The sequence below is a fragment of the Mesorhizobium denitrificans genome (genome assembly GCF_003403035.1).
GTDB classification, from domain to species: Bacteria; Pseudomonadota; Alphaproteobacteria; order Rhizobiales; family Rhizobiaceae; genus Mesorhizobium_G; species Mesorhizobium_G denitrificans.
The window spans coordinates 1-52,261 of sequence record NZ_QURN01000019.1; the positions used below are offsets into that span (position 1 = coordinate 1).

The 52,261-nt window shown below is 58.6% G+C and carries 73 protein-coding genes (1 of these 73 cut by a window edge); 48 read left to right on the forward strand and 25 right to left on the reverse strand.

Annotated elements, in window-relative coordinates; translation table 11 throughout:
- Positions 1–600: 600 nt before the first annotated feature.
- The 7 genes from DY251_RS19155 to DY251_RS19180 all read left to right on the forward strand — a co-directional run bounded on the left by DY251_RS19155 (position 601) and on the right by DY251_RS19180 (position 4,412).
- Positions 601–885: a hypothetical protein gene (locus tag DY251_RS19155; RefSeq protein WP_116625593.1), complete on the forward strand. Its 285-nt coding sequence runs from the start codon at positions 601–603 to the stop codon at positions 883–885.
- 33 nt (positions 886–918) lie between these two features.
- On the forward strand, positions 919–1,188 hold the full coding sequence (locus DY251_RS21355; RefSeq protein WP_147307467.1) for a hypothetical protein: 270 nt from the start codon (positions 919–921) through the stop codon (positions 1,186–1,188).
- 16 nt (positions 1,189–1,204) lie between these two features.
- Positions 1,205–1,429, forward strand: coding sequence for a hypothetical protein (locus DY251_RS19160; RefSeq protein WP_116625520.1), 225 nt, complete (start codon positions 1,205–1,207; stop codon positions 1,427–1,429).
- A gap of 3 nt (positions 1,430–1,432) precedes the next feature.
- The gene (locus DY251_RS19165; RefSeq protein ID WP_147307468.1) at positions 1,433–2,041 is read left to right on the forward strand and encodes a hypothetical protein; all 609 of its coding nucleotides are present in this window, start codon (positions 1,433–1,435) and stop codon (positions 2,039–2,041) included.
- Between the two features lie 77 nt (positions 2,042–2,118).
- Positions 2,119–2,391, forward strand: coding sequence for a hypothetical protein (locus tag DY251_RS19170; protein WP_116625522.1), 273 nt, complete (start codon positions 2,119–2,121; stop codon positions 2,389–2,391).
- 37 nt (positions 2,392–2,428) lie between these two features.
- On the forward strand, positions 2,429–3,928 hold the full coding sequence (locus tag DY251_RS19175; RefSeq protein WP_116625523.1) for a protelomerase family protein: 1,500 nt from the start codon (positions 2,429–2,431) through the stop codon (positions 3,926–3,928).
- Positions 3,891–4,412, forward strand: a complete 522-nt coding sequence (locus tag DY251_RS19180; RefSeq protein WP_245416045.1) for a phage prohead protein — start codon at positions 3,891–3,893, stop codon at positions 4,410–4,412. The genes DY251_RS19175 and DY251_RS19180 overlap by 38 nt, the downstream gene beginning before the upstream one ends.
- 127 nt (positions 4,413–4,539) lie before the next feature.
- On the opposite strand, the gene DY251_RS19185 is transcribed toward DY251_RS19180, so the two are convergent.
- Both DY251_RS19185 and DY251_RS19190 read right to left on the reverse strand, forming a co-directional pair.
- Positions 4,540–4,773, reverse strand: a complete 234-nt coding sequence (locus tag DY251_RS19185) for a hypothetical protein (protein ID WP_147307469.1) — start codon at positions 4,771–4,773, stop codon at positions 4,540–4,542.
- Between the two features lie 34 nt (positions 4,774–4,807).
- A complete protein-coding gene (locus DY251_RS19190; protein WP_116625525.1) occupies positions 4,808–5,038 on the reverse strand; it encodes a hypothetical protein in 231 nt (76 codons plus the stop codon).
- Between the two features lie 121 nt (positions 5,039–5,159).
- On the opposite strand from DY251_RS19190, the gene DY251_RS19195 reads away from it, so the two are divergent.
- Genes DY251_RS19195 through DY251_RS19215 form a run of 5 tightly spaced genes read left to right on the forward strand, consistent with a single transcriptional unit; the run spans position 5,160 to position 6,509 of the window.
- Entirely contained in the window at positions 5,160–5,354 is a 195-nt protein-coding gene (locus DY251_RS19195; RefSeq protein WP_116625526.1) for a hypothetical protein, read from the forward strand.
- Positions 5,355–5,383: 29 nt separating this feature from the next.
- Complete coding sequence (locus DY251_RS19200) at positions 5,384–5,584, forward strand: hypothetical protein (protein WP_147307470.1); 201 nt, start codon at positions 5,384–5,386, stop codon at positions 5,582–5,584.
- Positions 5,585–5,589: 5 nt separating this feature from the next.
- The gene (locus DY251_RS19205; protein WP_199498883.1) at positions 5,590–5,841 is read left to right on the forward strand and encodes a hypothetical protein; all 252 of its coding nucleotides are present in this window, start codon (positions 5,590–5,592) and stop codon (positions 5,839–5,841) included.
- Between the two features lie 26 nt (positions 5,842–5,867).
- On the forward strand, positions 5,868–6,206 hold the full coding sequence (locus DY251_RS19210) for a hypothetical protein (protein ID WP_116625528.1): 339 nt from the start codon (positions 5,868–5,870) through the stop codon (positions 6,204–6,206).
- Between the two features lie 18 nt (positions 6,207–6,224).
- Positions 6,225–6,509, forward strand: a complete 285-nt coding sequence (locus tag DY251_RS19215) for a hypothetical protein (RefSeq protein ID WP_116625529.1) — start codon at positions 6,225–6,227, stop codon at positions 6,507–6,509.
- Between the two features lie 44 nt (positions 6,510–6,553).
- On the opposite strand, the gene DY251_RS19220 is transcribed toward DY251_RS19215, so the two are convergent.
- Positions 6,554–6,853: a hypothetical protein gene (locus DY251_RS19220; RefSeq protein WP_147307471.1), complete on the reverse strand. Its 300-nt coding sequence runs from the start codon at positions 6,851–6,853 to the stop codon at positions 6,554–6,556.
- Between the two features lie 57 nt (positions 6,854–6,910).
- Here DY251_RS19220 and DY251_RS19225 point away from each other — a divergent pair, with 57 nt between their 5' ends.
- The 13 genes from DY251_RS19225 to DY251_RS19285 all read left to right on the forward strand — a co-directional run bounded on the left by DY251_RS19225 (position 6,911) and on the right by DY251_RS19285 (position 16,094).
- A complete protein-coding gene (locus tag DY251_RS19225) occupies positions 6,911–7,114 on the forward strand; it encodes a hypothetical protein (RefSeq protein ID WP_116625531.1) in 204 nt (67 codons plus the stop codon).
- Between the two features lie 188 nt (positions 7,115–7,302).
- Entirely contained in the window at positions 7,303–8,370 is a 1,068-nt protein-coding gene (locus tag DY251_RS19230) for a hypothetical protein (protein ID WP_116625532.1), read from the forward strand.
- Positions 8,371–8,462: 92 nt separating this feature from the next.
- Positions 8,463–8,762: a hypothetical protein gene (locus DY251_RS19235; RefSeq protein WP_116625533.1), complete on the forward strand. Its 300-nt coding sequence runs from the start codon at positions 8,463–8,465 to the stop codon at positions 8,760–8,762.
- Positions 8,763–9,013: 251 nt separating this feature from the next.
- Positions 9,014–9,187, forward strand: coding sequence for a hypothetical protein (locus tag DY251_RS21510; protein ID WP_158553283.1), 174 nt, complete (start codon positions 9,014–9,016; stop codon positions 9,185–9,187).
- A 21-nt stretch (positions 9,188–9,208) separates the two neighbouring features.
- Complete coding sequence (locus DY251_RS19245) at positions 9,209–9,442, forward strand: hypothetical protein (RefSeq protein ID WP_116625535.1); 234 nt, start codon at positions 9,209–9,211, stop codon at positions 9,440–9,442.
- A 137-nt stretch (positions 9,443–9,579) separates the two neighbouring features.
- The gene (locus DY251_RS19250) at positions 9,580–9,891 is read left to right on the forward strand and encodes a hypothetical protein (RefSeq protein WP_147307472.1); all 312 of its coding nucleotides are present in this window, start codon (positions 9,580–9,582) and stop codon (positions 9,889–9,891) included.
- A 21-nt stretch (positions 9,892–9,912) separates the two neighbouring features.
- Positions 9,913–10,146 (forward strand): hypothetical protein, encoded by a 234-nt coding sequence (locus DY251_RS19255; RefSeq protein WP_116625537.1) that lies wholly within the window; start codon positions 9,913–9,915, stop codon positions 10,144–10,146.
- 16 nt (positions 10,147–10,162) lie between these two features.
- A complete protein-coding gene (locus DY251_RS19260; RefSeq protein WP_116625538.1) occupies positions 10,163–10,696 on the forward strand; it encodes a DUF262 domain-containing protein in 534 nt (177 codons plus the stop codon).
- 13 nt (positions 10,697–10,709) lie between these two features.
- Complete coding sequence (locus tag DY251_RS19265; protein ID WP_147307473.1) at positions 10,710–10,961, forward strand: hypothetical protein; 252 nt, start codon at positions 10,710–10,712, stop codon at positions 10,959–10,961.
- A gap of 88 nt (positions 10,962–11,049) precedes the next feature.
- The gene (locus tag DY251_RS19270; protein WP_116625540.1) at positions 11,050–11,253 is read left to right on the forward strand and encodes a hypothetical protein; all 204 of its coding nucleotides are present in this window, start codon (positions 11,050–11,052) and stop codon (positions 11,251–11,253) included.
- Between the two features lie 131 nt (positions 11,254–11,384).
- Complete coding sequence (locus DY251_RS19275; RefSeq protein ID WP_199498885.1) at positions 11,385–14,837, forward strand: hypothetical protein; 3,453 nt, start codon at positions 11,385–11,387, stop codon at positions 14,835–14,837.
- The gene (locus DY251_RS19280; RefSeq protein WP_116625596.1) at positions 14,810–15,280 is read left to right on the forward strand and encodes a hypothetical protein; all 471 of its coding nucleotides are present in this window, start codon (positions 14,810–14,812) and stop codon (positions 15,278–15,280) included. The genes DY251_RS19275 and DY251_RS19280 overlap by 28 nt, the downstream gene beginning before the upstream one ends.
- A 22-nt stretch (positions 15,281–15,302) precedes the next feature.
- Positions 15,303–16,094, forward strand: a complete 792-nt coding sequence (locus tag DY251_RS19285; protein WP_158553284.1) for a hypothetical protein — start codon at positions 15,303–15,305, stop codon at positions 16,092–16,094.
- A gap of 11 nt (positions 16,095–16,105) precedes the next feature.
- On the opposite strand, the gene DY251_RS19290 is transcribed toward DY251_RS19285, so the two are convergent.
- Together DY251_RS19290 and DY251_RS19295 are read right to left on the reverse strand one after the other, a co-directional pair.
- On the reverse strand, positions 16,106–16,354 hold the full coding sequence (locus DY251_RS19290; protein ID WP_147307474.1) for a hypothetical protein: 249 nt from the start codon (positions 16,352–16,354) through the stop codon (positions 16,106–16,108).
- A 21-nt stretch (positions 16,355–16,375) separates the two neighbouring features.
- Positions 16,376–16,627, reverse strand: a complete 252-nt coding sequence (locus DY251_RS19295; RefSeq protein WP_116625543.1) for a hypothetical protein — start codon at positions 16,625–16,627, stop codon at positions 16,376–16,378.
- A 97-nt stretch (positions 16,628–16,724) separates the two neighbouring features.
- Between DY251_RS19295 and DY251_RS21515 the strand changes: the two genes are divergently transcribed.
- Together DY251_RS21515 and DY251_RS19300 are read left to right on the forward strand one after the other, a co-directional pair.
- Positions 16,725–16,901 carry a hypothetical protein gene (locus DY251_RS21515; protein ID WP_158553285.1) on the forward strand — a complete coding sequence of 59 codons (177 nt, stop codon included), beginning with the start codon at positions 16,725–16,727 and terminating at the stop codon, positions 16,899–16,901.
- A 15-nt stretch (positions 16,902–16,916) separates the two neighbouring features.
- Positions 16,917–17,237, forward strand: a complete 321-nt coding sequence (locus tag DY251_RS19300; RefSeq protein WP_116625544.1) for a hypothetical protein — start codon at positions 16,917–16,919, stop codon at positions 17,235–17,237.
- A gap of 65 nt (positions 17,238–17,302) precedes the next feature.
- Here the strand turns inward: DY251_RS19300 and DY251_RS19305 are convergent, their stop codons facing one another.
- Both DY251_RS19305 and DY251_RS19310 read right to left on the reverse strand, forming a co-directional pair.
- The gene (locus DY251_RS19305) at positions 17,303–17,497 is read right to left on the reverse strand and encodes a hypothetical protein (protein WP_116625545.1); all 195 of its coding nucleotides are present in this window, start codon (positions 17,495–17,497) and stop codon (positions 17,303–17,305) included.
- Positions 17,498–17,516: 19 nt separating this feature from the next.
- Positions 17,517–17,825, reverse strand: coding sequence for a hypothetical protein (locus tag DY251_RS19310; protein WP_116625546.1), 309 nt, complete (start codon positions 17,823–17,825; stop codon positions 17,517–17,519).
- A 186-nt stretch (positions 17,826–18,011) separates the two neighbouring features.
- Between DY251_RS19310 and DY251_RS19315 the strand changes: the two genes are divergently transcribed.
- Complete coding sequence (locus tag DY251_RS19315; protein WP_116625547.1) at positions 18,012–18,380, forward strand: hypothetical protein; 369 nt, start codon at positions 18,012–18,014, stop codon at positions 18,378–18,380.
- Between the two features lie 108 nt (positions 18,381–18,488).
- Entirely contained in the window at positions 18,489–19,016 is a 528-nt protein-coding gene (locus tag DY251_RS19320) for a PH domain-containing protein (RefSeq protein WP_116625548.1), read from the forward strand.
- Between the two features lie 30 nt (positions 19,017–19,046).
- Here DY251_RS19320 and DY251_RS19325 read toward each other — a convergent pair whose 3' ends face one another.
- Entirely contained in the window at positions 19,047–19,799 is a 753-nt protein-coding gene (locus DY251_RS19325) for an AcrVA2 family anti-CRISPR protein (RefSeq protein WP_116625549.1), read from the reverse strand.
- Between the two features lie 395 nt (positions 19,800–20,194).
- Between DY251_RS19325 and DY251_RS19335 the strand changes: the two genes are divergently transcribed.
- On the forward strand, positions 20,195–20,518 hold the full coding sequence (locus DY251_RS19335) for a DUF3846 domain-containing protein (RefSeq protein WP_116625551.1): 324 nt from the start codon (positions 20,195–20,197) through the stop codon (positions 20,516–20,518).
- Between the two features lie 56 nt (positions 20,519–20,574).
- On the forward strand, positions 20,575–20,823 hold the full coding sequence (locus tag DY251_RS19340) for a hypothetical protein (RefSeq protein ID WP_147307475.1): 249 nt from the start codon (positions 20,575–20,577) through the stop codon (positions 20,821–20,823).
- Between the two features lie 3 nt (positions 20,824–20,826).
- Here DY251_RS19340 and DY251_RS19345 read toward each other — a convergent pair whose 3' ends face one another.
- Genes DY251_RS19345 through DY251_RS19360 form a run of 4 tightly spaced genes read right to left on the reverse strand, consistent with a single transcriptional unit; the run spans position 20,827 to position 23,963 of the window.
- Positions 20,827–21,057 carry a hypothetical protein gene (locus tag DY251_RS19345; protein WP_116625553.1) on the reverse strand — a complete coding sequence of 77 codons (231 nt, stop codon included), beginning with the start codon at positions 21,055–21,057 and terminating at the stop codon, positions 20,827–20,829.
- Position 21,058: 1 nt separating this feature from the next.
- Positions 21,059–21,418, reverse strand: coding sequence for a hypothetical protein (locus DY251_RS19350; protein WP_147307476.1), 360 nt, complete (start codon positions 21,416–21,418; stop codon positions 21,059–21,061).
- Positions 21,419–21,456: 38 nt separating this feature from the next.
- Entirely contained in the window at positions 21,457–21,744 is a 288-nt protein-coding gene (locus tag DY251_RS19355) for a hypothetical protein (RefSeq protein ID WP_116625555.1), read from the reverse strand.
- Positions 21,741–23,963, reverse strand: a complete 2,223-nt coding sequence (locus DY251_RS19360; protein WP_245416047.1) for a type IA DNA topoisomerase — start codon at positions 23,961–23,963, stop codon at positions 21,741–21,743. Before DY251_RS19360 ends, DY251_RS19355 begins: the two co-directional genes overlap by 4 nt.
- Positions 23,964–24,067: 104 nt before the next feature.
- Between DY251_RS19360 and DY251_RS19365 the strand changes: the two genes are divergently transcribed.
- Both DY251_RS19365 and DY251_RS19370 read left to right on the forward strand, forming a co-directional pair.
- On the forward strand, positions 24,068–25,639 hold the full coding sequence (locus DY251_RS19365; protein ID WP_158553287.1) for a secretion/conjugation apparatus DotM-related subunit: 1,572 nt from the start codon (positions 24,068–24,070) through the stop codon (positions 25,637–25,639).
- A gap of 141 nt (positions 25,640–25,780) precedes the next feature.
- Positions 25,781–26,236 (forward strand): Ros/MucR family transcriptional regulator, encoded by a 456-nt coding sequence (locus tag DY251_RS19370; RefSeq protein WP_116625558.1) that lies wholly within the window; start codon positions 25,781–25,783, stop codon positions 26,234–26,236.
- Between the two features lie 27 nt (positions 26,237–26,263).
- Here the strand turns inward: DY251_RS19370 and DY251_RS19375 are convergent, their stop codons facing one another.
- Genes DY251_RS19375 through DY251_RS19385 form a run of 3 tightly spaced genes read right to left on the reverse strand, consistent with a single transcriptional unit; the run spans position 26,264 to position 28,861 of the window.
- The gene (locus tag DY251_RS19375) at positions 26,264–26,941 is read right to left on the reverse strand and encodes a hypothetical protein (RefSeq protein WP_116625559.1); all 678 of its coding nucleotides are present in this window, start codon (positions 26,939–26,941) and stop codon (positions 26,264–26,266) included.
- A 10-nt stretch (positions 26,942–26,951) separates the two neighbouring features.
- Complete coding sequence (locus DY251_RS19380) at positions 26,952–28,421, reverse strand: M23 family metallopeptidase (protein WP_116625560.1); 1,470 nt, start codon at positions 28,419–28,421, stop codon at positions 26,952–26,954.
- The gene (locus DY251_RS19385) at positions 28,418–28,861 is read right to left on the reverse strand and encodes a hypothetical protein (RefSeq protein WP_116625561.1); all 444 of its coding nucleotides are present in this window, start codon (positions 28,859–28,861) and stop codon (positions 28,418–28,420) included. The genes DY251_RS19380 and DY251_RS19385 overlap by 4 nt, the downstream gene beginning before the upstream one ends.
- A 191-nt stretch (positions 28,862–29,052) precedes the next feature.
- On the opposite strand from DY251_RS19385, the gene DY251_RS19390 reads away from it, so the two are divergent.
- Positions 29,053–29,403, forward strand: coding sequence for a hypothetical protein (locus DY251_RS19390; RefSeq protein ID WP_116625562.1), 351 nt, complete (start codon positions 29,053–29,055; stop codon positions 29,401–29,403).
- Between the two features lie 8 nt (positions 29,404–29,411).
- Positions 29,412–29,996 (forward strand): hypothetical protein, encoded by a 585-nt coding sequence (locus DY251_RS19395; RefSeq protein WP_116625563.1) that lies wholly within the window; start codon positions 29,412–29,414, stop codon positions 29,994–29,996.
- 122 nt (positions 29,997–30,118) lie between these two features.
- Here DY251_RS19395 and DY251_RS19400 read toward each other — a convergent pair whose 3' ends face one another.
- The 5 genes from DY251_RS19400 to DY251_RS19420 all read right to left on the reverse strand — a co-directional run bounded on the left by DY251_RS19400 (position 30,119) and on the right by DY251_RS19420 (position 33,468).
- On the reverse strand, positions 30,119–30,508 hold the full coding sequence (locus DY251_RS19400; RefSeq protein ID WP_116625564.1) for a hypothetical protein: 390 nt from the start codon (positions 30,506–30,508) through the stop codon (positions 30,119–30,121).
- Positions 30,505–31,191: an AAA family ATPase gene (locus DY251_RS19405; RefSeq protein ID WP_116625565.1), complete on the reverse strand. Its 687-nt coding sequence runs from the start codon at positions 31,189–31,191 to the stop codon at positions 30,505–30,507. Before DY251_RS19405 ends, DY251_RS19400 begins: the two co-directional genes overlap by 4 nt.
- Positions 31,192–31,554: 363 nt before the next feature.
- The gene (locus tag DY251_RS19410) at positions 31,555–32,349 is read right to left on the reverse strand and encodes a MucR family transcriptional regulator (RefSeq protein ID WP_158553288.1); all 795 of its coding nucleotides are present in this window, start codon (positions 32,347–32,349) and stop codon (positions 31,555–31,557) included.
- A gap of 95 nt (positions 32,350–32,444) precedes the next feature.
- Positions 32,445–33,080, reverse strand: a complete 636-nt coding sequence (locus DY251_RS19415) for a hypothetical protein (RefSeq protein ID WP_116625567.1) — start codon at positions 33,078–33,080, stop codon at positions 32,445–32,447.
- A gap of 34 nt (positions 33,081–33,114) precedes the next feature.
- Positions 33,115–33,468: a hypothetical protein gene (locus DY251_RS19420; protein WP_116625568.1), complete on the reverse strand. Its 354-nt coding sequence runs from the start codon at positions 33,466–33,468 to the stop codon at positions 33,115–33,117.
- A gap of 400 nt (positions 33,469–33,868) precedes the next feature.
- Here DY251_RS19420 and DY251_RS19425 point away from each other — a divergent pair, with 400 nt between their 5' ends.
- A complete protein-coding gene (locus tag DY251_RS19425; RefSeq protein ID WP_147307478.1) occupies positions 33,869–34,210 on the forward strand; it encodes a hypothetical protein in 342 nt (113 codons plus the stop codon).
- Between the two features lie 23 nt (positions 34,211–34,233).
- Here DY251_RS19425 and DY251_RS19430 read toward each other — a convergent pair whose 3' ends face one another.
- The 3 genes from DY251_RS19430 to DY251_RS19440 form a co-directional block, all read right to left on the reverse strand.
- Complete coding sequence (locus tag DY251_RS19430) at positions 34,234–34,698, reverse strand: hypothetical protein (protein ID WP_116625570.1); 465 nt, start codon at positions 34,696–34,698, stop codon at positions 34,234–34,236.
- Positions 34,698–35,030: a hypothetical protein gene (locus DY251_RS19435; RefSeq protein WP_116625571.1), complete on the reverse strand. Its 333-nt coding sequence runs from the start codon at positions 35,028–35,030 to the stop codon at positions 34,698–34,700. Before DY251_RS19435 ends, DY251_RS19430 begins: the two co-directional genes overlap by 1 nt.
- Positions 35,031–35,122: 92 nt before the next feature.
- Positions 35,123–36,178, reverse strand: a complete 1,056-nt coding sequence (locus DY251_RS19440; RefSeq protein ID WP_147307479.1) for a hypothetical protein — start codon at positions 36,176–36,178, stop codon at positions 35,123–35,125.
- Between the two features lie 181 nt (positions 36,179–36,359).
- Between DY251_RS19440 and DY251_RS19445 the strand changes: the two genes are divergently transcribed.
- From DY251_RS19445 to DY251_RS19480, 7 genes are all read left to right on the forward strand, one after another.
- Positions 36,360–36,548, forward strand: coding sequence for a hypothetical protein (locus tag DY251_RS19445; protein ID WP_116625573.1), 189 nt, complete (start codon positions 36,360–36,362; stop codon positions 36,546–36,548).
- 12 nt (positions 36,549–36,560) lie between these two features.
- Complete coding sequence (locus DY251_RS19450; RefSeq protein ID WP_147307480.1) at positions 36,561–37,532, forward strand: ParM/StbA family protein; 972 nt, start codon at positions 36,561–36,563, stop codon at positions 37,530–37,532.
- A gap of 229 nt (positions 37,533–37,761) precedes the next feature.
- Positions 37,762–38,931, forward strand: coding sequence for a type IV secretory system conjugative DNA transfer family protein (locus DY251_RS19460; RefSeq protein WP_147307481.1), 1,170 nt, complete (start codon positions 37,762–37,764; stop codon positions 38,929–38,931).
- A gap of 7 nt (positions 38,932–38,938) precedes the next feature.
- Positions 38,939–40,162, forward strand: coding sequence for a type IV pilus twitching motility protein PilT (locus DY251_RS19465; RefSeq protein ID WP_116625577.1), 1,224 nt, complete (start codon positions 38,939–38,941; stop codon positions 40,160–40,162).
- Positions 40,159–40,854 carry a YcbK family protein gene (locus DY251_RS19470; RefSeq protein WP_116625578.1) on the forward strand — a complete coding sequence of 232 codons (696 nt, stop codon included), beginning with the start codon at positions 40,159–40,161 and terminating at the stop codon, positions 40,852–40,854. The genes DY251_RS19465 and DY251_RS19470 overlap by 4 nt, the downstream gene beginning before the upstream one ends.
- Entirely contained in the window at positions 40,844–41,131 is a 288-nt protein-coding gene (locus DY251_RS19475) for a hypothetical protein (protein WP_116625579.1), read from the forward strand. The genes DY251_RS19470 and DY251_RS19475 overlap by 11 nt, the downstream gene beginning before the upstream one ends.
- Positions 41,131–41,688, forward strand: a complete 558-nt coding sequence (locus DY251_RS19480; RefSeq protein WP_116625580.1) for a hypothetical protein — start codon at positions 41,131–41,133, stop codon at positions 41,686–41,688. The genes DY251_RS19475 and DY251_RS19480 overlap by 1 nt, the downstream gene beginning before the upstream one ends.
- On the opposite strand, the gene DY251_RS19485 is transcribed toward DY251_RS19480, so the two are convergent.
- Both DY251_RS19485 and DY251_RS19490 read right to left on the reverse strand, forming a co-directional pair.
- On the reverse strand, positions 41,685–42,089 hold the full coding sequence (locus tag DY251_RS19485; RefSeq protein ID WP_116625581.1) for a type II toxin-antitoxin system VapC family toxin: 405 nt from the start codon (positions 42,087–42,089) through the stop codon (positions 41,685–41,687). The two genes, DY251_RS19480 and DY251_RS19485, sit on opposite strands and share 4 nt — an antisense overlap.
- A complete protein-coding gene (locus DY251_RS19490) occupies positions 42,089–42,343 on the reverse strand; it encodes a type II toxin-antitoxin system VapB family antitoxin (RefSeq protein ID WP_199498887.1) in 255 nt (84 codons plus the stop codon). Before DY251_RS19490 ends, DY251_RS19485 begins: the two co-directional genes overlap by 1 nt.
- Before the next feature lie 192 nt (positions 42,344–42,535).
- Between DY251_RS19490 and DY251_RS19495 the strand changes: the two genes are divergently transcribed.
- The 5 genes from DY251_RS19495 to DY251_RS19515 all read left to right on the forward strand — a co-directional run.
- On the forward strand, positions 42,536–43,858 hold the full coding sequence (locus DY251_RS19495; RefSeq protein WP_116625582.1) for a hypothetical protein: 1,323 nt from the start codon (positions 42,536–42,538) through the stop codon (positions 43,856–43,858).
- Between the two features lie 15 nt (positions 43,859–43,873).
- The gene (locus DY251_RS19500; protein WP_116625583.1) at positions 43,874–50,311 is read left to right on the forward strand and encodes a strawberry notch-like NTP hydrolase domain-containing protein; all 6,438 of its coding nucleotides are present in this window, start codon (positions 43,874–43,876) and stop codon (positions 50,309–50,311) included.
- Between the two features lie 388 nt (positions 50,312–50,699).
- A complete protein-coding gene (locus tag DY251_RS19505; RefSeq protein ID WP_147307482.1) occupies positions 50,700–51,476 on the forward strand; it encodes a helix-turn-helix domain-containing protein in 777 nt (258 codons plus the stop codon).
- Between the two features lie 186 nt (positions 51,477–51,662).
- Positions 51,663–51,875, forward strand: a complete 213-nt coding sequence (locus DY251_RS19510; RefSeq protein WP_116625585.1) for a hypothetical protein — start codon at positions 51,663–51,665, stop codon at positions 51,873–51,875.
- A 12-nt stretch (positions 51,876–51,887) separates the two neighbouring features.
- A protein-coding gene (locus DY251_RS19515) for a hypothetical protein (RefSeq protein WP_147307483.1) crosses the window boundary here: on the forward strand, positions 51,888–52,261 show its 5' portion. Its footprint extends 280 nt past the window's final position; the window shows 374 of its 654 coding nt (coding positions 1–374); the start codon lies at positions 51,888–51,890; its stop codon lies off the right edge, out of view.

Below are 52,261 nucleotides of genomic sequence, written 5' to 3' on the forward strand. Positions count from 1 at the left end.
AGCAACAGTGGGGCAGGGCTTGACTTTTATATATAAACACACCGGTGTGTTTATATATAAAAGTCAAGCCCTGCCCCACTGTTGCTGATTTACCACACTCATTTTTATTCTACTGTCAAGCTATTTTTTATTATTCTCACTATTTTTTTATTTAAATATAGTTCTGTGCCTCATTTTTATACTTTGCTTTTATTATAGTATTACTTCGGCGCTCCGTGCTTGGTTTCTTAGCGCCCTTATCACTTTTTATTGCATATTTTTTACAAAATTCCTTCTCTTGTTTTTATTTTAATGTTGACTGCTGCGCTCATCCCGTGTACTTTTATAAATACAATTCTCCGTTTCGCAAAAAAAGGTGCCCCCTCAAAATGACCGTCCGATCCGCATGGAGCATGTCTTGCCCTCACTGCCATTCCGACAGCTCCCTCGATGTCGCCGCGACTATATGGGTCCGGCTCTTCCCCGATGGCACCGACGCTGACGAAGCTCAGCACCCCGGCCATGAGTGGGATTCCAATAGCTCTTGTAAGTGCGCCGCCTGCGGCTGGTCCGGCTCCGTCGCTGACGCTCAGCGCGCTTGCCAATAAAGGAGACCGGACGATGAGCTACGTTGTTGCATTCTATGAGATCGACCGAGCCTATGGCGGCCCCGAAGAGGGCGGCTGGTGGTACGACTGCGGCCAGCTCGTCCGAGTTGCGTGGGTCTGTAAGTCGGAAGACCGGGCCTATCAGAAGGCCCGCCGCGCCAATGCGCTTCTCGATCACCTGCAACGCTCACTGCGGCCTGTCAGCTCCGTCGCTTATGCTGGCGGGCGCTATGCCGCCATCGTTCACCAAGGCACTGCGCCACGCGCCTACCCGGAGACGCGGCCTCATTACGAGTGAGGCCGCTCTGAACGCTTGTAGGAGCACATAATCATGACGAACGAACCTAAACTCTCAGCCCGCGCACGGCAGGCTCTCGAAATTCTGTCAAATGGCGGACAAATCCAGCATCGTTTGGAGCGCAATAGCTACACAGGTCGCGAGCAGTTTGCGACAAGATTTTGCACATCTTCTCGCTGGAACAGCGCCGTGAAAGGACTTGGCTTTGCCACTCGCGTTGAACTGGAAAACGCCGGCTTTCGTTTCAAGCCCGATCATCGCAGCTCAGTCTGCACAACCTATACCCTCGACCACAACACTTGATGAAATGGAGGCCTCCATGTCGGCAACCGAAATCCGCAAAACCCTCGACGCGCTCAGAAGCGCGCCGGCCGATCAACTGCCCGTCCTCGTCAAGGCAAACGACCAGATTCGTATGCTAGGGCATGCTGGCGATCATATTCAGGCTCAGGCTCTTGCTCACGCGGCGAGGATCGCCCACGGGCGCACCAGCCTCGCCCATCTCACAGGCGACGAGCGCCGTTTCTATCTCGTGAGGCCCTGATCCATGAAGCAGCAGAACGCTTTCCCGCTCCCCGACAGAATGAAACATCTGCCCCGCGATCCGCGCGGTTTCCCTATTCCGGTGATCGTCACACGCGACAAGTCTGGTCGCCCGCATTTCACGATGAACGACGAGGCGATGCGCCAGCGGATCATCCGCGAGGATCGTTGCGCTATCTGCGGCTCGAAGCTGTTGCGCGGGCGCTGGTCGGTGGGCGGCCCGTTGAGCGCGCTCCATCCATATGGCCGATATAACGACACTCCGCTCCACTACGAATGCGCGAGCTACGCATTGCGGGTTTGTCCCTATCTGGCAATGCCCTCCTACTCCAAAAGGCTCGACACCAAGACAGCCGTCAATGCCGAGTTCAACGGCACTCTCATTGCAATCGATCCAACCATTCTCGATGCTCGCCCGGAGCTGTTCGTCGCTGTCATGCACATCGGCCAGACTTACTCGCCCGGTCCTGTTGGCCTCGGATATGTGATCCCCAAACGCCCCTATCGCCAAATCGAATACTGGCAACAGGGTGAACGGCTTGATCCCGTCGCCGGCAAAGCTATCGCTGATCGCATTCTTGCGGATTTCCTTCGAGAGAATCCCCTGCCATAATTTTTATAAAGGCATTTGCGTTTGTTTTTATTTTAGTATAGAGTGTTTTTATTAATTCAGGCTTCCGAGGTGTTCTTATGATTCGCGATATCAGTCAGGAAATCGAGCAGCATCTTGAAGCCCGTCTCTCGCGCCGGATGAAGGCCGAGGAACGGCATCTTACCCGGCTGGAACGGCGAGAAGCCGAGGCCGAAAAGCTGATCGGCGAACTATGCCGCAACGGCCAGACCATCCATTACATCAACGTGCGGAACGTCAAAGGCGAATTTACCGGAAAAACCCGTGAGTTTCCCGGCCCGCTGGGCTTCGGTGAAGCCGTTCACTTCCTGATCCGCAACAACTACGTCTGACGCCACCCACTGGCGCAGGCCTCGAAAGGACGCCGCCATGAGCAATGAAGCCGCCACCGAAAGCGCTACTGCCCCAAAGCGGATGGGCCGGCCCTCTGTCGTGGCCGATGCCATCCCGCTGTTCGTTGAAGCCGTTCGAGCCGTCGAAGAGGGATATGAAGAACTGTGGAGGAAGGAATGGGACGAGCGGATTGCCGGCAAAGCGATCTCGACTCGTGCCGCCTATGTCTCAAAATACAGGACCGCGATCAAAGACGCACTCGGTAGCCTGCATCCCTCGCTATTGCACATCAAGATTCTGGATCGCACAGAGAGCGAAGAACAGCGCCGAACCTACACGTCCCGCTCAAATGCTGGCCGGCCCGGCACGCGCCGGGAGGCCATCGAAACCTTCGTTCGTCATGCGAAGCTGTTGAACGATGCCCGGCACTCGGCCGTCAAAAGCGGCGGGAAAACCGAACGGCAAGCTGATGCGATCTACAAGCGCGCGATCTCGAAGCTTTGGGACGCTGAGATTGGAGAGTGGCGCGGGAACATCGAACCGAGCACGATCCTCTCCACCACGACCCGCTATCGAAATGCGCTGCGTGAAGCCTCCATCGCGGATGACCTCACACTTTCGCTGATCACCGCGCCGGAAGACGTGCAGAAGGCCGTCACGACAGCCTATCGCGAATCCGTGATCGAGCAGCACAACGAGCTGATCGCCGTTCCGCACTGGTTCGAGCTGGTGGAGGCTGCAAAGGCGGCCCTGCCGAAGACAGACGCGAGCTGGTCCACGCTCCAGCAGGAGGCGCAGAAAGTCGCCGAGGCCGCCACGCGGGCCGATCTTGTCCGATATGGCGCTGCACTTGGACTTCTCACCGGACGACGCCCCTATGAGATTTTCTGCCAAGGCTCCGTCGCCCCTGCACCCCTCGTCTTGGAAGGTGTTGCCGGGCGCGGCTACGAGAGCTGGCGGGTGATCTTCTCGGGGCAGGCCAAGACACGAGGCCGCGATGGAACGCAGTTCGATCAGCCTTTCCCGATCTCGACCCTGACACATGCGAAGGACATCGTGTTCGCTTGGACCGTTCTTCGGCTGAGTGCAGAGGGGCAGGTTTGGCGCAAGATGACCAATCAGGAGTTCGCGAGCGATCTCCTGCGCGTGCCGAACCCAAATGCCATCTATCCTGCTATCCGAGAGGAACTGTTCGGCCAGTTCTGGCCGAAGCCTTCTCTAAACGACAGCAAAAACGCCATGGAAGGAAAACGGCTTACCGCCAATAATGTGCGCTCGCTCTATGCTGAGATAGCAGACAATTTCTTCCGCCCGAAATCCAAATCGAAGGCGGCCTTCATCGCGGATGTCCTCGGGCACACGGAAAAAGACATCGAGACGGCATCCGCTTACATGAAATACTACCTGCCCGACCAGAAGTCGGCAGGCCCCGGCAAACGGGTGAAAGGCCGTCTCTCTCACAAGATCGCCGAGCAGCTCGACGCGAAGGGCCTGCCTCATGAGCGGCCTGATCACGAGATCGCCGAAGAGGCGTGATCCGGTGTCTTTCCATGGCTTTTATAGCCGCCCTCTCTTTGTAAGCAGGCCGCTTCTCGATCATGATGGTCTTGATGCGTGGGTAAAGGCAAACGGCTTTCTGGAGCCTCTTCCGGCGCGCACTTTTCATGTGACCGTCGCTCTCAGCCGGATACCAATCCGGCAAGAGCTTCCAGAGCGCGATTCCAACGATCTTATCGTCATAGCAGGGCAGCGACGACGCGTCGTCTGCTTTGGCGGTGTTTTTGCCTTAACTTTCGGGTGCGCGGCGCTCAATCGCCGCCATGCAGAATTTCGCCGGGTTGGGGCGAGCTGGGATCATCCAAGTTACCAGCCCCATATCTCTTTTGCCATTGATGACGGCCGAGACTTGTCCAGCCTCACACCGTATCGCGGCCGCCTCCATTTTGGGCCTGAATCTTACAAAGAACCGTTTGCTGATAACGTTTCTCTTGCTACGCAAAGAAAATTTATGTACAAATAGCTCATTCGATTGTGTCCTAGGCACGTTAGATCGATAGGGAGATCGGCCCTACACGACCCTTCTAGGGTGGAAATTGCCTCTGGCACGGTAAATCCGATCACTTAAACGCTCCGCTTTGCGGGGCGTTTTATTTTGAACTGACCTCCCGTTCCTCCAACGCATCCGACAGCCGCGCTCGATCATACGCGCCCCACAGATAGATCGGCCCGACGCCAAACGACATGACCGCTAGCCCTGCCAGCGCTCCCGCTAGCCCGCCTGATTTTGCCCCAGCGAGCACTCCGAAGCCGATCAGCCACAGCAAACAATAGGTGCCGGGATGATTGCCTACATGTGGCAGAGTCCTCGTCCCTCGCAGCATGTCTCGTATTATCCGCATAACCCCAAGGCCTTTCCTAAATGCCGAACGGCGCGCGCAAATCTGTACCCGGATCGTGCGCCTTTTCTTGCCGCTCCTTCGCCCGCGCCAGCGTCGTCTCGCCGTGGTTGGCTATAGCCTGCGCCAGCTCTGTCGAAGCGTTATCGTGCTCATAGGAGCGCAGGGCGTGAACGGCCGCCTCTAGCGCCTTTTCCAGCCCGGCAATCGTTTCATCCTTGTAGGCGATCAAATCAGATGTCGCACTCATAATCCCATGTCCTTCACTGCAAAAGCCAAAATGCCATAACTTTTGTGTTTGACACTTTCGCCGATATTGTGCGATAAGTCAATTCAGGTTGATTTCCGGTTGCGATCCGCAGGAGACCAGTATGGCAAAGCAGAAGAAGCAGTACACGGTTGTCGAAAACGCTGGCTATGAACGTGAATGCGATGTGCGGTCCTTCGGCAGCTTTTCGGACGCGATCAAGTGGCGCGATAGCTACTATCTCGATGATGAGGTCGAGAGCCTGCATGTCCAGATCGCCGCCGATCTTCCCGATGGCTCGCGCACCTACGAATACTGAAATCCAGAGAATGCTTGGAGGCCGACAACATGACCGAAAAAGAACTGCTCGAATGGCTCGGCAAAGAAGACAGCTCTGCATATGGGGAGTGCCATGGCGAACAGCTCGACGCCCTGATCGCGAAGGGCTGGGCCGAAGTCGGCCCCACGCCTTCCGGTCGATCTCGAATGTACGCCCGTGTCTGGCTTACCGAAGCCGGCTTAGCCGCACTCGAAACTAACGCCGGATGATGACGATGCAGCAATATGAATTTCATGCCTACAGCGGTGCCGGCGACGGCTCGATTTCGAGTTCGCCTGACATCACCTACGCTCGGCTCTCCAGTGACAGTGCTGCCCGTGCCAAAGCCGGGCGGCTGGCACGCCGTATCGACGGTCCCGTCGATATCGCCATCGCCGGGGCAGCGGACTGGAATGACCGGTACGTCACCACCGCAAGCCCAAGTGAATACCACTCGACCGGCTATCGGTTTGAACGACTGGCCTGATCCCAATAGCCACCCGGAGGATACCTATGAACCAGCGTATTACCGAAGATGAAATGCGGTCCCGCTTTGAGCGCGGTTCGCACTCCTACAAGGGCTATGAAATCAAGGCAAAGCGCGACTATGCGGACGTGCTGGCCTATGATCGCGGCTTCTATCTTCGCGATGGATTTGTTGTCACCAAGGGCATTGTGAACGTGATGCCCGGCGCGGTGTGGTTCAACAATTTAGATGCCGCCCGCAATGCAATCGACATACTGGACGCCGTAGGCGAAGCCGACTTCTGGCCTGCTTACGAGCGGGTGAAGACGGCAATGGAAGATGCCCGACAGCAGGCCCTCGCCTCTCTTACCAACAGTTGCCATTGATACTTGGAGGATCAGAGCATGCCTGCTTCCGTGACCGTCGCCAAGATCATCGCCGAGGCGCTGGCCGTTCCTACGCGGAATGACAAGGCCCTTTTCAGCGCAGTGCGCGCCCTTGGCCTTACGATCAGCAAGCGGGATGGCGAGTATCGCATCTCTCGCCCGAACCTGTCGCGCGAGCGCGCCGAGGCAATCGCCTACTACACCGATGACAGGGATGATGCGTGGGGCACCGCCGAAGAAATCGCACGGGATGCCGGCACGCTTGATGGCGTAGGGCCTACGCCGAGAACCAACGCTAGTTGAGGCCGCCTATGTCTCGTTGCCAAGTCTGCGGTCGCCGCACTCCCCTAAGCAAGAAAGAATTGATCGCTCACCACCACGTTCGCGGCGATCTCTGCGCAGGTGCGGGCTTCCCACCGATAGAGGTATCCGACGCGCGCCTTGCCGAGGTCGCTGAGTGCGCCCGGCAGGAAGCCTCCCGCATTTCCGATAAGCTTTTGTCGCTCTACGAGCGTCGGGCAAACCGGATTGATCCAGCCCTCGTCACCAGCGCGGCCGCAACGGCGACACACGCCGACAAGCTGGCTCGGCGGTTGGAACGACATCGCGCTTGGCCGATGCGATTTGCCCGCCAGATGCAATCCCAAGGCTGGGGCGATCCACCGCCAGCATACCTCCTGTCCAATTAATACCGGAGACATTCGATGCTCATCGAAGAGATCACCCCGAAGAAAACTTACATCGGAGGAAAGAACGACGAACGTCGAACCGTTGTAAGCTGGGGTTCATCAGAAACTTATGTCGTTTGGGGTCGAACTTCCGAACGTCTTCCACTCGGCGGCTTCGTCAACACCCGCTGCACGAGCCGCGCCAGTTTTGCCAAATGGGCGAAGGCAGAGTCGAATTAACCCCGGAGGCCCGATAGACCCATGATTTTGCGCCTGCTGACCATTGCCGTGATCGGGATAACTGTAGCGGCCTGTCAATCAAGCAAGAATACCACGAGCGCACAGCCTTCCGGTCCCATGTGCAGCCAAAATGAATTTGTCCTCACCAAGTCGGGGAAAATCAAATGTAAGCAGTTAGGAGCCGCTGGATGAATAGCAACCAGATCACCGTCGACAGCGGCGACGAGGGCATCGTGGCGCTCAACTATTGCGCCCATGCCATCGAGGACTTGAAGCGCCTGCTCGCGGGCACCCAACCCGTCTTCGTTCAATCCAAACGGGCCATCGGCGCGGTGATCGAACTGTTGCAGCACTCGGTCAAATTTATCCTCCCGAATTGCGGCGAACTGCTCGATGTCGATTCTTTTTCGCAAGCACATCTCGACCTTCTTCGGCTTCCCTACCCGGTCACAGCATTCGAGATTCCGTGGAAGACGGATCGCCCCATCGACATCCTTGGTGGCATCAAGCAGGTGACAGCATCCCGCCGTATCGCCTTATGCTGGGAGCCGGATGCCACCCCTGCGGCGCTGCGCGATGCCGGCCTCAACACGATCCTCGAACGGTTCCCGCAGGGAGGCGCTTTCGTCCTGCCCGTGTCGTGGATAGATGAGCATTCGATATGGACGATAGGCTTGGGCGGATCGTTCGTCCCATATGACAACACCTTCACCCCGATGGACGAGACGACGCGAGCTAATGGCATCTCACATCGATCATATGATGCTTTGAAAGAGGCGGGGCTGGTCGGCAAGAAGGTCCAGAAATTCGATAGCGAGCCGTTCATCATCCAACCGGAGCAATTCGAGAGCATGTTCCGGCACAACATCGACGAAGGCTTTTTTTCAATCTCAAGCGACTCTCGCGACGAAGCCCTTGCGCTGCTACAGGCCTGCGCCGTTCTGAATTGCGAGAACGTCGAAACGGCCGAGATCGCGGCAAGCGCCAAGCTGAACAAGGCCCGGCTCGCCAAAGGCAAGCAACCATTCTTCTCCTACAAGGTACTTGCACTTTCGCCCGACCGACCGGGCGCTCGGCATGGAGACGCCGGATTGGCTAACGGCACCCACGCCTCGCCCCGCATGCACCTTCGTCGCGGGCATATCCGTAGGCTTGAGCACAAGACGATTTGGGTGCGGGCCGCCGTAGTGGGTGCGGCATCCAGCGGCGTTGCCAAAAAGGACTATGTGGTTCGCCCAGCGCGACCGACAAATTAGCCGGTCAATTTGTTGCCATTTCTTTTGTGTTTGACAAAACAACATGGTCTATGTCATAGATCAAGCCAGATCAAACTCACCCGGAGGCAGCAATGAACAAGACCGACATCCGCAGCAGCGTAATGTGCGATGGTCTCCGCGCTCGCATCAAGCGCGAGGTCTTCGCCGCTGCCGTCACCCCGCGCAGTCCCGAGCGCGATGCTTCATTGGACTATTGGCACGCCCGCCAGCGCAATATGGACCGAATCTATTACCGGCACCGCCTTTACGAGAACCGCCATCCGACCCGCGCGGAACGCGCATATAGTCGAGAACTGGCGGCGGCCGGCTCATGGATCGGCTCTTCCGAACAACTCGCCGAGGCGCGTCAGATGGGCCTTACGGCCCTCTGACCATTCCAATTTCGCGGAGGGCCTGATGCGCTTCAATCTGTCCATCAACTACCCGGAGACACCACCCGGAAAACGCCGAGTGAGGCGAAACATATATGGGAACACGGTCGGGTATGTCGCCGGGCGTCGGTTTTGGGAGTTTGGCACGGACCACAAGTCCGCAGAGTTTTGGGAACAGGGCGCATCGCTCGATGACGCCCACACTAAATGCTGGGTCCAGCCCAGCGAAACCAAATAACCCGGAGGTTCATATGGCGACCAAGGAAGACAAGGACCGCAAGCATCGGAAAGCCGAGGCTGTAGCCGCCAAGATCAAAGAGGTCGCACCACACGCCGATATGATCATCGGCATGCTGGATGAAACCAAGCTCGACATGATCCTGCTCGCCTTCGGCGTCGGCTCCGTGACTGTCGAATCCAACTAACGCTGACACCGGAGACGTTCTGTGCCCAAAGTCGTCATTAAGTATCGTCGCACCAAGACCATTGTCGAGGAAGGCATTGTCGAAATCGAGGTTGATAGCGAGGTCGAAAAGACACTGCGCGAAGGCAAGAACATGGAGGCGTGGGCCACGTTTACGATGGTCCAACAGGTTCCCGCATGGACTCCGGCCCCGATCCAGAAACCCACTCAAATCGATTTCACTGCGACAATCGACGGTCAACCCGTGAATGGCTGATCGACATTCGGCCAACACCAACAGCGCATCGTGACAGGTGCGCTTTTTTCGTTTTTTCAAGTTGTCATTACTTTAGTGTTTGACATTTTGTTGTGTTCCATGCCATAAGTGCAAGCATGTCGAATGCACTGGAGACAATGATGCACACCGTTCCTCAAACCATCTTGGCACAGCTCGGCGGCAATCGATTTACTGCGATGACCGGGGCTTACTCGTTCGCTGGCAGCGCCGACACGCTCAGCTTTCGCATCCCACAGAGCAACAAAGGGCGCTTCGGCGGCGTGCGCATCACTCTCACGCCAGCCGATCTCTACGATGTTCATTTTGTCCGGCTCACGCGGGACGAAACCGGCTTTCTCGCCACAGAGACGATCACCCACGAAGGGATTTTCGCCGATGGCCTCTCGGAGATCATCACCGAGGAAACTGGCCTCGCGACCACGCTCTAGCTCAAAATGACGGAGGCTCCCATGCACCACCTCGACCTTTTGCGCACTGTTCATCTGCCTGTTTCGCCGGACGGTCGCCTGATCAAAAACTCCTTCGGAGTCGTGATCGCGGAAACGACAGACATCACCACTGCCATCGCGCTTGCGGAACTGATCAATCTCGGCCGTGCGCCGGCCGAAGAATTGAACCGCCAGCACGAGGCACGAGAGGCGGGTGCCAGCGCCATGTTCGCTCGCTCCCTCAAGACTGCCTGACAATTGGAGCACGCCCATGTCATTCACCATCGCTGAAAATCGACGGATGCCGAACAAGGTCGAGCTTGGTCAACCGCGAGCCTCAACGATGGGCGCGCCGATGATGCAGCTCTCCTCTTGGCAACGCGAACCGCCGCCATCGGCCGACCGCTATGTCATGGGGTTTCGCCTGCCCGCTTGGCAGCGGGGGCTTGTCTGGACGAAGCGACAGAAAATTTCATTCATCGAGAGCGCGTGGCGCGGCGTGCCCCTTGGCACTTATTCCTTCAACCGCGCCCCGCTCGGTTCGCCGCTCGATGATCTCCTGATCGACGGGCAGCAACGCATGAACGCCATCGAATGCTACCTCCGCGACGAGTTCGCCGTGTTCGGCTGGCGTTGGTCAGAGGTCACGGAAGTCGATCAGCGTGTATGGGAGATGGCGATCTTGTTCGAGTCCTACGTCACAGCGACCGAAGACGAGGACTATCTGCGCAGCTACTACGATCTGCTGAATTTCGGCGGCACGCCCCACCGTAAGAGTGAGCGGGCATCCAATGGCCCAAACTAGCCCGGAGGCGATCATGCCCGAGAATTTTCCCGGTATCGAACAGGACTGCCAAGACGTGATCCGGCGCTGTAACGCACTGATCCTCGCGGCGAGAGCCTGCAAGGCCCAAGTCGCAATGGGAAGCCGCGAAGGCATAAGAACGCAGGTTCAGGCGATGGACAAGCAGGCCGAGGAACTGGCCGAGCTGTGCCAAACCCTTAATGACACCACCGACCACCTAGTCAATGCCGAGCCGGCCGACCCCGGAAGGGTATCATGCGGTTGACCGACATGCAGAAGCGCTATGTCTGGCTCGCAGGCTCGTATCCAGCGCTCCTACTGATGCAAGGGCGCGGCTACCGCCCCCCCGAACTATGTACCGGGTCGATGAAGAAGCGGGCGAGCTGACGATCTTCGGCTACAGCAACCCGTGCTACTTTCTCGAAGGGCGCGGCATCGTTCGTAAGGGGCAGGCCCCGCATTCCTATATCTTGACCGAAGATGGAGAGCGGCTGTTCCAGCAGCTCTTGGTGTCAGGCGCAGGAGGGGCGATCAATCGCCAGATCAGACAGGTCTAAAGCTCAGCCAGCAACGCCCAGCGCGTTGCGCCCTCCCCCCATTTTTCTTTTAATAATTGCCATATCTTTTGTGATTGACATTTTGAGCCTGTCAAGGATTATAGAGTGAAGCGATAAGATCGGTACGAGCCATGACGGACGACGAGAAAAATAAGGCCATTGACATCATCCGAGAGGATGCCCCGCAGGTGGCTCGCCTTGAGCGTTTCTACAGCTTGGAAGCCGGGCAATATTGGCGGGCGCAGCGTGACATTCCCGAAGAGGGTATCACCGCCGGCACGGTTCTGCTGATCAAGTCCATCCGCTGGGTAGACGATGCCGCGCACACCATCATCCTGCGCTCGCATCCGAGCGTGCATGGCAAGTCAGCCTATGTCGAAATCCCGCAGGAAGATGGCTCGACACGTCGCTCATGGATCAAGTTCGAGGAACATCGGTTCCTGCTCGACAATTTCCTGTCAGCCTTTGAGTTCGAGCCGGATTTTGAGCGCGTCCGTGGCGAGGAAATCAATCAGGCCCGATCCAAGATCGATGCGCTCCAAATGGAGCTTCTGGACGCACAGCAAGACCCTGCCATCCTCGCCTCCGTGGTGGACACAGCCATGGAGGAACAGGCCCGGACGGATGCCGCGAAAGCGGAAAGCGACGGCCAGCCCGCACCATCCCTGCCGGTCCACACATCAGCAGCTTCGCGCGATCTCGCGGGCATGGCCCAAGCCAGTCTGGCCGATGCCCTGCAATCCGGCATCACGCCGGAGCGGATCGAGACCTTGCGCGCGGCAGCTTCACGAGAGCATCAGGTCGCCACCATCAAAGCGAACTGGATCAAGGACAAGACCAGCGGCATTTCCGAGGCCGTGGCGGCGCTGACGCCCTTCTACGAAGAGAAGGCGGCTGCGGCACTGGCCCGAACGGAAGACGTGCGCACCTATGTTGCCAAGATGCTGCGCGGGATCGAAACGCTCGATCTCTATGTCGGCAAGGATGTGGAGGTCGAGACGATCCGCGAAGGCGAGGCGGCCCCTCGCGATATCCCTCTCACCTTCGTCCAGAAGAAGCTCCTGATGGATGAAGAGCTGGCGGTGTTCACCGATGTTGATGAGTGGTTCGATTTCAGCAAAGTCGATCTCTTTTTCGACGCGCTGCGCAAGCATGATGAGCTGGTCGATCAGATCTTCCCGACCGAACGGTGCGTTCTGGTTATGGCCACCACTCGGCGGCATATCGACTACGGCGACAAATGGACGAGCATGGTTCGCAACAAGGCGAACCGAGAGGTTTTCCTGTTGGTGCGCAATGGCCGGAACATCCATCGCGTGTTCTCCCCCGTCGAAAGTCACCTTGGCGCATCGCGTCTGTTCCCATCCCAAGACGACCAGAAGCGCCCTTTCCGTGGGTTCGACGGCAGCGAAATCAAGTTCGATGATGTGGCCTATACCGACCGGCTCGCCGCACACGAGATGCAAGCGCTGCACTACAAGCGCTTCCTCGTGCTCGCCTGCGGCCTCGATCATCGTTCGAAGCTCTTCGGCGACTTCTACGATGGACCGCCCACGTTCGATTTTGTTTCCATCGGCTTTCAGGACCGCTATTGCCGATTCCTGCATGACGATGACGGGGCCGGCTTCCTGCCGGGCGAGGATCGGCCGGACGTATTTGCGTGGATCAAGAGCCGCAATGCCTATCTGCGCTCCGGCTCCCGCGTCCTGTGCAACTGGCGATCCCTGATGGACCCGGACACGGCTCCGGCCGCCTGCTTCCGCTATAGCAGGGACACCGGCTTTGACCGCCGCTATGAGCCTGCCGAAAACATCAGCCTCGCCATCGCTTACAGGGAGGCCCGGTCGATCTGCGTCAGCGTTGCCGTTTCTGGCCACTCCTACTCAAGCCACGGCGACCGGACGTTTAACTGCAAGGTCAACCTGACCAAAGTCCCCGGCTCGCGCTGGGGGCACACGGAAGAGGCCTATTTGTGCCTCGATGCAGTGCGGCCGGAAGAGCTGCACTGGTACATCCACAATCGCGGCGCTCGACGCGACCACATCGCCTATATCCGGTTTTTCAAGTACGCCTTGAAGTATGTCGAAGCCGAGCGGGCGGCAGAAGCCGACACCCGCCGCCGTCTGCGCCAAGCACTCGCGGATGGCAGGGTTGCAACCGGCGACGATGCCGAGGCGATCATCGATCAGGCCGTGATCGCATGGCGCGCGGCCAACCGGGGCAAGCCCCTGCCGGCGTTCGATGGCGAGACCCCGCCCGAAAGCTGGAAGTCGCTTCTCGATCAGATGTACATGCTGGCCGGAGAAGGTGCGCGAATGGTCGAGGACATCGCCGCTTTCGCCCGCGATATCGGCCTCGCGCCGCTTCGGCTGATCCTCTCCGGCGAGGCAAAAACGGTGCTCTATGCTGCGCCATCACCCGACGAATGCGATGATCGGCTTGAGCCGCACGCATGGGTTCACCGCATCACCGTCGAGCGCGGCAAGACGAAGATGCTTGAAAAAGCCCGGCGCTGGGCACGCCTTCCCCGCCTCGCCGTCTCGGAAACCACGTTGCACGAGTGGGAGGCGGCTGCGGAATGGTCCCAACGCCACACTGACTTCTCTTCGCCTGAGCACAAGGCCCGCGTCCTCGCTACCGCAGGCGGCTTTGCCGAGACGCTGCGCCCTATCAGCGGGCAGCTCAGCGAAGGAGAGCACGCAATGCTCCTGATGGACTGGACGGCTGTGCGGGACGAGCTGACGGACGGCGCGAGGTATGTGCAAAATCCGTCCATTGCGATCCCCTTCGGCATAGTCCGTGATCGGGATTGGCGTGAACTGCGTTATCTCTGCATTGCATCCAGCAACGCGCATGTGATCCTGTACCGGCTCGCACCCAGCGAGACGGCGAAAGAGAACGTCCGCAAGGCCTTTGTGAGCATCTACCGGAACAAGTCGGCCGCGCGGGAGAGATTCGCGCGAGACGTTTCCGATGAAACCCGATGGTCAGACTGGTCACTGGCGACAATGAGCCTGACCGGGAAGGAGGCCCGGTTCGGAATCTATGTCAATGGTGAGCTGGGATATCTCTATGACGACCGCTCGGGCGATCCCCTGCTCGGCCCATCGGTAAGAGAATGGCTGGCGCTGGACAAGGCAGACGACAGCAAGCGCCGTCACTTCTGGCTACCGGACGATCTGTTCAGCAAAGATGGCAGGTTCGTGCCCGACGATCTTCTCGGCAACAAACGGCCCGATGACTACGAGCGGACTGTTGTGCTCGTGATGACGGTGACGCATTCCGAGCGCCCCGACGAAAAGACCCTTTTCGCCGATATGCGCCCGGCTGATGAGGCCGACAAGAATAGCCGAAACCTCGTCTCTCTTCGGAAGGGGGAGAACGATCCCCATGTCGCAGGCTTCTCAGCCTCGGGATGGAGCAGCACGTCACAGCAGTTCGTATCGCCGTCGCATGCTCGTTCGTTCATCGAGCGGTGCGCGGTCGAAAGGGGACTTGTTGCTGTTCCCGCCCACGATCTGCCGGAGATGCCACCCGCCCCGGAAGGAATGTCCCGATGGTATATGATCGCCAAGCCGGAATAGGGACCGCGTTGCGGTTCGCCTTTGATGATGGCGGCCGATCAGCGGCCGGCTTCCGTGGCGCGGCCGGCGATTGCGTCTGCCGCTCCATCGCCATCGCCACCGGCTTGCCCTATCGCGAGGTTTACGACGCCCTCAACGGGCTGGCCGAGAGCGAACGTACCGGAAAGCGCAAGCGCGGCCGGTCATCGGCCCGCACGGGCGTCTACAAGACGACCTACCGGCGCTACCTTGCCTCGCTCGGCTGGCGCTGGGTGCCGACCATGAAAATTGGTACGGGCTGCACCACACACCTGCGGGCTGGCGAGCTGCCGGCGACCGGTCGCCTGATTGTATGCGTCAGCCGGCACATGACCGCCGTGATCGACGGCGTGATCCGAGACACGGCCGACCCGTCACGGGATGGCTCTCGCTGTGTCTACGGCTTCTTCGAGAAGGGCCTGTGACATGGCGGCGCGTCGAATACCCATGAGAGCCATGATCCGTGCGATCTGGAAGGACCATGACAAGCCCGAGCGCTGGGAAGCGCTCGCTGATATTGAGGACCGCCTGTCCGACCGAATATTTTTCCAGACCTTTGTTTCGGTCTGGGAGAATAGCGAATCCAACGACGCCCATCTGTCCTTGATCGACAGGTTGATCGCCGCTCGCGGTGTCACAGCCGACCGGGTGATGCCGGCGCTGGGGAAGCGGGACCGCGATTTCCTCGACAACCTGCCCGATCCGATCCGCGTCTTTCGGGGAACCACGATGGAGAACCCCTACGGCGACTATTCATGGTCAACCGACCGGACGAAAGCCGAATGGTTTGCCCGGCGCTGCTACGAAGCGACGCCAGCTCTGGCGACGGGAATGGTGCGTAAAGCCGACATCCTGTTTGCCTACGCTGGACGTGGTGAGAGCGAGATCGCTGCCAAGCCGGATGTCGTCTCGCGCAAGCGGCTGCGGGCCATCGGCCGGTGGCAGCGGAACGCTGAGTACAAATTCTTCGCCAAGGTGCAGGGCACTGCCTTCTTGGACCGCGAAATGATCATGCTGCAAATAGCGTCGGCCGAGAAGTTCGGCACCACACCCGAGGCGACAAAAGAGCGCCTTTACCGATATGCGGACGATCTGGAGGCGCTTGGCTTCAAGTCCGCGCCAGCTCGACGGCGCGCGATGCTGGACAGCATTGATTGGGCCTCCCTGATCGCGATAGCGAAAACGAACACGGAGGCGCTGAGAGAGCTGGAAAAGCTTTTGGCGAACGCAGCGGAATAATGCCGCAAGGCTCAGTAGTTGAAGACGCGGCGCTCTGCGAGCTGCGCGGCCTTGTCGATACGAAGATCGTAGACCTCCATGATGCGTTGCATGTTCTTGCCGTCATACTCGGCCGCAACATCGCGTGATGATTGCTCCGGCTTCACAAAGACCGGATAGTCCTCGTGATCGAAGGTATCGCAGACGACGATCATGTGCGTTGCGCCCAGCGCGGCCCCGCGCTCGAACCATACGCTGATATCACTCTTGGTTGCCGCCATCATATTCTCCTTCTCTGAAACTTACTTCGCATAAATATGCGGCCGGCTCTGCCTGTCTTCCCGCAGCAGGACAGCACCGTAGTTTCTCCGCGCGCGATCTTGCGCATCGAGCGCCACGCGCCAGCTCTCGGCGTCCATCGGCCCGGCCATAGCATTCACCGCGTCTTCATACTTGCGTTGCGTGATCCGCCGGGCCTTCGAGGCATCGGGTGGAAGATTAAGCTTAAAGCCGGCCGGTCTCGTGACCCTGCGGTCCAAATCGGCATAGGTCATCGTATTATCTCCGCTCTTATTCTTGCCATATCTTTTGCGCTTGACATTTTGGCATGTGCCATGCCACAGATCAAGCCTTGATGAACGAGGGGCTGCTATGTCGGTCAAAAATCACACATCGACTGATTACAAGGCATCTGCCAGCATCAATCTGTGGGCCGCAAAAATGATGCGCCTGAAGGGTGATGAACAAGCCGCAGTTGCTCATTTCAATCTGGCTGATCTTTACATCAAGCAGGAGCTGCGCCGCTACCAGCGCGATCAGTCCAAATAACGCCCGGAGTATGAGATGGATTTGAAGACCTTCACAAGCAATGCAATCGTCCAGATTCTGGAGGGACTGGCCGATGTTCAAAAGCAACACTCGCCGGGCGTAGAAAAGCCGGAGGACGGTTTTGACCAACGAGGCATCTTCTATAAGGTCAGCTACGGCATTTCAACCAACGTTCATTTTGACATAGCTGTTACAGCCGAGAACGCCGCATCTGGCAACGGTGGTATTTCCGTGATGTCAGCATTCAAAGCCGATGCGGAGGCTTCTCGTAAAACCATAGAAGTCAGCCGAATATCCTTTGATGTAAATATTCGACTACCTAAAGGTCTACCGTAATTAACTAAGGGGCATCACGACATTGACTGATCTGACCTGACACGTTTCTTTGAGCGTGATACCTCTCAGATTGCCGCATAGGCGGCGATCTTCTTCATGCGATCCGCGATGACGTGCGGATCGAACACACCATCCTCTTCCAGCTTCGCCTTCACGGAATCGGGAAGTTTTGCAAATTCGTCGCCGATCTCATTCCAGAGGTCCGCTACGGTATTGAGTGCCGCTGCTTCCGGCTTATGCGTGGTCGAAGTGTCTGCCATCTTGAAAAATATCCGCTCGTTAGAAGGAAGGGCCATAGCCGAAGCTGCGGGCCGGACTTGGTGTCGGCTTTTTCTGCTCCACCTGCTCGATGCCGGCGTCATCCTTCATCGTGCGTTCTTCAAGAATAGCGTCCGCCACCAGCTTCATTTGCTGCGACCAGTAGCCGGGGTCCATCTCACCTTTGGGATCGGCCTTCTCGATCAGCTCTATCACGTCAGGAGTGAAATGCCGGTAGGCGTCCTGTAAAGCCCGATCAACCTCCTTGAGCTTCTTCGCGATGGAGGCGAGCACATCGGCTGCTTCATATTCATCATATTTCTCTGCCATCTTCGGCCTCTCAAGATCGAGATTGTCACCCTTCCACGCTGTCCGGTCCCTACTATATCACAGCGCTGGCCCGACAGCTCGCAGGTGCCCCGTTCGAATATTCTCGCCCTTTTTCGTCTGTGACAGGCACAAAGGTTTGACATTCGAGATGAACCCGGCACGATTGTATAACTCGGGAGCCGCAGGATGTCATTCGAAGAGTTTTTGTCGCTTACACCACCTTTAGTTATCACCATTGCTTTCGGCGTCGTCGCTATCATGGTCAGGAAGTTCACTGCCGGCCGATCAGTGAGCCGGAAGTCAGAGAACGCCGACCAAAAGGAAGAGCCATTACCGCCGCCCATTGGCGAGGCCCGCGTCATGTCGGAAATGTGGGATGTGCTGATTGTCTTGATTTTACTGCTCGCGAATGCCGGATTGATGATCTACGCATTTTCGCTCGACCGATCCGATCCTCGCCAGCTAACGGGCCTGATGTGGACCACCGTCGCTTCTCTCGCGCTAGCCGGCTATGTTGTCTGGAGAGTGCATTTGCTGATCAACAGGACCAAATAACATCCTTGGGCGATGCCTCAGCAAGCCGCGCTGCGGATTTCATCTCGACATTAAATTGTGTCTATGAGATCAATGTATAACTTTTGAAACGCGCCGAGGAACCCGCCATTGTCAGAGAATCCGAAGGAGCCTTTGTCCCGCTATCGGCTGTCGCTGATCATTTTCGTCAAGCCGATCCTGACGGCTCTTGTTGGGTTTGCCTTACTGGTCTGGCTGTGGGGCGCGGAGAAGGAAACGCTCTATCGGGTGATGGCCCAAGTTGGGGGGCCGAGCTTCACGAGCTGGTACGCTGCATTCTATCCCAAGCTGATCTTCTATGGACGGATCGCAACGTCCGTTTTTTCAGTGATGCTCTTCCTCGTCCTGTTTCAGCGGCTGATCGTATACCTCTCGACCGAGCTGCGGATTTTCGATGACGCGGTGCTCTGGCGCACTGGCTTCATCCAGCGCAACGTATTCACCATTGCCCTGCCCGAAGTCATCGGCGCAAATTTCAGGCAATCCGTGCTGGGACGCCTGTTCGGCTATGGGTCTATCATGATCAGTTCGCGGGGCGACGATCAGATTTTCGCCCGCCTGCTGAGTGGCGCTCCAGCCGCCTCGGCCGAGATTATGGCTCTCAAATCGAAAAGCTAGCATCCGAGCCTCTTCGCCCGTCTGTCCGCCCTAAATCTTGACCACGTATTCCGGTTTGACCGGAACACCATCTTCCATGTTCACACAGCAAGGCGGGATCGGGATCACGCGACCATCCGCCAGACGCCGAATGTGCCCGCGCCGCCAGTGCGGCCGCACCGTCCATCCCCCCTCGCCTTTCCTCTGCGCTGCCGCTCGTTGGCTTGCCCGAACATCGATGACGACAATAGGGCCTATAGGGAGCCTTCCCTTGCGCTCACGTTGCTTGTTGAGACGATCCGGGGCAGGCTCTTCACGTCGGATCGCCTGCGGTGTTGCCAGCGCTCCAAGCAGAGCCGCCACAGTTCCGAAGCCTGCATCGACCAGCAGTCCGGCCGAGTCACTGTCCGCATGCGTCACCAGAACATGCTTGTGATCGCCAACGACCCTATGCCCGAGCTGATTGACGAAGGCGAAGCCACTCCGGTGCATGTTCTCGAACATCACACGCACGGAGAGCGAGATCATCCGGCCATCTTGCTCGCTGTACGCCTTCTCGCAAAAGGCCGCCATCTGAACGGTCTCATCCAAGACTTTTTGGGACCATGACACCCAAAAGAAATCGTGCGGAACCGGGGCAATTTCCGCGTCCCACAGCTCATTGGAAAAGGAAATGAAGGTATCCAGCGTATCGGAAGCCTGATCGCTCTCTGCGAAGCTGAATGAGAACTCCACAATGCTATCTGCGCAGCTCTGGATATAGCGAGCAAGCTGATCGGCTTCCCCTGCCGGCCATGATTCCATCGGGCGATACTTCCCGTTGCGAATATGTTCAAGGGCGGTGTGTAATCTCATCGGTCAGCCGTACCTCTTCATTCCGTGCTTCCAAAAGCCGACCCGCGCAATGGTCGCATGCTTGCCGCATTCGCAAACGAGGCGCGGCGCGACCTCTTCCAACGGCTTCTCAAGGGTGCCTGCGGATAGCTCCCTCAAGGGCTTATGCACGACCTTGCAGCAAACGATCTGGAGGTGCGTGTAGCCGTGTTCCTGCATCATGCTCGATATCGATCGATTGCGATTCATGATCGATCACGGCCCTTTCATGCCATTGCCAATTCTTTTGTGCTTGACATTAAGCCGGAAGCTATGAGAATTGTCAATCAAGAATAGGACGAACCAGCGCCGAAGAAGGAACAGTGATGCCGGGAACCATGATTTTCATCGATACAGATGGCCACCGCGACGAACGCACGCTGAAAGCTGCTCCAAAGCTGGAAGAGCTTCAAAAGATGGTGGGCGGATACATTCAGCTTGTGCCGCTGTTCAGCCGCGTGGCTCACAGCAGTGGAATGCAAAAGTGCGTCGTCCTCTGCAACGAGGACGGAAAGAACCTGAATATGCCGCTAAACCGCGAAGCCACTCGCCTGTGGCAATTGTCCGCTGGCAAAGCGCCGATTCAAGACGTGCTCGTCGGCCCGATTGTGATCCTGTTCGGCGATCCATCCTTCATGGAAGCGCTATAAGGCGCAGTGTGGTAGACTTGGCCAGTAAGACGAAGAACCATCACACGGGAGATAGCATGTATACACTTCTTGACCTTTGGCTCCGATACTCGGCTTTTGCGATGTCGAACATGATGTCGATGATCAGGTTCCTTTATGATCGTCTGCCATTTCATATAGCGATGGTCATTGTTATCGCCCTGCCATTCGCGCTCTATGCTATCCTCCCCATCATGGTCTTCAAAATGCTCGCTGTGGCGACGGTTGCGCCCTTCATCACCTTCCTTGTTATCGGCCTGCACGCGGCTGTGACTAGGCATGCTTGAGACCTAAAGGCCCAAATACCGATTGCCTTTGTCGGTCAGATTGAGAGACCGCACGCTCCCTTGCGTGATCACGGGATAGGAAATCTCCGCAAGCTCATGATCGAGAAGGACGCGCAGCCTACGCCATGGGAGATTCTGTTCCTCGCCCCGCGCGATAAGGGTCAAATCCTCTTGCGCGTCCCGCTGCTGCTCGGCCGTCATCGGCCGGACTTCATACCAATCGATCTCGCTCATCTCACTTCCCCTGCCGCCGAAGCTGGTTCGGGCCGTACTTGTCCGTGAAAATCAGTGTCGAGCCTTTCAACTGCAAGGTCGTGTCGGTCTGAGAAGTCCCCTCCGTGTCGGCTGTGCCGCAATTGAGCCGCATCCGCCAGCGGTTTGCCCCATCGGCCTTGAGGGATTTGATGGTGCAACCTGTATCAGGGCCTAAATCGACCGACCGACTGTCGAAGTTGATTTCAAGATCGTCTTCACCAGCCCAGACGCCGGAGAGTGTTTTGTCGGCACTGGCCGGCGCAGCCAAGGCTACGAGAGTTATGATCGAGATGGCCGCGCCGGCCGCCCTGCCCCTGACTTTTCGTCTGCTCGTGTTCATCCAATTTCCTTCCTTCTGGACCTTCGGTAGGCCTTGCCTCATTCAACGACTTCGACGACTTCGCATCCGATGACGATGGAACCCACCCCCTCGTTCAGAAGGCGCAAAAGATCGCGTCTCGACGCCGCCGCCAGCGTGACTTTTTCGATCTGCATCGGCGACCATTCTGCTTCCGGGTCGGACGCCAGAGATTTCCGAAGCTGATCGAGATCATCTCTTGCCTCATCGACTGTATCGAAGAACATGAAGCCGATACCATCATCATGCCACCGATCTTCATTCATGGGGCGGTTGCACAGCGTGGATGTGTAGAAAACCTCCGTCATCTAGCGCCCTCTTTGCGCTTCGCGCCTTTCTTTCCTCCCCGTTTTTTCAAAGCCTTGTCGATCCACGCCCTCAGTTTGGTGGCGCTTGCGATTGCATCATCCGGCACCGCAACGCTCTGCTCGGCCGCGAGCTTCTGTGCAAACTCGATCTGCTTTTCGCTTGGCCGGGCATTCGCCAGCGCCGCATCGATCCATGCCTTGAGTTTGGGCGCGCTCGCCATCGCGACCTCGGGAACGGTGGTCTCCTGCTCGGCCGCCAGCTTGCGGGCGAACTCGATCTGCTTTTCGCTCGGCCGCGCGTTGACCAATGCTGCGTCGATCCACTCGCGGAGCTTCCGGCTACTCTCGAACGCCTCATTGGGTATGGTGATGCCTTGCTCACCAGCGAGCTTCCGGGCTAGTTCGAGCTGTTTTTCCGATGGCGTGAGTGAAATTACCGGGCCGGGCTTGCCGCCATTATCTTCGCACAGAACCTCGCACCCTTCCCGATAGCCGGTACATCCGAAATAGGTGCGCCCCTTCTTGCTCCGGGCCAAGCGGAGGGGCTTGCCGCAGCTCGGGCACGGATAGGTCGGCGTCAGCGCGGCGAGCTTGCCCAGCTCCCCGTCAAGGCGGGTATTGAGATCATGCACCACGGGCACATACTGGCTCTTGCCCTCAGCAATGAGATCTAGCTGGGTTTCCAGCTCCTTCGTGAAATCATACTCGGCAAAGCCGAAGCGACCGACGAGCTGCCGCACGATGGCACGGCCTGCCGGCGTCGGTACGAGGAAGCGCTTCTCGACCTTCACATAGGCCTTGCCGCAGATGTTCTGGACGATGGCCGCGAAGGTGGACGGCCGGCCAATCCCCATGGCTTCGAGTTTCTTGATCAGACTGGTTTCGGTGTAGCGCGACGGGGGCTTGGTGGCCTTCGGCACAACCTGGCCCCCGGTCGCGTGGACGTTCTGTCCGGTGGAAAGCACCGGGACTTTGCCGGATGCTGCGGCCTCTGCCACGTCTTCGTCGTCGTCCTTGTCGTCGTCGCTGGCAACCACTTTCCAGCCGGGCTTCACGAGCACCGCGCTCCGTGCGCGGAACTGGAAGGTGTCTGCCCCCTGCCGGCAGGAGAGATCGAGCGTGACCGTGTTGTATTCGGCATCGGCGAGCTGCGATGCGACGGCTCGCCGCCAGATCAGCCGATAGATGGCCTTCTCGTTCTCAGTGTCGCCGGCATCGAGCACTTCGGGATGGGTCGGGCGAATGGCTTCGTGGGCCTCCTGAGCGCCCTCCGGCAGCTTCCATCTGCGCTTCTTCTCGGCGACCGGCCATCCCCTGCTCTGCGCATAGGCGGCCATCAGCGCCATCCCATCGTCCGACAGGTTCGGATTGTCCGTGCGATGATAGGTAATATGCCCGTTCTCGAAGAGCTTCTGTGCGCAGGCCTGCGTGACCGCAGGCGGCAGCTTGAGGGTTGCGCCGGCTGCTTGGAGCAACGCCGATGTCGTGAACGGCGCGCCCGGCGCGCGCATCGCCGGCTTCTGGCTGGCAGCGGCAATCGTGAAATCCCGGCAGCTCGCTGCCCGCTCGGCCAGTGCGCGATCAAGGACATACTCGCTCCCCTCGTTCAGGAAGGGCTTCGTCTGCCATTCAGCCGACCATTCGCCGTTTTCAAACTGCACCATGGCGGTGAAGTGATCCGTCACCTTGAAATTATCGATCTCATCCTGCCGTTCGACCACGAGCCGGACAGCCGGAGACTGGCAGCGCCCAGCCGACAGCCCCATACCGGCCGCATCGCTGATCGGATAGGAGACGCGGTAGCCGATCAGTCGGTCGGCTGCGCGCCGGGCTTCCTGCGCATCGACAAGGTGCTGGTCGATCTGCCGGGGAGACGACAGTGCCCCGCGAACGCCGGACTCTGTGATTTCATTGAAGGTGACTCGCTTGTAATGCGAGAGACGCAGATAGTGGCGCAGGTGCGCCGAGATCGCCTCCCCTTCACGGTCGGGGTCGGTCGCGAGGTAGACTTCATCGGCAGAGGCTGCAATGCCTTTGAGCTTGCCGATGACGCTTTTCCCTCTGTCGGATAGCTCGTAATCGAGCTTATATGAACCGGGTTCGATTGCCATCTTGCCATTCGGAAGATCGGCGATATGGCCTACACTGGCTTCGACGGTCCATCCGGCTCCGAGAATCTGCCGAATTTTCGCAGCCTTTGTCGGGCTTTCCACAATCATAAGGTTTGCCAAAACGCCCTCCAAGGATGATGTTTGCTTGAAAGTTTGATATTGATTTGTCACTCTAAAATAATGTGTTTCTGTTCGCAAGAAAGCGAGGGGCAATGTCGCAAAACCAGAAATCAATAGGCTGGCTGGAAGTGTCGGTGGCGATGTTCTTCGTACTCGCCATGCTGACCGTGCTGTGGGTGGTGCTGCGCGCGCCCATCGGGTTCCTGTACCATCATGCCCGGCTGGCCGAGACCGGCGGCCTGTGGGGCATGACGGCATGGGGTCAGTATTTCGCGAAGGTTCTTCCGAAGAATTACGCGGTGGAATCGATCTTCGTCTCATCGATCCCGTTCGGGGTGCTCTGTGCCGGCGTCATCATCGTGATCGGCCTTTTCATGAAACACAAAGTCGAGAAGGATCACATCATCACCCATCTCCGGCCGGAGAAGCCTATGGAATGGCGTGACCTTATGCTGCGCTTCGCTCCGCTCTATCCCCACAACGAGTTTTTCGCGAATTTCCCGATGTACCGCTATTCAGCATCGGACGGCCCCGCATCCCAGCCGATGTCAGCGCTGGAGCTGCTGCACTCGGCTGGTGCGGTAAGCTTCGAGCGCGCGGCCACAACGGCTGATGATACCGACGCAACTAAGCCGGGCCAGCGCCGGCCGTTGAAGGAAGATGACACCGGAGAAATGCGCATCGACGTGGACAAGGTGCGCGCCGCCCTCACCGCTCATTTCGGCCCGCTGAATCCGTTCGTGAACGTCACGGAAATGAAGAACGTCACGGATGTCACCAAGGCGGTAAACGAGCTGTCATGGTACGCAGCAACGATCCTCTACGCCGCGCTTGTGCGTGTGAACGCACTGCATGATCCCGACCTTCCCGATCCCGATGGGCTGAAGGATGTGGTCGATAAATCGGAAGAATACCTGCGCGACGTATGGCGCGCGATCAACGCGGAGAAGCGCCGGTTGGGTGATCGGCTGGTGATCGGGCCTTACGATTATCCCGATCCGACGAAGAAACCGGCCAAGGGCAAAGGCAAGGCCAAGAAAGCGGAGGCTTCCGCCGCTAGCAAGGATACAATCCTGCTCAAAGATCATCTGGCGAAGGTCGGCCCTGAGTTTAAAACGACACTCAAGGCCCGCGAGGAGTTGGTGAAGCTGCTAGTCGATCCTGCGAAGGGTCTCGATCCGAAAAAACCCGCCAAGGCGCTCGAAACCATCTGCAAGAGCCACGGCTATGTGTTCGGGCTGCTGGCGTCGTCCATGACGGACGGGCGGGACGGCATGACGCTGGAAGGCGCTCGTGCGTCCGGCGTCTTCGCACCGAACACCTTCCTGTGGCTGCGCTTCGTTGACCGCCAGCTCTGGCGCTTCCTGAATTATATCGGCATGCAGACGCCCTGCCCCGAGGCGGCCGGGATGTTCGATCACTGGCAGACCGAGCTTGCTCTGAAAGCACCGCGCACAGAACCCGAGATTGCCGAAACGACGATCACGGCTGTCGTCAACGAGGCGCGGAAACAATCGCCTCGCTCGCTGACGGCCCGCAACTTCGAAGAAATGCGCGAGCGCATCGAAAAAAGCACACAGGAGGCCATGGCAAACATGCAGGCCGCCTCCAAGGCGTGGAACGACGAGGAAACACCAGCCTCGGCGCTGATGCCACGCGAATGAAATCCGGCCTCCGGCCGCTCGTTGTCCATCCTGCGCAGCAGGACGAAGCGCAGCGGAGCAGCCGGAGGCCGGAACGCGCCTCCATATAGCGCTGTAGTGACGGCCGGAGGCTGTGGGGAACGAAACAGAGAAGGAAATGCGATGACTACTGAAAACGCCGGCTCCGCTTCCTTGGAGAAGATCGGACTGACCGCCGATATCGTCTCGGCTTATGTGGCAAACAATCATGTGCAGGCCTCGGAAGTGGCGGACCTCATAGCGAACGTGCATCAGACGCTCGTTGGTCTTGGCCAAGCGCCTGCCGCCGCCGCCGTCCCGCAGCTCCAGCCCGCCGTTTCGATTAAAAAATCGATCACGCCGGACTATCTGATCTGCCTCGAAGACGGAAAACAGTTCAAGTCCTTGAAGCGTCACCTATCGACCAAATACAATATGACGCCGGAGGCCTATCGTGAAAAATGGGGCCTGCCCGCAGACTATCCGATGGTAGCTCCGACCTACGCGGAAGCGCGATCTGCGCTGGCTAAAAATATGGGGCTGGGGAGAAGGAAAGAAGAGAAGCCGTCCAAAACCGGGCGCAAGAAAAAGGCCGCTTGACAGGCGGCCGTAACAAGTCCGGTTGGCCTACATCCCATCCTGCAATGAGCGGATCGACGGACCACATCGCTTCCATGTCAGCGATGGGCCTCCCGGCTTGAAGGATATGGAATACCCGGTGGTGGCTTTGAGCGTGTAGAGACTCGTGCCCTGCTCGACCTTGCCGCGCTTCACATCTCGACAGCTCGTTGTCACCGCATAAGCGCGGCCGGACTTCTTAACATCCACAATCCGGCACTCGGTCGGATTGTTATCGTGCGTTGTGAACCTGTCGCCATGAAACATGGTAATCGCAAGATTGGGTGCGTTCTCGCAAGCATTTTCGCCCATCACGTAGGCACCAGTCTTCAACGGCAGCAACTCGTTGGTAGGAGGTGGTAGTTCGCTCTTGCATAGCGCGAAGTTCTGTTCACCTAGCTGGAAAGAAAGGCCATCTTTGGCGATCTTCATTGGCATCTCGTGCTGAGCGGTATCACCAGCGCCATCACAAACCAACTTCGACCCCTTGATGCGACAGTAGTCGTCACCACCATAGACAAGCCCGCCTCCGGGCGAATGCCATATATGGATGATATTGCTCTTAGCATCCACATTCCTAAGCGCTTCACAGTTCTTCTGGCTGGTCACGAAATGACCAACTTCCAATTCTGCGGCCGAGACCTGAGTTGCTCCAAGGAAGACGAATGCTAGCCAAGAATATTTCATGTTCCGGGTATTACTCCCCTGCTCTGCCGTAGAGTGACAACAACCCCGCCGCCGCCGCATCGAACCGAGCCTGCATCTGCGCTGCCGAGGATGTGGCGGCCCGCACGTCGAGAGCGCTTTGCCGGCCCATGTCGATGACGACAGAGCGCAGCTCCTTGTCGGCGTTCGCAATGCCCGATCCTGCGCTGGAATAATAGTCGCCAAAGCCTCCGGCCAAGGCGGCTGTGGGTTCGCTGTCGCCCGTACTGGTCGGTGTCTCTGACGTGCCCGTGCCGGGGGTGCAGGAATTGGGAAGAGATTGCGTGCGACCTGTTCTGGCCGCCGCATTGCCAGTGACAGGCACTCGCTCTTTCAGATAGCGCTCCGGGTTCACATAGAACCATGTGTTCGGTGCGGCACTGGCGAGCGACTGAGACGTTGCAAAGCCGTTGGGATCACGCTTGCCGCCACCGGCCGGGAAGGCGCAATCGTTGGTGTCCTGACCGACGATGCACTTCGTCGCGGCCACTGCGCTCTTCGGCACCTGTACCTCGAAATGCAGGTGGGGTTTACCCTCCGAACGCTTGTCGCCGATCTTGCCGATCTCTTCGCCGGCCTTCACATCCTTGGATTCCGGCATGGAGCTGGAATGGAGATAGAGCGTGCGAAATTGACCGCTCTCAACCTTGAGGCCCATCCCGCCGACCGTAAGCCTGCCGTCATGGGCCGCATAGAGCGGTTGGCCCATAGACGCGCCGCCAGTAGCGCCCTGCGGATAGATATCGGAGCCTCGATGCCAACCATTGTTCCCGCCCGATACGCCAGAGCGGTTCCATGCACCATACTCGGAAAAGACCACGGGGCTTTTGACCGGCTGCGCTGCCAGACAGGAACCGCCGCCGCCGCCACTGCCGGGGCCGCATTGTTCGTTGGTCTGGTTTTCCGCCACATAGGTGCCTGCGCAAGTTCCATTGCCGTCCACGGCGTCGGAACCCGTACCCTTGTTGGTGCAATCCCCGCCACTGGTCAGCCAGTATTTCATGCCGCCAGCGCCGACGAGGTGAGAACCGGCAATCAGGCCGGCACGGGTGACGGTGACGCCACCGATGGTCTGGCCGATGTATTGCTGCCAGTTACCGAGATACCCAAGGTTGACATTGCCGTAGGTCAGGAAGGCATCATCCTGCGCCGTGGAATTGCCGAGGTAGTCTTCAAGGGAGTTGACGCCGTTCTTGCCGGTCCAGCTTCCATCGCGGTTCATATAGCCAGCGTCGATCAGGGCCGGCTTGCCCATCTGATAGGCTCCATAGAAGCCGTTCCCGGTGTTGGTCCCGTAATTGCCGGAGCCTTCCGACAAGCGGATATTACGTAGAAAGCCTTCGCAGTCAGTGGCCGTTTGCTGAGCTTGACGAGCAAGGGTGAGTGTCGTGGTGGCGAGTAGCCCTGTCGTCGTAATGGCGATGACGGCCGCCGCGCCGATCCCAAACCATCGTGATTTCATGGCAGGACAGCCTTCGTGCCGCAAATGGTGAGCCTACCACCTGAGAAGTCGAGCTTATTGATCTCGCCGCAGGCCTCGAAGGCCGAACCCTTCGCCTCGACTGCGTAGGAAGAGGACAGGCGCTGAATGCGCCATGTGCAGGAGCTGGGCGTGCAGTTCGCGCCCCGAAGTGAAGAGACGAGATAGTGCTTTCCGCCCTGATCGATAATCGCATAGGCGAAACCATAGGCACCGAACTCCTGCTTCGCCTCAACGCTCCACACATCCGCGAGGATGCTGCCGACAGCGTTTTTCGAGTCCGTCCAGTCGGCAGGGTCATAAGTCTCGGTGAGCGTCAATGCTGCGGCGTGCGCCTCGCTCGCCCCCTGCATAACGACAAATGAGGGGCCGCTGACCGCGAGAGCGGCGGCCAGAGAGAGGAATTTTCGCATAGCAGGCATGAAACGGCCTCCCGTGATCCGCAGGGATGTTCTGATCTTTGTGCCAGATGAAAGAGAGAAAGACAATAATTTGTCGCGCGAAAATACTGTGAAATGCCCCTGCCGTCTGGTATGAGGTGGAGCATAATGCGTGGTTTATGCTACAGGCCCGGCCTCCTTAGCGCCGAGCCGGGAAAGGCAGGATGCGAACAATGAAAAACATCCACGGGGCGGCTGGGGCCGTGTTGTTCCTTGTCGCGGTTCAAGGTGCCGCGTTTGCGCAGGAGGCGCGGCCGAGCAACGGTCTTGTCGCCCCTCCCCCTCCTGTCGTGACGCGTCCGGGCGGCGACGGCAATGTCTCGCAATATGAATACGCCCCGGAAAAGCAGCCGACTTGGCAATATTCCGCGCCCGGCTCGACCGAAGACGCCTGCTCGGCCGAGAACGCGCTGCTGCGGGATCAGGTGCGAGACATGCAGACGCAGACCATGCAACTGGAGGCCGAGATCGCCGACCTCAAAGCCAGAAATCAGGCCCTCCAGAAGGCCACCGCAAGCAAGTGAGCTAACCGATGTCGACAGACCTTAGTCAAATCATCATCAACCTGTTCTCGTTCAACGCGATCCTCTTCGCGATCATGATCCTAGCGATCACGATATTCGGGGTTGTCGTCGGGGGAATGGGACTGTTGGAGGGATATGTCTACACCACGGGCAATGCCCGCTTCTCGACCCGGCAGGCGAGCTTTTCCGGCGCGATAATGAAGCTGGCCATTGGCAGTGCGGCTGCTATCGGCGCGATCATCTTTTACCAGATCGCTGGTACGTTCTCTGTTGGGACGGACGCGACCGCGAAGAACGTGCTCGATTTCGCGCAAAACGGATCTATCTCGGGGTCTTATTGCGAGCAATTCCGATATTCGGTCACGCTAATCTGGATGATCATAGGGACAGTGGCGCTGTTCAATGCGGCCCGGACGGCCTACCGCAAGTCAAATGGCGAAATGATCACATGGGGACAGCCAATCCTCTACCTCTTGGCGGGCGTCGGCTGCTACTTCGTCAACGCGATCACCATGATGGGAGCCAATACAACCGGGCTGAACATGGGCATCGAGAATATGTGCAAGGCCTTCGGAATGGTGGGAGCCGGCTAACCAGAGCTGCCGCAAACGTGTAGTTCCCCGTGCGTAGCCATCATCGTGCATCTGTGTAGTCACAGCGATTGGGCCGGCTTGGCCGGCTCCAATCATCTCCCCTCCCCGTCCGATATTAGCGATCAGTCCACCCGCAACGGCTTCGTGGGAATGCCATCCTCGTCGACGCCTGCTGCGTCCATCAGAACTTCGATGGCGCGGTCATAGGGGCAGCGCAGATGCTGAGACAGTAGCACGAAGCGATTATATGGCTGGATCGACATGCGCGTGCTGAGCTGCTTCGTCGGTCCTTTCGGCTGCACCTTCTTGGCCACTTCCAACGGCGACTGACGGATCGTGTCCCCACGGCTCTCTGCGGCCCTGCGCAGGCTCCGATCTTCCTCGGGATCGCCTTCCACCGGCTGGGGCGCGAGCTTCGCCGCCTCTTCGATCCGCTTATTAATGTCATCCATGTCAGCGGGCTTGGAAGCTGGCTTTTTGACGCCTCCGAAACCAAACGTGTTGCTGGTCATGCCGCGTTCTCCTTCTTCCGATTCTGGATTTCCATGACGTTCTCGATCAGCTCGGCCGCGAGCAGATCGGAATTGATGATTGCCTTGTCGATGCCGTTATATTCGGCCGGGTCCAGCTCGGCCAAAGTGGTTCCGACCATCATGGCCTTGTAGGCGGAACGCTCGTGCAGGTGCGTTGTGAAAGCCGGAATGTTGTTTTCCTCGACTTCATCGCGGATTTTCCGCTCAACGCGGGTCACGAAGTTTGGTGTGGTCCGCGCCCACAGAACGCGCCGCTCAATGGGGCGGCCAAGCGTTTCTTCATCGGTAGCAATGTAGGCGAAAGCAGCGGCCGCAAGCCTTGCATCCTCGGGGCTTGGCTGCATCGGAATGATGACGAGATCAGCCCTGCTGATGATCGGGGTCCGCATGTCGGAAGTGAACCCCGCCATATCGATGAATACCCACGCAGACCGCGAGGATTCCTCTCGGATAAGGCGATGGATATTCGCGCTGTTCGTCTCTTCCACGACGCGGATTGGAGAGCTGACCGCCTTTTCCCGCCAGTGAGCAATGGTTCGCTGTGGATCGGTGTCGATTACGGACACAGTAGCCTCACGGCGCGCGAGGGCGTCTGCCAGCGCGATAAGGGCGGTGCTCTTCGCTGATCCGCCTTTGGAATTGAACGCTGCGATGATTGGCATGGGCTAAGTCCCTCCTAATAGTGCATATATGTTGCTTTATAGCACATGCTAGCCCCCTCGCGCAAGTGCCTGCCTGCACGCGCCAGCACTAGCGTTTGCCTGCCCCCGACCGCCCCCACTAGCCTTCTCATGCCTGCGGGTGCTATTGCGTGCCTGCGCTTGCAATCACCGGCCTGCACTTGCTGTTGCATGCTACTGTGGGCTAGCTGATGCTAGCATGCGCTAGCGCGCAAAATGACAGAAACGCAACAAAATTCGACCTCCACAGAAGGCCGCTGAGGGCAACAAAAAGCCTCGGACGAGGATGTCATCGCCCGAGGCCCGCAACGCCGCTGTACGGCCTCCTATGGCCGATTTCGCCGTTTACGGCTCCTTCGGCTTCTTCCGGTTCTTATGCTTTTCCCACACCCTGCTCTCCGAGATGATCTCGGAGCGAGCCTGCTTCACCTTTTCGGTCCAAAGCATGTAATCATCCGGTAAGCCAAATAGCCGCCGATAATCCGAGGCACTGATGCCGTATTGGCGCAAGCTGCGGGTCATAACCTGAAAGTGCGTTCCGTCGATCATCGAGACCACATAATCGTCTGTGGTCGCCTCTTCCAGCGGAACGATCCGCTCCATGCGTGGACGACTCTCCATGCCGTCGAGCTGCTTTAGCAGGCCTTCGAAATCCTTGAGCATGTAGTTCATATGCGAAAGCAGTGCCTGATACTCAGGCAGTGCCAGTGTCGGGTGCGGGGCAGGGGACAACCCTAATGCCTCGCGGGCCTGAACGCGGGCTGGAGCCTCTTCAAGCTTCGCTACAAGCGTCTGATCGGCCTGTACGAGCCTCGAAAAGTTCGCCAAGTCCTCGCGTAGAGCCGCCAGCGCATCAGCCATGCGCTGCCGGGTCCTAGCTTCGGACCTTCTGTCGCTACCAGACTTCGGCCGCGTCTTACGCTTCGCGCTCACGGGAACACCCGCAGCGATCTTTTCAGCCCGTTTGGCTTCCGCCTTTTGCGACCGCTTTATGCGGGCGCGTTCTTTGCGCTCCTTAACCTTCATGCCGAAGGCGGCCACGCTTGCGCGGCTCTCGTTTTTTTCATCGGAGGACAAGTTAGGCCCCATCTGGCCGGAGTAGTTCATTAGCGGCTTTTCTACCAAATTTCCGTATTTCACTGGTCTCGGGGTCTCCCTCTAAACCCAACTGATCACACCCTGCATGTGGTGCCATTGCTGTCTCCCGAACCCTTCACAGGGCTTTTTGTTGCGACTTATTGTCGATCATTGCTCGAAAATACCGCCCGCATCTCATCTCGAACGAAATCGCCGAGCGGGGCGGCGACCTCGTAAAACCGGCCGGTATCAGCCTGCCAAGCCCGATAACGCATCGCAAAGACCGTCATGAACAGCGGTGCAGAAAGAACCAGCCCACCGACAAACATCGCCACAGAACCCCGATAGGCGCTGTAGATCGCCGCCGCTGAAACCAAAGCGCAGGCTATAACGAACATGATCGTTGCCTGCCGCAGGAAGTAGTCACGGCGCTTAGCCGGCGCGTAGTGGAGGGTCGGTGAATTCGCTTGCGCGAGCATGTTCAGCGTTACCGTGGTGCCGCATTCCGGGTCCGAACAGCGCCGGGTCATCGGATCATCAGCAACAGGTAAGAGAACACCGCTTCGTCCGCTCTGCCGGCAGTCAGGGCAGGCGGGCCGATCCGTCTTGAAAGCCTCTATCGCGAGCTTGAGCGAATGGGCGTGCTGGCGCTTGATGGGATTCGGCGGGGAGATGAATCGGGCGAAGCGAAACGTCCCGCGAGCGCTACGGCGAAGCCAGCCCTGCTTGGTTACTTCGATTTCTTCGGCCTCTTCGGCCTTTTCGGCGCTTTTGCGCCGGAGAGGATTCCACATTGTTGTCTCGCCAGCTCATGAATGTGAAACGCCACTATTGCAGAACTATCAGTTCGCTCCAAGCGTCGAGGCGAGAACCATCCGAAATTTCATCCGGTGAGATGGTCCACGTTGTCGTCTCTTCCCCCGCCATTACCGTGAAAATCAGGCCATCCGAAGACAAGGACAATGTGTTTCTCTCGCCATCCGCGTTGACGAACTCAGTCGAAACGGAGGTATCCTCGGGCTGGACTTCGTAGGTAAGGCCATGGGCGTTAACGCTGCCCTCACTCCCTCCCCACAGAGCAAAAAGGGTCTTAACCGGCTGAGGCGCAAAGGAATCATTCACTTCCGCCGTCAGGTGCGGCGGTAGCGGCTCCCAAGCGTTTAGAGGGCGTGCAGCCGCCATTTAAGTGTCCCTTCATGTTCGCAAATACGCTTAAACCCATTGTACGATAATACTTTTCCAAGCGGGACACAAGCCATGCAATAACGTCATTGCATGCGCATGGCTTTTATAGCTTGCGCAATGCTCCGCAACATTGTGAAATAGATTTGTTGCAAGCACTGTACGGAAGTTGCATTCGCATGCTATACACCAGTTGCAATTTGTGAAACGACATAGAAAACTTAGCGACACAAGCTGCTGTTTCGGGAGGGAAGACGCGGCGCAACGCGAGGTGGAAGCGGGCAGGGACCGCACAGGAGGCATGATGGCTCGACGTCCGAAAATAGCGGCGGACGATTCGAACGTGCGAGAAGGGTTCGAAAATTTCACGCTTCGCCTGCCCGTGGGGCAGTCAGAGCGAATGAGCCGCTTCACAACGCGCCACCGGTTATCTGTCGGCGAGTTGTTCAGCTTTGGATTGAACGTCGCCAAGGTGAAGCAGGACGGGTCAGATCGGCGAATGATCGACTATGGCCGACTGAACAACGAGCTTTCGAGCGGAGATGCTGGCGTGATAGCCCATTCAGGCAGATTTTCGCTTGGAGAGGCTAACCGCATTCGAACATTCCGAACGCTGCACAACCTGTCTATGCCATATCTGCTGGTCTACCTGATGAACGAGGCCGAGATCGGGCCAACAGGCGATGCTCGCGTCTGGATCGACTACGAGACCCTGACCATACTGCAAAGAGCAGCCGCATAGAGCGGGCTATCCCCGCCCGGTAGTCAGCCGCAGCGGCGTTCGCCTTGGCGAGCCTCGAAAGCGGCCCTGCGCACGCTCTTAGGCGCGTCCAGCTTCGGTAGCATGGTGCCGGAAGGCATATAGATCAGCCCCGCGTCTTCGATGACGTTGTTGGAGCGCATTCGCCCGGCGAACTGCACAACGCCCGCCTTCCCATTTACGGCGATATCCTCGCGGATGGCGTGAAGTATCTTGCGGACGGTCGATCCCTTGAGCTTTGCCGTCGCAAATGTCTCACCGTTGCCGTCGATGGCCACAGCGATTTCCACGTCCGGCTGAGGCCGATCTGGCCGAACGATCTCGATACCGTCCAGCACATCGGCTGGAAATGTGAACCGTATAGGCATGGTGTTGAGCGTGACCACGCGCCGGCCTACGATCCCGGCCAAGTTCACATTCGTTCTGCCGGGCAACTCGCTACCCGTCTCGATGATCATAGCATGCCGCATCAAGCCCCATCCTTTCGCAGCTTGTAAGACGGTCTGGAATCGTCCGTTTTCACGATCTTCCCATCGGCCATGAGGTCAGCCATCGCATCCCGCACGCGCTGTCCTGCGCGCTTGCGATCTATGCCGTAATGCTCTGCAAAAGTCTGAGCAAAAACGGCAGACCGGGCCGCGCCGCCATCGGACAGAAGATAGGCAATCATATCAGCATCTTTCCGCCGTTGGGAATTGGGATTCTTCCCGTCGCGAAAATCAGTACGAACACGATCAAAGATCGCTTTCGCCTTCTCCAGATCGACGCCCTCACTACCTGCCTTCACGCCGCGCACTGCCATTCTCACCTGCCGTTAAACTTGCAAAACACATTCCTTAGATCATACGTTTTCCTGCATAGCATGGCAATCGGGAATGATCCTCAAAGCGGCAATTAGGATGTATTAGGGCCGTTATCGCGACGGCCATTCGACGGTCGTGTCAGCGGCCTTGAACTGTCACTACTCCGCTGCCGAGACGGCGGCGAAACAGTCATTGACTCACGACGCTCGCTTCCGCTCGCGCCCGCAAAGCCAAGCTTGTATGCTGCGGCCTTCGCTAGAGACCGTGCAAGCTGGATGATCGATTTTTCTGAGACTTTTTCCACGCTTTCTACGGTGGGTTTTACAGGCAAGGTGCCGGTCGCCTTACTCCTGTTCCCATACGCGCTATGAGCGGTCATAGCTGCCCTATGCCCCATCGCTCCGGCAACCTCGCCACCGGCATAGTCCAGAGTACGCTTGGCATCTGCTGAAAACTGATGCCGCGCTTCATAAAGACGGGTTCTCGCCTGACCTTTTGTGATCTCACCAGTCACCTTGAGACGCCTTTTGGCGTTGTTGAACGCTCGCCGGATATTTCCGCCGATCCGCTCCCAATCTGCGCCCTTCAAGTCCGTCAAAAGCCTTCTGATGGCATCTCGTTGTTCGGTGGTAATGACATGCCACTGGAGTACCAGTTCCCGATGTGATCCGTTGCCAGAAATTCCGGGTCTGTACTTCGCATTCTGAACGCGCAGAACATCACCATTGAGTTCCGCCCGCGCCCACTCGCACGGTCTCAATCCTACGACTGGCCCTGCGATGAGCATATCAGCAGCGATACGCTTGTTTCTCCCGCGCGGTGTTTCTCGCAGCACATTCACAAGGCTTTGAACGAGGCTGATTGGCAGTCTTTTAGGAGGCCGTTTTGTCTTGATCGGTACGGGCTTCATTGCGCCGAATAACCGCGTAAATAATTCGGCCTCCCTTTCGCTAATCGAACCCGCAATCCACCACTTAATTGCCGCGCGAAGAAAGCGCCAGCTCGACGCGGAAAGTTGCCGCCCGCTTGATGTCAAAACCCGGACGTATTCAGCAGCGCTTGGAACGACGTTTTCCTCGGCCAGCACGCGGTCAAACCGCAGGCCGGCGCGGCGATAAGCTCGTTCTGTCCTCACTGCCAGAGACATCAAATCCCCTACGTTTACGTATCGATGCAATAACGCACATATCATCCACAAGGCGGTTAATGCAAGCGATGTTTGTTCATTGCATGTGCAATATCGCTATTGCATGAGGCTTTTTGGCGCTTTTCATTTTGTAAGTTTGCGTGCATAACAATGTGAAACTTTGCGCGCAGGGAGATTTGATATGCGTCAGTTGGCCGTTATCGGGGTGCTTGCCATGGCTTTGGCGGGATGCTCCACCGTAGGGCAGGGCAGCACGGATACATTCGTGCAGAAGACACTCACAGAGAACCGGACAACGCTTTCGGTTCCACGCACGCAGCAGGCATCGGCAGAGTTCCCCGCCGCTCCGGTAGATGCACCGAAGCAGTGATAGGGCAGGTACATGGCTAACCGTTTGGTGACGGTAGCTGTCGATATCGGTTCTCTGACGACGAAAGCTATCGTGAGTGGAAAAGGACATGCGCGCCGGGTGGTATTCCCGACGCGCATTTCACTTGGGGAGCGCGCACAACCGAACGGCAATGCGCAGCCGGTTTACGTCCAGATCGACGGCGATGTGGCGCGTGTCGGTGACAGGTCGGAGTATCGCGGATTTATCGAAAGCGAGCTTGCCGGCGCACTATCAGCAAAAGAGCGGCTGGGGGCCTTGATCGCGGCTGCGTTCGCACGGCTCGGCGAAGGTAGCTGCGATGTCCTGATGGTGAGTGTCACGGAACCTTCCCTGACCGATCACAGCGAGGATTTGAGCGAGGCGCTGCGCACGGTGAAGCCACGCGGCGGGGATACAATCGCGGCTGGCAAGATCGGCATTATGTCGCCCGCTACGGCGCTTGCAGCCGATCTCCTTTTGGACATGCGGGGACAGCCAGATGAGAAAGCCGTTCCGCCTGATGGTCAGCTCGCGGTGATCGACTGCGGTGCGCGAGAGTGGCGATATGCGCGCCTGAATCTGGCGAAGGGACACCCGTTGCCCGAAGCGGCGACGCGAACGGATTTCTATATCGAGCGCGCATGCGCCACGGCTGTCGAAGAGCAGTTCCAAGAGCCAGCCAGAGGGATAGCGGAAACGATGGGATCGCGGATGACGACAGTCGCCGGGATTGAACGCGACGTGACAGCGCTGATCGATGTTGCCCGCAACAAGGCATGGCAGGAATTTGGAGCTTCGTTCGTGCAAAAAGCGCTCGGCGAAGAATGCAAGCGCATCTATGTCGGCGGTGGTCACGCGGTCTCATTGGCGACCGGAATGGTTTCTCGAAAACACATTGATACGCGCGTTGCGAAACAATGTGAAACGAGTATAGTGCAAGGGCTTCTCAAAAGCGGGAATCGATGGGGCAGAACGGTAGAGTGATGGCGCACGAGAGCGATAGTGATCCGATCATGGTGCCGGTCTCGGCGTTGCATCTAGGCCCAGCTCTTCACGGGTATGTCATGAGCCTCCCGCCGCTATTGAGGGGAACGGAAATCGCGAGGTTGGCCGTTGCAGGCCACAAGCGGGAGCATGCAAGCGCACAACGGCGGAAGAAGCCGAACTTCGTCGCCGGTTCGGCGGTCATCGAAATGGTTGGAAGGAAGATTAAATGGGTCGGGTAAGGTTGGTGATGACGCTGGTGACGGGCATCTCGCTGGCGGCCGTGTCGGTGGGCATGGCGCAGGAACAGACGACTGTTCGGCAGAACGTGTATAGCGGGGTGCCCAATTACCCGACATATCCGCAGGGCTACCCACAGTACCCGTCCTACCCGGCTTATCCGCCATATGCCGCTCCGATGTATCCCGGCTATCCGCCTCCGGGTTATCCGGGCGGCTACCCCGGTTATCCGGGGGGAATGCCGGGAGGGTATCCGGGCTATGATCAGGGTCCGACCGCACTTGGTCCGGGCGCGGTGGGACAGAGTGTCGTGCGTGACCCTTCAACGGGCGAGATGATCACGGCCGGGCAAGGTGCCGACAAGCGGATCGAGGTCGATCCTGCCGTTAGACTGCGAGGTCAGACGCCGACATGGCGCGGCCCGCAGCCGTCGCCCGGTTCCGGTCTAGGCGGGCAAGGTCCGGCGCGCGATGAGCTGGTGGGACGGACGGGACGGACGGCCGGCATCAGGGATGGCTATGCGCAGGAGTCTGAGCGGATCAATGCCGCGATCCTGAAACAGGCCGATTGGCTCGACCGGACGTATCCATTTCCACAGCTCATGATCAGTCAGTACGTGGTCCCCCCTGTCGTCATCCTGACGGGGGATCGGGTGGAACAGAACGGGCCGAAGGTTCTCGACCTGACCTTGGGAAGGTTCGAGATCTACTCGCAGGCGCGTCTCACGGCGCAGCCGCCATCTTGGCGGAATTACCTGCACATGCAGTCCGATCCGTCGAACGGGATTACCCTGCGGCCTCGCACCGAACGCGATCAAAAGGAATGGGACAAAGCCTATCAGGCCGGCGTTGCCGTGGGGGTGAAGGAAGCCCGCGCCTATTTCGAGGAAGCCGAGCGGCGGATGCGGCGCGATTTCGAGGGAATGGTGCGGTTCCATGATCTGGCCCAGCGCGGGGCGATATCGCTCCCGCAGACGGTTATGAATGGCAAGGCGCTCTATGTCGGGAAGGGCGGACAACTCGCCTTGCGCGGATTGAAGCGCATCCAGATAACCGTCTCGCCCCGCTTCAAGGCCGGCGCTGGCGCAGAAGCGTTCCCTGTCGGATCAGCGGATGTAACCGTTCGTGGACGCACGCCCGTGCCGAGCAAAGCAAAGTAGGGGCGGTATGGACGAGTTCAACCCGGAAACAGCCCGTCTCGGCCAATGGTCCGGCCCCCGCGACCTGTCGCAAGACTTCGGAATGACGGATTCATCCGAAGATGTGATGCGGGTTCTTGCCTATGCTGCGAAGGAAGGCTGTCAGGACGTTGTGTTCCAGACGGGCCTTCCGATCATGATGAACCTGCGCGGCTCCTACCGCGCGCTGACAAATTGGATTTACGACAACACGGACTTCATCCGCGCTGCAAAGCATATATCAGGGGGAGGCGGTGACATTGAAATTCGCCTCGCCGGCGGCCGGGCCTTCAACCGCCGTATTGACATCCGAGATCGCTCGGATCGAGACGAGCACGGCGAGCCGAAGGTGTATCGCTTCCGGGTCAACGTGTCGTCTTGTGCCTATGGAACAGGACAGGGCGGGCAAATGGTCTGCCGCTATATTCCGGCCGATCCGCCGACAGTAGCCGATATCCAGCTTGAGGATGAGATTATCGAGGAATCGACCCCGGAAATGGGGGCCGTTATCTTATCTGGCCCGACAGGATCGGGAAAGACCACGACTTTCGCGGCGCTGTTGCGCCGAGTGATGGAAGAAGACACCCCTATCGAGGGGAATATCGTCACGCTCGAACAGCCGATTGAGTTCCTGTTTGACTCCGTTCCATCGCATCGCTGCATCATCGCACAAGCGGAAATTCCGCTGCACTTCGAGAGCTTCGAGAAGGGGATCGAAGAGGCAATGCGGCGCGTTCCGCGCCTGATCGTCATCGGTGAGCAGCGAGATTATCACACGATGTCGGCGGCTCAAGAAGCGGCAAACACGGGGCACGCGGTCTACACGACAGTGCATTCGAACACCGCTGCCCTGTCGATCCAGCGCATTGTCGGCAAATTCCCCCGTGAGCAGCAGAGCCAAGCCTTCGAAATGGCGGTGGCGACGACGCACATGGTCGTGTCGCAGGTGCTTGTACCGCATAGATCGGGCAAGAGCCGTATCTGCATGCGGGAATGGGTGATCCTCGATGACGAGCGCCGGCAAGAGTTGCTGAAGGTAGGATTCCTCGGCTCGTCGGGCTACCTCGCTGAGCTGATGCAGTCGCGTAAGGGCGGCAAATCGATGCGCGATAGCGTGCGTGAACGCTTCAAGGCAGGAGAAATTGACGAGGAGGTGGCCAAGAAGGTTCTGCACAGGTACGGCGTACCCGCGAAAGATCGGGTGCTCGCATGACCAGCCTATCTCGCCGCTCGTTTCTGATAGGTGGAGTCGGAGCTGTTTCACTGGCGACTATGCCGCAGGTATTGCGCGCTGATCCGTTGCCCACTGGCGAAGCGGCAGGCCCGCCACCTGCGTCTGATCCTCTGCCGGATATGACCGATGACGAAAAGCGGTTTCAAGCGGAGGCGAAGAAGGCGGTGCGCGCTCGCGATCCTCGCACAGAGGGCTTCGGATCGCTCCAGCTCTATCGGCAAGCCAACGGCGATAGCATGGTCGTGAAGTACCGGACGGAAGAGGGCTACTACCGGGATGCTCTTGCGGAGCTGTCATGGTTCTGGCGCGATGTGGCGGATGCCGATCTGGCGGTCTGGATTGATCCGGCTCTCCTTGATTTCGTGTCGTCGGTCCAGTCAACGATGGCAGCAATCCACGGGTCGATGCTGCCGTTCGTTCTAACCAGCGGATATCGCACGCCTCGGCGCAATGAGACCATCGAAGGCGCAGCTCGCAATTCGCAGCATCTCTACGGCCGAGCTGGTGATTTCAAGGTTCCGATGTATCCGGCGCGATCCATAGGAATAGCCGGTCTTGCTTTCAAAGGTGGGGGAGTGGGTTTCTACCAGTCTTTTACCCATCTCGATGTGGGAGAGCTGCGCTGCTGGCCGCGCGGCTGCAATAACATGGTGGCGTATAATGGAAGATGATCCTCTAAATTTTCAAAGTGATAATTGGCGATTCACGGGAGAGCCGCTGAACGGCATCGGCGGGTTGCACGGGTCGGTCATGCTGATCCTCCCCAGCCTCGTTCTCGTCGGGATGGTCTGGCAGTTCACAAAACTCAATCTGTGGACGGTCTATCTGGTGTTTTGGGTGATCTACATTCTGTTAGCGATCTACGCCAAGATTTCAGGGTTCACGCCGCGTGATACGATCATGCGGATGGTCATCAAGTACGGATTTCGCGGGAGATACCGGGTTTGATGCAGCCCCTTGCGCGTGAAGAGTTCGCCTGTTCGAATCTGTCTCGGCTCGTTGTCGAGGAAACGGTTGGTCATCTGATCGCCGCTCGACAGCCGCCGACACGTCCAGAGGACGGCCCGGCCGAGCTGCAAGGCGATATGTTCAAGCGTATGATGCTGGGTGTGCTCGAAAAATGCGAGCCGGAGGTGCGAAAAGCTTCGGCGCTGGGAACCACGTCTCCAGCCTTCGGCAACACATGCTCAGCGATTTGGTGCAGCCCCGAATTTGCGATGCCGATTTTCATCGGACTGGCGGCTGACGCCGCGCTGCAACTTGGGGTGAATGGCCCGTCGAAGATGCTTTTCCGTTTCGAGATTGGGCAACAGCGAACGGGGCTTTTCGGTGTGGTGTTCCGCCGCGCTTCATTTTTTGCAACGGCGCGGGAGCGGGATGCGGTCGCGCTCGCGTACTCACAGATACTGGCGCATTCGGTTCGCTCGGCCCTTATGATGCCGGGAGAGGCAGCGCGCGGGCTTCGCACCGCGCTTGCTATGGCCGGCCAGCGCATGGCTGGCTAGGGAAGGGTGGAGACATCCGTTTCGCGAAGCAATTGGTCCATGGTGAGCAATGGTGCCCGCATCGCCTTCGCATAGGCGTAGTGAAAGCAATCGAAATTGCTGAGATGGCGCTTGCCGATGCCGTGTTGCTCGGCGACCGCGACCGCGTATTGCAGGACACGGCGCGGCGATCCGGGTTCCCGCAGCCGGATATTGCGGGCTTCCAGCCATTCGACCACGGCCCCCTCGGCCGCGCTGTAGGGACAATCGAGCTGATCGGGGCGTGAAAGAACGATGATCGCTTCCCATGCAGCGAGGACGGACGTGAACGGGGCCTTCGCCTCGATCAAGGCGGCTTCATATGCGTCGGCGCTGTCTTCGCCAGCCATCATTGAAACTATAGCGCAGGCATCAATGAACATTACTTGCCCTCGCTGAGATCGTGATCGAGATCGTGATAGGCTTCCGGTGGCACCGGCTGGCGATTCGGCTGGAAAGACAGGCCTCGGCGTTCGAGAATTTTCCTCGCGGTTTCGCGGGGTGCTTCCGTGTTCATGCGTTTTGCTATCGTCTCGCGCAGGGCGCGAATTACGGCATCGGTGATGTTACTGCGGTCAATCTTCGCCAGTTGCCGGGCGAGCTGATCCGCTTCTTCATTTCGGATGTTGAGGGTCATGGCTTGTGTAGCTCCGCGTGTGTAGCCAACAATACGCATTTGTGTAGCTGATTTCAAGCGGAGCGGCGCTTTGCCGATAAGCCACTATACATCATTTTTTGCGTACTCTTGACAATGTAATTTTTTCGCTGCCTTTTTAAGGGGTAGGAGCCGTTCGTCGGCCGAAGTGAGCAGTTGATAGGAGCATTTGATATGGCGACACGCCCGAATCGCGGCAATTTCCGCAACAACAACGCAAAGGCTGGCAATAACAGCGAGCGACCTGATCGCCCTGCGATGTTGGGAAATGTGGCTCTCAAGGTCGAGAGTTATTCCACAAAAGACAATGTTGTTACGGTCACTGGAAAAAATGTAGTGACTGGCGCTTCGCTGACAGTGGGCCTGATGTCGGCGGCTCGCGCGGCGAACATGATGAAAGCCGGGATCGATGACGAACGGGAGCGCGTCGAGGTATGGGCGCAACGCCTCGCCAATCAGGTCGGCTTGGAGAAGTTTGCTGATCCGAAGGATGAGAAGTTCTACATCAAGCCGGGCGGTGTCCTGCAACTGACTAATGTCCGCCTCGATTTCTCGGACAAGAACTACTACGCGCAAACCGCCTTCGGTTTGGTCTCAGACCCGGAGTCTAAGGCGATCATGGCTGGCACCATCAGCCTTCGCAAATTCGATAACGGGTCGATGAGGCTGCAAGTCTTCAACGAAGGTGCTTCCATTGGTCTGCGAGCAGAGGATCAAGCTGGAGTGCGTTCCAAGATCGCGGCCGCGTTTGATGCTAGATTACCTGTCGGCAACGGAGTGCAGCGCCTTTCCGGTAGTGATCTTGTTTCCCCGCGTGGCGGCGAAGGCGTGATGTCTCGGACGGTAATGGTCACTGTCTCCCAGCCGAACGAACGCGGCTACATCGACTTCAATACGTATTATGCTCGTACAGCGAGCTATGAAGTGGGTGATGGTGACTTCAAAGTTTCCTCCGGCTTCGGCGACACACTCGACCGCACAACGTTGGACAAGAAATCGGGGATTGCATTCGCAATTCTGGCATCGGTAGCTGGCGTCCCTTTCGAAAAAATTGCTGCTCGCATCCCGGACGGCCCGGAAAAAGCCGATGTCGAAAAAACGCTCCGCGATTACTTCGAAGGGGTGAAGGCCGAAGGCGTGAAAATATCCATCACGCCGGGCTATACGGTGCCTTTTATTAAGGCAGCGGAAGAGCATATCGCGAAGAGAGAAGAGATGTTCGCGAATGAGGTGTTCACAGGGGTAGTTACCGTTGCGACCCGCCGAGCGGATGGTGAGTTGATGGAGCGACCGGCGGCGACTTCGGTGATGTCCTTTAAGGCACTACCGAAGCAGCAACCGGAGAACCCACCAACGCTGTCAAAGATAGCTGAACGAGTTCATCGAACGCTTCATAACATCGAGTTCAAGCGCCCCGATGCGTCGGCCGAAGCAGGGAAAACCAGCGAGAAACGTCAACACGAGACGTTGAATCGCGGTCCTTCGCTCGACTTCTAACACCGGGAGGCCCCCATGCCTTCGGTGGTTTTACCCATTCTCGCGAAGGATCATGTTGGAGCCGCGTACATTCCGCGTGCGGCGCGGATGCACGCGGCCCGCAGCGATTTGCTCATAGTGGTGAAGTCGGAAACTGGCGTGCGTCCGGTCGAAGCGGCTCTGAAAGAGCACGGCGTGCCGATCCTCAACACGATCAAGACGGATGATGCCACCGCACTTATCGTCCGCCCCCCTGACGACCTGCGGGCGGTCGATCTCTGGACGCGCATGGGTATCAGCGCCAGAAACTTGGCCGAGCGTGATCGAACGGTTGATCTGGAAGATCATGTCGTTCTGATGCGCCGTTTTCGGGACTGCCTGAATGGTGCGGGGATCGCGTCACTGGAAACCCCGCGCCGGATCGGCATGAATCTGGCCGGCTCGGTGGTTTATGAGACCATCGGCGGACGGGTAGCTGTAAACCAAGAAAACCAGCCGCATTACGAGTATGACCGTCTTCCCGATGGGAGGGAGAAGGGCATCTATCGAGACCGGTTTTTGCGGGCCATTGGCGAGAACGATCTTCGTGGCTGCGCCGAAGGCATTGCGCGCTCGATTGCGACGGGTGAACAGTTCGACCGGCGCAAGCTCGCAGCTCTGCATGCCGATATCGTCTCGAACCCCGACCAGCCGGGCCTAGATCTCTTCTCCTTGCAGGAAGAGATAGAAGCTGCGCTGGTGGTGCAGGCCGCCCGTCTGGCGGGGCAGGGGATCGCGCTTCGTGACATCGCGCGCGAGCTGAACGACCGGACCGCCGCCCATGGTGAGCGGACGGCCGGGCGGCTGCGGTTGCAGCAGTATTCGACGCCACTAACGATCTGTTCGGTGGCCGCCGACATCCTGCGGATCAGGCCCGAGGATGTCGTGCTTGAACCGACAGCCGGTAACGGGGCGCTCGCTATCGGTGCGGCCGTAGCAGGTGCAAGAGTCGAGGGTTTCGAGATCGATGAAAGCCGGGCGGCGCGCGGTGAGCGGACGCTTCGGGAGGCCGGAGCCTCGTCGGTGGCGATCAGCGCCCGCGCGTTCCCGCACAAAGGCGAGAACGCGGAGGGGCGCAGCTACGATGTCGTACTCGCCAATCCGCCCTTCGAAGGATTGAAGCAATCGGTCGAAACCGACCGCCATGGCCGGAAGCTGGCAATCAACCGTCTCGATCATCGCATCGTGTATGATTCGCTGGAGTTCCTGAAAGCGGACACCGGCCGCGCCTTCCTCGTGCTGCCCGGCGAAATGAAGACTGAGGGCAAGCTGGAAGGCGCACTCGACAGCTTCAACCGCTATCTGCATGCGACGTTCGAAGTGGCCGGCGCGGCAATGCTGGACGGTCGCCTGTACCGGAAATCCGGGGCGGAATTTCCGGTCATCCTTTATGCGCTCGGCCCACGGCTCGAAGAGCCAAAAGCAGGTGCGGATGTGAAGGCGCTGCCTTCGGAGCTTCCTTATCTGAGAACCACGGACGAATTGTTCGGCTGGGGTGACGCTACCAGCGCCGCGATGATGGAGATCATGGAGCGGCGCGGCGTCTGGTCGGCCGAGCAGATGGCCCAAGCGGAAGAAGCCGCTCGCGCCCGACCTTCCGCCGAGGATGCGCAGGAGGCGGAACGGCCTGCCGTGACGAAACCCCGGCAACGGCGCTGGTTCCCCCGCCGCGCTCCGGGCGAGGACGCCGGATCGGTCTCGGGCCGCTCGGCATCGGCTGGGGAGCGCGACACCGGCCGGCCGGCCGGCCGGCGAGGTGCGCCCCCGGTGCTGGATGGTCCTGTGGCCGGCGTCGCACCACGGCCGGTACGAGAGACGCAACCGACAGCCGAGATCGAGGACCGGCCGGAACGTGGCGAAACGCGGACGGCGGGTGGATCGCCGGAATCTTCTCCAGCGCCGGGGCAGACGGAACCTGTTTCGCCGCCTGCGGCCGTCGAGCCGCCACCGGCTGGGGAGCTGGAGGTTCCGCCTATCGTGGAAGCCCCCGAAGCCCCCCCGATCTTCGCCGACACGATGCCGGATGATCTGGACGAGGAAGACAGCCTCGCAATCACGCCGGAAGTGTTGATAGACGACATCGTTTTCGACAACGATCCGTTCCAAGTCACCTATGAGCCGGCCTCGAAAGTGGGCGGCCCGCTTCTGAAGATTCAGAAGGCGCTCGCCGCGCCAGTCGCGGAAGCGTTAGCCGATCTGGAGCGCATTCGCGGGCCAATTGACGCTTTCGTCGCCGATCAGCTCGGCGTGCCGGAGGAAGAGCTGGGCGCGCTGCTGCACGCAGGGCAGGTGGATGGCGTCGGCCTTTCGCTGCACAAATCGCTGAACGCCAAGTCCGTCATCATTGGCGATCTTATGGGCGTCGGGAAGGGCCGGCAGCTCGCCGCCATGACGCGGGCGGCCATAAAAGATGACCGGCCGGTATTGTTCTTCACGGACAATCCAGCGCTGTTCACCGATTTCATCGCCCGCGATGTGGCGACAGTGCTGCGCAAGCGTCCGTCCGAGCTGGTCGAGAACATCCGCCCATACATCGTCAACAGCACAGCGGATGCGTCGATCATTGATCCTGAGTTCGAGGGTGTGCGCCGTGGCGCGCATGGCTACGTGTTCAAAGCCGCCAGTGCGGCGGCGAAGAAAGGGAAGGAGATCGACAGCTCCGTCAACATGGTTCTGTCGTCGTATTCCCAGCTCGGCGCGGTCGGCCGGCAAGCAAAGCTTGAGGCCATCATCGACTGGTTGAAGCGGCAGGATCGGCCGCCACTCTTGATGATGGACGAATCGCACAAGGCGGCCGGCGAGGCCTCGAATGTCGGCCAGCTCATGCAGTCTCTGGTCGAGCATGTGACAGAGATGGATGGATCGGTGGTCTATTCATCCGGTACAGCCTTGAAAGGAGCGCGCAATCTGCGTGTCTACGGCTCGGCGCTGCCGGATGTCGGCCTGCCGACTGACCGGCTCGTAGAATTGATCGAGCAAGAGCCGCTGGCTCTGCAAGAAGCCCTTTCGTTCGAGATGGCGCGAGGCGGCGCGCTGATCGCGCGCGAGTTGGACAACACGAACGTTGCGCGCGAGACGCTTTCGCTACAGGACATCGACCCTAACCGCTATGCGCAGGTGCTCGAAAAGGTCGATCTGTTCGCGAACCACATGGCCGAGCTTCTTGCGCTGGGCAGGGAGGTCAAGGCGTGGTCTACCGAGCGCGAGCGCGAGCTTGAAAATCTGGTCAAGGAGACGACGCATTCCGAGGAAGAGCGCACGCGGGCACTCGGCCTCGTGAATGTCCATTATCAATCGCCGGCCTCGCGTTTTCATCACTTGTCGAACTACCTCACGCTGTCGATCAACGGCGTGTTCCTTGAAGACATGGTGCTGCGCTCGATCAGCGAGGGGCGCAAGCCGGTGATCGCCGTGGCGAACACTGGCGATGCACTTTTGCGCGATCTGATCAGCCAGCAGCTCGAAGAAAACCTGACCGGCGATGATGAAGTCGCAGTTGTCGCACCGGGCGGGGAAGTCCGCTTGTCGGAGAAGCCGAACCTCGGCCATGTCGTGAAGCGCATGGCCGACAGGCTTCTGACGGTGAAGGAATCGAACGGGTTCGGCGTCACCGCCGATGTGCGCTTGGAGGAATACGAGGGCTGGCTGGTTGATTTCAATCGCCGGGTGGACGAAGCAGATTTCTCTCTGCTGTCCTTGTCGGTGATCGATGACTTGTCGGCCGCGCTGGAAAAGCACGGCCTGTCCTTGGGCGAGATTACCGGCCGGTCATTCACGATCCGGCAAGCTGATGATGGCGGATACGTGGCGTCGTCGCGCGCCAAGCCTCTAAAGCATGACGTGGTTTCCGCGTTCAACAACGGCCGCTCGGACGTTCTGCTGCTGAATCAGTCCGCCGCCGTGGGCCTTTCGGCGCATTCGTCGCCGGCAGTGGGCTTCGATGTGCGGCCCCGTGAAATGATCAAGGCACAGATGCAGGCGGACGTGGCGCAAGAGCGCCAGATCGACGGGCGCATCAACCGGGTAGGGCAATTGCACCCGCCCCTCTATACGATCCCGCAACAGGGACTTGCCTCATCCGACCGGCTGGCGCAGCTCTTCAATCGGAAAAACCGCTCGCTCACTTCGGCGAGCACGGCGACCCGAGAGAACGAGTCGAACATCAGCGAAGCGCTCGATTTGCTCAACGAGGTTGGGCAGTTCGTCTCCTTCGAGTATCTGTCAAACAATCCCGATATCGCGGAGCTTCTCGACATCAATATCGATGTCGATATAGACCCCGAGAAAATCAGAAGCGGGTTCTCAGAAAAGCTGATGGGGCGCATGATCGCGCTGCCAACAGGTATGCAGCGCGCTATCATGGGCGAGCTGGACACCGCTTTCCAGATGCGGGTGGGGCTACTTGACGCCCTTGGCGAAAATCCGCTTCGCCTGCGCGAATACGACTGGAAAGCGCAGGTGGAAGAGGTCCGGCAGTTGATCGCAGGCGATCAGGCCTCCGAACGCATGTCGGAGCGCTCACTGGTGCTCAACAAGATCACCTACCGAGAAGCCGTGAAGCCCTTGCGCACGTCCGGCGTGGATGACGCCATCGCACGCGGCGAGGGCCGCATGGTGGACGACATCACGCGGCGCAGGATCACTGTCGAGGAGAAGATCGATGAGATCGCACCGGGTACGCTCGGCAAGGCGATTTCATTCTCAGACACCATTTTCGACCGCCTGATGAACCGGGCCGAGGATTTGCGTAGCCTCGGCGCACAAGAGCACAGCGTCGAGAAGGCGGCGGAAGTCTGGTCGCGGCGCGCAGCCATCGAAGCTGCCGGCGATGCGAAAGGCTTCGAAAAGATGGTTGTCGAGGCCGGGAACAAGGTGCTCTTCCTTCACCAGATCGCGCCTTTGCTAGAACCTGGCGCTATCGTAGCGGTGAACCCCGCCGCCATCGGCCGGTTGCGGGAAACCTCCCTGTTTCAGGCGGCGGTCGATTACATCGAGGGAACGAGCTTCGCAGATAGTGAAATCGCTATCCCGGCCGTCATCACGGACGTGCGCTTTGACGAAGAAAAGGCGCTCAACCTCGGAGCATGGGACATCCGTCTTGCGGTGCCCGGCGAAGAGCGCCTGATAGAGCTTCCACTGGCGAGCGCCTTCGCGGCGGCCGAGGACGCTCGCCAGAAAGGCGAAGCTTCGTGGGTGTTGGAAGCCGCGCAGGTCACGGATAACGCGCTCGGCTTGATGAAAGAGATCGCGCCGATGTGGTCTGAGATGTTGACCGAAGCGCTGTATTCGGCGGGCGGCGAGCCGTTCGCCGCGACGGCCGACGATATCGTACATGCCGCGAAATTCGGTGGCGGTACGGCCGAAGCGCAGCTTATGGAGCTGCTGATCGAGAATGTCGCCGGGGGCCATGTGTCCCGCACGCGCTACGCGGTCGAGGGGAACCTGTTTGCCGCCGTATCGGCTCTGGCCGGGAAGCGAATGGGCGAAAAGGCGATGTACACGGACGAGACCGGCACGATCCGGCACTGCTACCTGTTGAAGAAGGACGGGCACAAAAAGGTTATCGAGAAGCTGGGCAAGAGCATCGCCAGTCGCGTGTCCTATGTGAAGCCGGACGAAGACCGAGTGCAGGCTTTGCTCGACGGGTTCCATGCCTTAACGCAGGGCCTCGGCATCGCGGGACCGCCTGATCATGCGAAAGCGATGCGGGACTATCTGCTCCCGCAGTTCGTGCCCGATATCGAGCATCGGCTTGCAGACCTGAACATATCAGTCGACCCGGCCAAGATCGCGGCGGCGCTGGAACCCAAGCTTGCAGAGCTGCATGTCGAGTTTGTGAAGGCCGTGCGCGAGCTGGGCACGGTCAACACCGGACTGTTCGTCGGGTCCGATCCATTCGGCGATCCGAACGAGAAGCTATTCTCCACCTGTTGCGCAGTGCGCGTGCGCGAGAGGGGAAAGGACGAGGAATGCTCCTTTGCTGCCTACCATGACCCGACAGGCGTTGCGAGGCTGGCTTCGGCGGTCAGCGAAGCCGGGGCATTCGCGGCTTACAAGGGCAATTCCTATGATATGGTCGTCAAGGCAAAGAATCACCTTTGCGACAAGAAAATGAATGGCATGGCCGCCGACTGGAACAATCGAGGACTGACGGGGGCCACGCTTAGACATGCGACGGTTGGAAGATCGTCGGGAAGTTCGAACGAGGTCGCGCGCATGATCTGCCACGCCTCACTCGATCCGAAACTTGGATCGGGGATGGTGGGAATCAAGGGCGCTTTAGTGGCATACAACGATCTCGTTCAAGTCGTGTCGCGCCGTCTGGCGGCCGAGCTTTCGGCTGATCGTTCGGCAACGGCAGAGTTGGTGAGTGGTGCGTCTACTACCGCAAAACCGGAAAAGTCGGCATCGTCAGCGATGTCGGCAACTATGTGAAATCGTGCGCGTATATGATGGGGTTTGACAAATTTCACATTTACGCGTCACACTCAAATGTATGTGTAACGAATCTAGGTGATTTGGGATCAGTTTGATGAACTAGGGCCATAAAAGCAAAAGCCCCTCTCGCGGGATCAAATCGCGGTCGGGGCTTTGTGTAAAAGATAGAACCCATTCCGATCTTCGGAGACGCGTTCTCTTCCGTGCTGGTAACAAGGAAGATAGCGGCTTCTCCGAAGAATGCAAGGGGTTTTGCCTTCTCACAGGCGGATTTGGCCCACAGCCAAGTGGGACAGAGATGAACGAAAACCCAGCATGCACAACCCTATCCAATATACACGAGAGGGTCGGCAGATTACCGACCATCGCGGCCGTCGATGCGCTGATGCGCGAGGTATGGGGCCGCTATACCGGTGCGCCCGGCGAAGACGAAGTTGTTGAAGCAATCAACAATGCCGCCACCGCCCGGCGTCATGAACTTCGTGAACTGGCGCAGACCGGCGCGGTAAAGCGAGCGGCGGCCAACGCTGTTCGTCATTCACGTTTCCCCCCGCCGCTGCCGAGCGTCCGGCTCACTCCGCCCGAGAAACGCGAGGCCGCTGATCGGCGGCGCGGTCTGGCCGATTTTCTCGTCCATCAGGTGCCTGCCGCCTTCATCGAGCGATTGCCGCAATGCGGAGCAGCCCGCGCGGTGCTGGCAGCAATCTGCCAGTTTTGCGCACGGGACCGGAATCGATGCGATGCGGCTATCAATACGATAGCCGAGAAAGCCGGCGTCTGCCGGTCATCGGTCAATCAGGCCTTGCGACTTTTGGAAGAGCTTGGCTTGATCAGCATCGACTCGGGGCGACTTCGCGGCACCGTGTCCGTAATCCGGGTTCTCGCGACCCCGCTCGCGAAATTGGTTGCCTACTGCCGTTCGAGGCTCGGCCGCTGGAAACGGCACCGCGCCGAAAAATCACCCGAACAGCTCTCTTTTTTTGGGGGGGGTGTGCAAAAATGCAGCCAGAAAGAAGATTCAAATATTATAGATTCTTCTAAGAGGGCTACGAACGGAGAACCGTCGCATAAGCTATCGAGAAAGATGGAAAGCATGCGTGGCACCAAACCGGCCACCGGCTGGGCCATAGGTCGCTTTTCGCCCTCTGTAGGCAGCGCTTAGCGCAAAACCCGACTTTTTTGACCGAAACGGCGCTTTTTCTTCGAGAAGCGCTGCGATCCCGCATGTCTGCCGTGTCCCGCATCCGCGTTGTGGTGGATGCGGTGAAAAGCGCTTGGCCTTTTTTTGAATTATGCAGTATTTGTGTGAGAGAAAATCATGTGTATCATCACGAGGCGGTAATCTGAGATGACGCAAGGCAGCAAGGACAACGGTTCGGTTCACGAACTTCGAGCAAGCGTTCTGCTGCCAGTCTTCGAGCATTATGCCTCGGAGCGGCGCGAGCGCGGCCTGAATGTCGAGGCAACGGTGGCCGCCGATCTGCTCGCAGGCGTTTGCTCGCATCAGAACGTGAAAATCGCAATGCTCGCGGTAAGCGCTTGGCAGTCGCGCGTCGGCTAGAAGGAGTGGAAGATGCAACGAATTGGGGTTGTGGTTGGGGGCACCTTGCTGGCGCTAGCGCTATATGCGGCTCCCGCATCGGCGCAGTCTGCCGGATCGGGCTGCGGGATTCAGCAGGCGGCCGACTTGGCGATGCAGCGCCAGATCGCCTTGCTGGATGCCGCAAAGGTAGATAGCTCGAAGTTCTTCAATGGTGCCAACAGTTGCCTTGGCGCGAATCTGCTCAAATCCTTCGACCTGTCGAACCTGATCCCTTCTTCCATGGATTTCTTGGGAAGCATCGGCTCTTCCCTGATCGACAACGTGATTCAGCAGGCAACCCAGCAGGTGTGTCAAGTTCTGAACAATCAGCTCCAAGATATCGTTGGGAAGATCAACGGGCAGAT

Coding starts and splice junctions, on each gene's coding strand:
- DY251_RS19265 (WP_147307473.1), top strand. CDS start 10,710: ATGCCCGAGAATTTTCCCGGTATCGAACAGGACTGCCAAGACGTGATC.
- DY251_RS19500 (WP_116625583.1), top strand. CDS start 43,874: ATGCCTTCGGTGGTTTTACCCATTCTCGCGAAGGATCATGTTGGAGCC.
- DY251_RS19335 (WP_116625551.1), top strand. CDS start 20,195: ATGCCGGGAACCATGATTTTCATCGATACAGATGGCCACCGCGACGAA.
- DY251_RS19295 (WP_116625543.1), bottom strand. CDS start 16,627: ATGACCTATGCCGATTTGGACCGCAGGGTCACGAGACCGGCCGGCTTT.
- DY251_RS21355 (WP_147307467.1), top strand. CDS start 919: ATGACGAACGAACCTAAACTCTCAGCCCGCGCACGGCAGGCTCTCGAA.
- DY251_RS19505 (WP_147307482.1), top strand. CDS start 50,700: ATGCGCGAGGTATGGGGCCGCTATACCGGTGCGCCCGGCGAAGACGAA.
- DY251_RS19260 (WP_116625538.1), top strand. CDS start 10,163: ATGTCATTCACCATCGCTGAAAATCGACGGATGCCGAACAAGGTCGAG.
- DY251_RS19375 (WP_116625559.1), bottom strand. CDS start 26,941: ATGAAATATTCTTGGCTAGCATTCGTCTTCCTTGGAGCAACTCAGGTC.
- DY251_RS19175 (WP_116625523.1), top strand. CDS start 2,429: ATGAGCAATGAAGCCGCCACCGAAAGCGCTACTGCCCCAAAGCGGATG.
- DY251_RS19425 (WP_147307478.1), top strand. CDS start 33,869: ATGAGCCGCTTCACAACGCGCCACCGGTTATCTGTCGGCGAGTTGTTC.
- DY251_RS19155 (WP_116625593.1), top strand. CDS start 601: ATGAGCTACGTTGTTGCATTCTATGAGATCGACCGAGCCTATGGCGGC.
- DY251_RS19345 (WP_116625553.1), bottom strand. CDS start 21,057: ATGAGCGAGATCGATTGGTATGAAGTCCGGCCGATGACGGCCGAGCAG.
- DY251_RS19250 (WP_147307472.1), top strand. CDS start 9,580: ATGATGCACACCGTTCCTCAAACCATCTTGGCACAGCTCGGCGGCAAT.
- DY251_RS19470 (WP_116625578.1), top strand. CDS start 40,159: ATGACCAGCCTATCTCGCCGCTCGTTTCTGATAGGTGGAGTCGGAGCT.
- DY251_RS19480 (WP_116625580.1), top strand. CDS start 41,131: ATGCAGCCCCTTGCGCGTGAAGAGTTCGCCTGTTCGAATCTGTCTCGG.
- DY251_RS19225 (WP_116625531.1), top strand. CDS start 6,911: ATGCTCATCGAAGAGATCACCCCGAAGAAAACTTACATCGGAGGAAAG.
- DY251_RS19390 (WP_116625562.1), top strand. CDS start 29,053: ATGAAAAACATCCACGGGGCGGCTGGGGCCGTGTTGTTCCTTGTCGCG.
- DY251_RS19215 (WP_116625529.1), top strand. CDS start 6,225: ATGCCTGCTTCCGTGACCGTCGCCAAGATCATCGCCGAGGCGCTGGCC.
- DY251_RS19200 (WP_147307470.1), top strand. CDS start 5,384: ATGACCGAAAAAGAACTGCTCGAATGGCTCGGCAAAGAAGACAGCTCT.
- DY251_RS19235 (WP_116625533.1), top strand. CDS start 8,463: ATGAACAAGACCGACATCCGCAGCAGCGTAATGTGCGATGGTCTCCGC.
- DY251_RS19355 (WP_116625555.1), bottom strand. CDS start 21,744: ATGACGGAGGTTTTCTACACATCCACGCTGTGCAACCGCCCCATGAAT.
- DY251_RS19420 (WP_116625568.1), bottom strand. CDS start 33,468: ATGGCGGCTGCACGCCCTCTAAACGCTTGGGAGCCGCTACCGCCGCAC.
- DY251_RS19495 (WP_116625582.1), top strand. CDS start 42,536: ATGGCGACACGCCCGAATCGCGGCAATTTCCGCAACAACAACGCAAAG.
- DY251_RS19325 (WP_116625549.1), bottom strand. CDS start 19,799: ATGGAATCATGGCCGGCAGGGGAAGCCGATCAGCTTGCTCGCTATATC.
- DY251_RS19490 (WP_199498887.1), bottom strand. CDS start 42,343: ATGACCCTCAACATCCGAAATGAAGAAGCGGATCAGCTCGCCCGGCAA.
- DY251_RS19185 (WP_147307469.1), bottom strand. CDS start 4,773: ATGCTGCGAGGGACGAGGACTCTGCCACATGTAGGCAATCATCCCGGC.
- DY251_RS19475 (WP_116625579.1), top strand. CDS start 40,844: ATGGAAGATGATCCTCTAAATTTTCAAAGTGATAATTGGCGATTCACG.
- DY251_RS19315 (WP_116625547.1), top strand. CDS start 18,012: ATGTCATTCGAAGAGTTTTTGTCGCTTACACCACCTTTAGTTATCACC.
- DY251_RS19305 (WP_116625545.1), bottom strand. CDS start 17,497: ATGGCAGACACTTCGACCACGCATAAGCCGGAAGCAGCGGCACTCAAT.
- DY251_RS19415 (WP_116625567.1), bottom strand. CDS start 33,080: ATGTGGAATCCTCTCCGGCGCAAAAGCGCCGAAAAGGCCGAAGAGGCC.
- DY251_RS19440 (WP_147307479.1), bottom strand. CDS start 36,178: ATGTCTCTGGCAGTGAGGACAGAACGAGCTTATCGCCGCGCCGGCCTG.
- DY251_RS19160 (WP_116625520.1), top strand. CDS start 1,205: ATGTCGGCAACCGAAATCCGCAAAACCCTCGACGCGCTCAGAAGCGCG.
- DY251_RS19485 (WP_116625581.1), bottom strand. CDS start 42,089: ATGTTCATTGATGCCTGCGCTATAGTTTCAATGATGGCTGGCGAAGAC.
- DY251_RS19275 (WP_199498885.1), top strand. CDS start 11,385: ATGACGGACGACGAGAAAAATAAGGCCATTGACATCATCCGAGAGGAT.
- DY251_RS19255 (WP_116625537.1), top strand. CDS start 9,913: ATGCACCACCTCGACCTTTTGCGCACTGTTCATCTGCCTGTTTCGCCG.
- DY251_RS19435 (WP_116625571.1), bottom strand. CDS start 35,030: ATGGCAGTGCGCGGCGTGAAGGCAGGTAGTGAGGGCGTCGATCTGGAG.
- DY251_RS21515 (WP_158553285.1), top strand. CDS start 16,725: ATGTCGGTCAAAAATCACACATCGACTGATTACAAGGCATCTGCCAGC.
- DY251_RS19190 (WP_116625525.1), bottom strand. CDS start 5,038: ATGAGTGCGACATCTGATTTGATCGCCTACAAGGATGAAACGATTGCC.
- DY251_RS19365 (WP_158553287.1), top strand. CDS start 24,068: ATGTCGCAAAACCAGAAATCAATAGGCTGGCTGGAAGTGTCGGTGGCG.
- DY251_RS19350 (WP_147307476.1), bottom strand. CDS start 21,418: ATGAACACGAGCAGACGAAAAGTCAGGGGCAGGGCGGCCGGCGCGGCC.
- DY251_RS19430 (WP_116625570.1), bottom strand. CDS start 34,698: ATGCGGCATGCTATGATCATCGAGACGGGTAGCGAGTTGCCCGGCAGA.
- DY251_RS21510 (WP_158553283.1), top strand. CDS start 9,014: ATGGCGACCAAGGAAGACAAGGACCGCAAGCATCGGAAAGCCGAGGCT.
- DY251_RS19465 (WP_116625577.1), top strand. CDS start 38,939: ATGGACGAGTTCAACCCGGAAACAGCCCGTCTCGGCCAATGGTCCGGC.
- DY251_RS19230 (WP_116625532.1), top strand. CDS start 7,303: ATGAATAGCAACCAGATCACCGTCGACAGCGGCGACGAGGGCATCGTG.
- DY251_RS19380 (WP_116625560.1), bottom strand. CDS start 28,421: ATGAAATCACGATGGTTTGGGATCGGCGCGGCGGCCGTCATCGCCATT.
- DY251_RS19400 (WP_116625564.1), bottom strand. CDS start 30,508: ATGACCAGCAACACGTTTGGTTTCGGAGGCGTCAAAAAGCCAGCTTCC.
- DY251_RS19280 (WP_116625596.1), top strand. CDS start 14,810: ATGGTATATGATCGCCAAGCCGGAATAGGGACCGCGTTGCGGTTCGCC.
- DY251_RS19340 (WP_147307475.1), top strand. CDS start 20,575: ATGTATACACTTCTTGACCTTTGGCTCCGATACTCGGCTTTTGCGATG.
- DY251_RS19285 (WP_158553284.1), top strand. CDS start 15,303: ATGAGAGCCATGATCCGTGCGATCTGGAAGGACCATGACAAGCCCGAG.
- DY251_RS19360 (WP_245416047.1), bottom strand. CDS start 23,963: ATGATTGTGGAAAGCCCGACAAAGGCTGCGAAAATTCGGCAGATTCTC.
- DY251_RS19450 (WP_147307480.1), top strand. CDS start 36,561: ATGGCTAACCGTTTGGTGACGGTAGCTGTCGATATCGGTTCTCTGACG.
- DY251_RS19385 (WP_116625561.1), bottom strand. CDS start 28,861: ATGCCTGCTATGCGAAAATTCCTCTCTCTGGCCGCCGCTCTCGCGGTC.
- DY251_RS19310 (WP_116625546.1), bottom strand. CDS start 17,825: ATGGCAGAGAAATATGATGAATATGAAGCAGCCGATGTGCTCGCCTCC.
- DY251_RS19270 (WP_116625540.1), top strand. CDS start 11,050: ATGTACCGGGTCGATGAAGAAGCGGGCGAGCTGACGATCTTCGGCTAC.
- DY251_RS19205 (WP_199498883.1), top strand. CDS start 5,590: ATGCAGCAATATGAATTTCATGCCTACAGCGGTGCCGGCGACGGCTCG.
- DY251_RS19510 (WP_116625585.1), top strand. CDS start 51,663: ATGACGCAAGGCAGCAAGGACAACGGTTCGGTTCACGAACTTCGAGCA.
- DY251_RS19170 (WP_116625522.1), top strand. CDS start 2,119: ATGATTCGCGATATCAGTCAGGAAATCGAGCAGCATCTTGAAGCCCGT.
- DY251_RS19180 (WP_245416045.1), top strand. CDS start 3,891: ATGAGCGGCCTGATCACGAGATCGCCGAAGAGGCGTGATCCGGTGTCT.
- DY251_RS19195 (WP_116625526.1), top strand. CDS start 5,160: ATGGCAAAGCAGAAGAAGCAGTACACGGTTGTCGAAAACGCTGGCTAT.
- DY251_RS19460 (WP_147307481.1), top strand. CDS start 37,762: ATGGGTCGGGTAAGGTTGGTGATGACGCTGGTGACGGGCATCTCGCTG.
- DY251_RS19300 (WP_116625544.1), top strand. CDS start 16,917: ATGGATTTGAAGACCTTCACAAGCAATGCAATCGTCCAGATTCTGGAG.
- DY251_RS19395 (WP_116625563.1), top strand. CDS start 29,412: ATGTCGACAGACCTTAGTCAAATCATCATCAACCTGTTCTCGTTCAAC.
- DY251_RS19165 (WP_147307468.1), top strand. CDS start 1,433: ATGAAGCAGCAGAACGCTTTCCCGCTCCCCGACAGAATGAAACATCTG.
- DY251_RS19290 (WP_147307474.1), bottom strand. CDS start 16,354: ATGGCGGCAACCAAGAGTGATATCAGCGTATGGTTCGAGCGCGGGGCC.
- DY251_RS19210 (WP_116625528.1), top strand. CDS start 5,868: ATGAACCAGCGTATTACCGAAGATGAAATGCGGTCCCGCTTTGAGCGC.
- DY251_RS19370 (WP_116625558.1), top strand. CDS start 25,781: ATGACTACTGAAAACGCCGGCTCCGCTTCCTTGGAGAAGATCGGACTG.
- DY251_RS19445 (WP_116625573.1), top strand. CDS start 36,360: ATGCGTCAGTTGGCCGTTATCGGGGTGCTTGCCATGGCTTTGGCGGGA.
- DY251_RS19405 (WP_116625565.1), bottom strand. CDS start 31,191: ATGCCAATCATCGCAGCGTTCAATTCCAAAGGCGGATCAGCGAAGAGC.